Source organism: Candidatus Hydrogenedentota bacterium (assembly GCA_016791475.1).
Taxonomy (GTDB): Bacteria; Hydrogenedentota; Hydrogenedentia; order Hydrogenedentales; family JAEUWI01; genus JAEUWI01.
Map to the genome: position 1 here is coordinate 57,672 of JAEUWI010000014.1, position 57,671 is coordinate 115,342.

44 protein-coding genes and 1 riboswitch (2 of these 45 cut by a window edge) are annotated in these 57,671 nt (G+C 60.8%); of the genes, 14 read left to right on the top strand and 30 right to left on the bottom strand.

Features of this window, described 5'->3' with window-relative positions; translation table 11 throughout:
* Positions 1 to 602, bottom strand: the 5' portion of a protein-coding gene (locus JNK74_09595) for a hypothetical protein (protein ID MBL7646426.1). 301 nt of this gene lie to the left of the window's left edge; the window shows 602 of its 903 coding nt (coding positions 1-602); the start codon lies at positions 600 to 602; its stop codon lies off the left edge, out of view.
* Positions 603 to 867: 265 nt separating this feature from the next.
* On the opposite strand from JNK74_09595, the gene cysK reads away from it, so the two are divergent.
* The 3 genes from cysK to JNK74_09610 all read left to right on the top strand — a co-directional run bounded on the left by cysK (position 868) and on the right by JNK74_09610 (position 5,071).
* Entirely contained in the window at positions 868 to 1,800 is a 933-nt protein-coding gene (gene cysK, locus JNK74_09600; protein MBL7646427.1) for a cysteine synthase A, read from the top strand.
* Between the two features lie 136 nt (positions 1,801 to 1,936).
* Positions 1,937 to 3,229 carry an O-acetylhomoserine aminocarboxypropyltransferase/cysteine synthase gene (locus tag JNK74_09605; protein MBL7646428.1) on the top strand — a complete coding sequence of 431 codons (1,293 nt, stop codon included), beginning with the start codon at positions 1,937 to 1,939 and terminating at the stop codon, positions 3,227 to 3,229.
* Positions 3,230 to 3,268: 39 nt separating this feature from the next.
* Positions 3,269 to 5,071: a homoserine O-acetyltransferase gene (locus tag JNK74_09610; GenBank protein MBL7646429.1), complete on the top strand. Its 1,803-nt coding sequence runs from the start codon at positions 3,269 to 3,271 to the stop codon at positions 5,069 to 5,071.
* A 233-nt stretch (positions 5,072 to 5,304) separates the two neighbouring features.
* On the opposite strand, the gene JNK74_09615 is transcribed toward JNK74_09610, so the two are convergent.
* The 7 genes from JNK74_09615 to pilM form a co-directional block, all read right to left on the bottom strand.
* Positions 5,305 to 7,233: an ABC-F family ATP-binding cassette domain-containing protein gene (locus JNK74_09615; protein ID MBL7646430.1), complete on the bottom strand. Its 1,929-nt coding sequence runs from the start codon at positions 7,231 to 7,233 to the stop codon at positions 5,305 to 5,307.
* A gap of 96 nt (positions 7,234 to 7,329) precedes the next feature.
* Positions 7,330 to 8,034: an alpha/beta fold hydrolase gene (locus tag JNK74_09620; protein ID MBL7646431.1), complete on the bottom strand. Its 705-nt coding sequence runs from the start codon at positions 8,032 to 8,034 to the stop codon at positions 7,330 to 7,332.
* A gap of 75 nt (positions 8,035 to 8,109) precedes the next feature.
* Positions 8,110 to 10,635 carry a hypothetical protein gene (locus tag JNK74_09625; GenBank protein MBL7646432.1) on the bottom strand — a complete coding sequence of 842 codons (2,526 nt, stop codon included), beginning with the start codon at positions 10,633 to 10,635 and terminating at the stop codon, positions 8,110 to 8,112.
* A 4-nt stretch (positions 10,636 to 10,639) separates the two neighbouring features.
* A complete protein-coding gene (locus JNK74_09630) occupies positions 10,640 to 11,230 on the bottom strand; it encodes a hypothetical protein (protein MBL7646433.1) in 591 nt (196 codons plus the stop codon).
* Positions 11,214 to 11,807 carry a type 4a pilus biogenesis protein PilO gene (gene pilO / locus JNK74_09635; GenBank protein ID MBL7646434.1) on the bottom strand — a complete coding sequence of 198 codons (594 nt, stop codon included), beginning with the start codon at positions 11,805 to 11,807 and terminating at the stop codon, positions 11,214 to 11,216. The genes JNK74_09630 and pilO overlap by 17 nt, the downstream gene beginning before the upstream one ends.
* Positions 11,807 to 12,478: a hypothetical protein gene (locus JNK74_09640; protein MBL7646435.1), complete on the bottom strand. Its 672-nt coding sequence runs from the start codon at positions 12,476 to 12,478 to the stop codon at positions 11,807 to 11,809. Before JNK74_09640 ends, pilO begins: the two co-directional genes overlap by 1 nt.
* On the bottom strand, positions 12,475 to 13,788 hold the full coding sequence (gene pilM / locus JNK74_09645; GenBank protein MBL7646436.1) for a type IV pilus assembly protein PilM: 1,314 nt from the start codon (positions 13,786 to 13,788) through the stop codon (positions 12,475 to 12,477). The genes JNK74_09640 and pilM overlap by 4 nt, the downstream gene beginning before the upstream one ends.
* Before the next feature lie 661 nt (positions 13,789 to 14,449).
* Here pilM and JNK74_09650 point away from each other — a divergent pair.
* Positions 14,450 to 15,184, top strand: coding sequence for an SPASM domain-containing protein (locus JNK74_09650; GenBank protein MBL7646437.1), 735 nt, complete (start codon positions 14,450 to 14,452; stop codon positions 15,182 to 15,184).
* 6 nt (positions 15,185 to 15,190) lie between these two features.
* Here the strand turns inward: JNK74_09650 and JNK74_09655 are convergent, their stop codons facing one another.
* Both JNK74_09655 and JNK74_09660 read right to left on the bottom strand, forming a co-directional pair.
* The gene (locus tag JNK74_09655; protein MBL7646438.1) at positions 15,191 to 15,427 is read right to left on the bottom strand and encodes a Nif11-like leader peptide family natural product precursor; all 237 of its coding nucleotides are present in this window, start codon (positions 15,425 to 15,427) and stop codon (positions 15,191 to 15,193) included.
* Positions 15,428 to 15,460: 33 nt separating this feature from the next.
* Positions 15,461 to 16,990 (bottom strand): HDOD domain-containing protein, encoded by a 1,530-nt coding sequence (locus tag JNK74_09660; protein ID MBL7646439.1) that lies wholly within the window; start codon positions 16,988 to 16,990, stop codon positions 15,461 to 15,463.
* Positions 16,991 to 17,121: 131 nt separating this feature from the next.
* On the opposite strand from JNK74_09660, the gene JNK74_09665 reads away from it, so the two are divergent.
* Positions 17,122 to 21,858, top strand: coding sequence for a hypothetical protein (locus JNK74_09665; GenBank protein ID MBL7646440.1), 4,737 nt, complete (start codon positions 17,122 to 17,124; stop codon positions 21,856 to 21,858).
* A gap of 33 nt (positions 21,859 to 21,891) precedes the next feature.
* Here JNK74_09665 and JNK74_09670 read toward each other — a convergent pair whose 3' ends face one another.
* From JNK74_09670 to ribD, 7 genes are read right to left on the bottom strand one after another with little or no spacing between them, the layout of a single operon-like run.
* The gene (locus tag JNK74_09670; GenBank protein ID MBL7646441.1) at positions 21,892 to 22,713 is read right to left on the bottom strand and encodes a PHP domain-containing protein; all 822 of its coding nucleotides are present in this window, start codon (positions 22,711 to 22,713) and stop codon (positions 21,892 to 21,894) included.
* A 7-nt stretch (positions 22,714 to 22,720) separates the two neighbouring features.
* The gene (gene nusB / locus JNK74_09675; protein ID MBL7646442.1) at positions 22,721 to 23,146 is read right to left on the bottom strand and encodes a transcription antitermination factor NusB; all 426 of its coding nucleotides are present in this window, start codon (positions 23,144 to 23,146) and stop codon (positions 22,721 to 22,723) included.
* Positions 23,139 to 23,612, bottom strand: coding sequence for a 6,7-dimethyl-8-ribityllumazine synthase (gene ribE / locus JNK74_09680; GenBank protein ID MBL7646443.1), 474 nt, complete (start codon positions 23,610 to 23,612; stop codon positions 23,139 to 23,141). Before ribE ends, nusB begins: the two co-directional genes overlap by 8 nt.
* A gap of 30 nt (positions 23,613 to 23,642) precedes the next feature.
* On the bottom strand, positions 23,643 to 23,888 hold the full coding sequence (locus JNK74_09685) for a hypothetical protein (protein ID MBL7646444.1): 246 nt from the start codon (positions 23,886 to 23,888) through the stop codon (positions 23,643 to 23,645).
* A 55-nt stretch (positions 23,889 to 23,943) separates the two neighbouring features.
* Positions 23,944 to 25,137, bottom strand: coding sequence for a bifunctional 3,4-dihydroxy-2-butanone-4-phosphate synthase/GTP cyclohydrolase II (locus JNK74_09690; protein ID MBL7646445.1), 1,194 nt, complete (start codon positions 25,135 to 25,137; stop codon positions 23,944 to 23,946).
* Positions 25,137 to 25,772 carry a riboflavin synthase gene (locus tag JNK74_09695; GenBank protein MBL7646446.1) on the bottom strand — a complete coding sequence of 212 codons (636 nt, stop codon included), beginning with the start codon at positions 25,770 to 25,772 and terminating at the stop codon, positions 25,137 to 25,139. Before JNK74_09695 ends, JNK74_09690 begins: the two co-directional genes overlap by 1 nt.
* Before the next feature lie 22 nt (positions 25,773 to 25,794).
* The gene (gene ribD / locus JNK74_09700) at positions 25,795 to 26,877 is read right to left on the bottom strand and encodes a bifunctional diaminohydroxyphosphoribosylaminopyrimidine deaminase/5-amino-6-(5-phosphoribosylamino)uracil reductase RibD (protein ID MBL7646447.1); all 1,083 of its coding nucleotides are present in this window, start codon (positions 26,875 to 26,877) and stop codon (positions 25,795 to 25,797) included.
* A 134-nt stretch (positions 26,878 to 27,011) separates the two neighbouring features.
* Positions 27,012 to 27,130, bottom strand: a riboswitch (FMN riboswitch).
* A gap of 498 nt (positions 27,131 to 27,628) precedes the next feature.
* On the opposite strand from ribD, the gene JNK74_09705 reads away from it, so the two are divergent.
* Positions 27,629 to 28,348 (top strand): phytanoyl-CoA dioxygenase family protein, encoded by a 720-nt coding sequence (locus JNK74_09705; GenBank protein ID MBL7646448.1) that lies wholly within the window; start codon positions 27,629 to 27,631, stop codon positions 28,346 to 28,348.
* A gap of 17 nt (positions 28,349 to 28,365) precedes the next feature.
* A complete protein-coding gene (locus tag JNK74_09710) occupies positions 28,366 to 30,396 on the top strand; it encodes a putative Ig domain-containing protein (protein MBL7646449.1) in 2,031 nt (676 codons plus the stop codon).
* A gap of 7 nt (positions 30,397 to 30,403) precedes the next feature.
* On the opposite strand, the gene JNK74_09715 is transcribed toward JNK74_09710, so the two are convergent.
* On the bottom strand, positions 30,404 to 31,057 hold the full coding sequence (locus JNK74_09715; GenBank protein MBL7646450.1) for a hypothetical protein: 654 nt from the start codon (positions 31,055 to 31,057) through the stop codon (positions 30,404 to 30,406).
* 223 nt (positions 31,058 to 31,280) lie between these two features.
* Between JNK74_09715 and JNK74_09720 the strand changes: the two genes are divergently transcribed.
* Positions 31,281 to 32,702 carry an ATP-binding protein gene (locus tag JNK74_09720; GenBank protein MBL7646451.1) on the top strand — a complete coding sequence of 474 codons (1,422 nt, stop codon included), beginning with the start codon at positions 31,281 to 31,283 and terminating at the stop codon, positions 32,700 to 32,702.
* 46 nt (positions 32,703 to 32,748) lie between these two features.
* Complete coding sequence (locus JNK74_09725) at positions 32,749 to 33,975, top strand: tetratricopeptide repeat protein (GenBank protein ID MBL7646452.1); 1,227 nt, start codon at positions 32,749 to 32,751, stop codon at positions 33,973 to 33,975.
* Positions 33,976 to 33,985: 10 nt separating this feature from the next.
* On the opposite strand, the gene JNK74_09730 is transcribed toward JNK74_09725, so the two are convergent.
* The 4 genes from JNK74_09730 to JNK74_09745 all read right to left on the bottom strand — a co-directional run bounded on the left by JNK74_09730 (position 33,986) and on the right by JNK74_09745 (position 39,842).
* Entirely contained in the window at positions 33,986 to 35,593 is a 1,608-nt protein-coding gene (locus tag JNK74_09730; GenBank protein MBL7646453.1) for a peptide chain release factor 3, read from the bottom strand.
* A gap of 243 nt (positions 35,594 to 35,836) precedes the next feature.
* The gene (locus JNK74_09735; GenBank protein MBL7646454.1) at positions 35,837 to 38,506 is read right to left on the bottom strand and encodes a TIGR03960 family B12-binding radical SAM protein; all 2,670 of its coding nucleotides are present in this window, start codon (positions 38,504 to 38,506) and stop codon (positions 35,837 to 35,839) included.
* 168 nt (positions 38,507 to 38,674) lie between these two features.
* On the bottom strand, positions 38,675 to 38,887 hold the full coding sequence (locus JNK74_09740) for a hypothetical protein (protein ID MBL7646455.1): 213 nt from the start codon (positions 38,885 to 38,887) through the stop codon (positions 38,675 to 38,677).
* A gap of 295 nt (positions 38,888 to 39,182) precedes the next feature.
* Positions 39,183 to 39,842: a nucleoside monophosphate kinase gene (locus tag JNK74_09745; GenBank protein ID MBL7646456.1), complete on the bottom strand. Its 660-nt coding sequence runs from the start codon at positions 39,840 to 39,842 to the stop codon at positions 39,183 to 39,185.
* A gap of 274 nt (positions 39,843 to 40,116) precedes the next feature.
* Here JNK74_09745 and JNK74_09750 point away from each other — a divergent pair, with 274 nt between their 5' ends.
* The 4 genes from JNK74_09750 (at position 40,117) to JNK74_09765 (ending at position 43,971) form a co-directional block, all read left to right on the top strand.
* A complete protein-coding gene (locus JNK74_09750; GenBank protein ID MBL7646457.1) occupies positions 40,117 to 40,725 on the top strand; it encodes a CPBP family intramembrane metalloprotease in 609 nt (202 codons plus the stop codon).
* 6 nt (positions 40,726 to 40,731) lie between these two features.
* A complete protein-coding gene (locus tag JNK74_09755; protein MBL7646458.1) occupies positions 40,732 to 41,379 on the top strand; it encodes an alpha/beta fold hydrolase in 648 nt (215 codons plus the stop codon).
* Positions 41,380 to 41,435: 56 nt separating this feature from the next.
* Positions 41,436 to 42,533 (top strand): hypothetical protein, encoded by a 1,098-nt coding sequence (locus JNK74_09760; GenBank protein ID MBL7646459.1) that lies wholly within the window; start codon positions 41,436 to 41,438, stop codon positions 42,531 to 42,533.
* A 151-nt stretch (positions 42,534 to 42,684) separates the two neighbouring features.
* On the top strand, positions 42,685 to 43,971 hold the full coding sequence (locus JNK74_09765) for a hypothetical protein (GenBank protein MBL7646460.1): 1,287 nt from the start codon (positions 42,685 to 42,687) through the stop codon (positions 43,969 to 43,971).
* Positions 43,972 to 44,020: 49 nt separating this feature from the next.
* Here JNK74_09765 and JNK74_09770 read toward each other — a convergent pair whose 3' ends face one another.
* The 7 genes from JNK74_09770 to JNK74_09800 form a co-directional block, all read right to left on the bottom strand.
* Positions 44,021 to 45,337 (bottom strand): DegT/DnrJ/EryC1/StrS family aminotransferase, encoded by a 1,317-nt coding sequence (locus tag JNK74_09770; protein MBL7646461.1) that lies wholly within the window; start codon positions 45,335 to 45,337, stop codon positions 44,021 to 44,023.
* 272 nt (positions 45,338 to 45,609) lie between these two features.
* On the bottom strand, positions 45,610 to 46,386 hold the full coding sequence (locus JNK74_09775; GenBank protein MBL7646462.1) for an amidohydrolase family protein: 777 nt from the start codon (positions 46,384 to 46,386) through the stop codon (positions 45,610 to 45,612).
* Positions 46,383 to 47,165, bottom strand: a complete 783-nt coding sequence (locus JNK74_09780) for an amidohydrolase family protein (GenBank protein MBL7646463.1) — start codon at positions 47,163 to 47,165, stop codon at positions 46,383 to 46,385. Before JNK74_09780 ends, JNK74_09775 begins: the two co-directional genes overlap by 4 nt.
* On the bottom strand, positions 47,165 to 48,511 hold the full coding sequence (locus JNK74_09785; protein ID MBL7646464.1) for a carbon-nitrogen hydrolase family protein: 1,347 nt from the start codon (positions 48,509 to 48,511) through the stop codon (positions 47,165 to 47,167). The genes JNK74_09780 and JNK74_09785 overlap by 1 nt, the downstream gene beginning before the upstream one ends.
* Positions 48,512 to 48,667: 156 nt before the next feature.
* The gene (locus JNK74_09790) at positions 48,668 to 49,006 is read right to left on the bottom strand and encodes a P-II family nitrogen regulator (GenBank protein MBL7646465.1); all 339 of its coding nucleotides are present in this window, start codon (positions 49,004 to 49,006) and stop codon (positions 48,668 to 48,670) included.
* A 36-nt stretch (positions 49,007 to 49,042) separates the two neighbouring features.
* Positions 49,043 to 50,371, bottom strand: coding sequence for an ammonium transporter (locus JNK74_09795; protein MBL7646466.1), 1,329 nt, complete (start codon positions 50,369 to 50,371; stop codon positions 49,043 to 49,045).
* Between the two features lie 287 nt (positions 50,372 to 50,658).
* Positions 50,659 to 52,569, bottom strand: coding sequence for a hypothetical protein (locus tag JNK74_09800; GenBank protein MBL7646467.1), 1,911 nt, complete (start codon positions 52,567 to 52,569; stop codon positions 50,659 to 50,661).
* Between the two features lie 377 nt (positions 52,570 to 52,946).
* On the opposite strand from JNK74_09800, the gene JNK74_09805 reads away from it, so the two are divergent.
* Positions 52,947 to 55,802: a hypothetical protein gene (locus JNK74_09805; protein ID MBL7646468.1), complete on the top strand. Its 2,856-nt coding sequence runs from the start codon at positions 52,947 to 52,949 to the stop codon at positions 55,800 to 55,802.
* A 613-nt stretch (positions 55,803 to 56,415) separates the two neighbouring features.
* Here the strand turns inward: JNK74_09805 and JNK74_09810 are convergent.
* Positions 56,416 to 57,671, bottom strand: the 3' portion of a protein-coding gene (locus JNK74_09810) for a hypothetical protein (protein ID MBL7646469.1). 646 nt of this gene lie beyond the right edge of the window; the window shows 1,256 of its 1,902 coding nt (coding positions 647-1,902); the start codon falls outside the window, past its right edge; the stop codon is at positions 56,416 to 56,418.

Genomic DNA, 57,671 nt, shown 5'->3' on the forward strand with positions numbered 1-57,671 from the left:
CGCGAGCGCCTGGTTTTTGCGCGCAGGGGCAGCACATAGGAATCCTCGGGGTATTTCAGGATCTTATCGACGCCCTCGAATCGGCCCCGGACCAGCTTCATGGGGCCCCCGTCGACCGGAGCCAGCAGCGCGCCGCTCCAGGCGATTCTGGCCGTATTGCGAATGCGCACGTCCCGCTCTTCCTTCAACGAACTGAGCACCGTTACCTTGTAGGTCAGTGCGGCCGTGTCCCTCGCCAGTTGAACCTCTTTCTTTACCCGCCAGTGCGACTCCGGCTGCTCGGGGCCGAGCAGGAGAACGTAGTCGTCTTCGCGCTCGATAAGTTCGGCGGGACCGCGGCGCAGTACGACATCTTCAGGCCGGGTGGGCAGCACGTCGGTCACGAGCCCGCCCGGTTCGATCCAGCCGCGCCCGTCCAGCTCGGCGGGCGTCAAGTGCACCGGCTCCAGGAAGTTGCGCCCCCCGGGCACCCCCACGAAGCGAACGGAAAAAGTGCGACTGTCGAGCTCGATGCGGATTTTCCCGTTGTCTAGGGCAACGGGTCCGCTGGCGGCGGAGACCAGCGCGCTGATGAGCACGATGCAGTTGAATGTCAAGTTCATGGATCCGAATCGATTCCCCGGCAAGGCCCCCGATACCAGGAGCGCTCCGCCGGACATTTTAATCGTTGGGACCGCGCCGGGCAAGGAAAAAGGGGATTGAAATGGACGTTGGGGGATGCTAGCATGACCGGTGCGTGCGTTTGACACGTCGCGCGCGCCCTCGCCGGGCTGGACCACAAGGCAAATCCAGAGGACAGGCCCGCGGCGGCTGCCAGGCAGCTTTCCATTTTTCCCGGCAAGAAATCCAACAGGAGGAGCCACTCTAATGTCTATTTTCGAAGACAACAGCCGAAGTATCGGCAACACCCCGCTGGTGAAGCTGCACAAGCTCGCCAAAGGCCTCAAGACCGAGAATGTGTACGCCAAGATCGAGGGCCGCAACCCCGCCTACTCCGTGAAGTGCCGTATCGGCGCCGCCATGATCTGGGACGCCGAGGAACGGGGAATCCTCCAGCCCGGCGGCACGATTGTGGAGCCCACCTCCGGCAATACGGGAATCGCCCTGGCCTTCGTGGCCGCGGCGCGCGGGTACAAGCTCATCCTGACCATGCCGGAAACCATGAGTCTGGAACGGCGCAGCATGCTGAAGGCCTTCGGCGCCGATCTCGTGCTCACGCCCGGCGACAAAGGCATGCCCGGCGCCATCGCGGAAGCGGAGAAGATCGCGGCGGAAAACCCCGATTATTTCCTGCCTCAACAGTTCAAGAATCCGGCCAATCCGGCCATCCACCGCAAGACCACCGGCCCGGAAATCTGGAACGACACCAATGGCCAGATCGATGTGTTCGTGGCGGGCGTGGGCACGGGCGGCACCATCACCGGCGTGTCCCAGTACATCAAGAAAGACCAGGGCAAGGCCATCGAGACTGTGGCCGTGGAGCCGGAGAACAGCCCCGTGCTGAGCGGTGGCTCCCCCGGCAAACACAAGGTGCAGGGCATCGGCGCGGGCTTCAAGCCGGATATCCTGGACATGAGCCTGGTGGACAAGGTCGAGAAGATTTCGGACGACGAGGCCTTCGCCACCGCGCGGCGTCTGGCCCGTGAAGAGGGCATCATCTGCGGCATCAGTTGCGGCGCCGCCGCCGCCGTCGCCCTGCGCCTCGCCAGCCAGGACGCCTATGCGGGCAAGTCTATCGTTGTGGTGCTGCCCGACTCGGGTGAGCGCTATCTCTCCACGCCCCTCTTTCAGGAGAGCTGATTCAGACCGGAAGGATTCCGCCGGACGCGATCACCTTTGCGTCCGGCTTTTTCATGTCCGGCCGGGCGCGGGAGATATGTTATACTCGCGGCCCAATGTATTGGCCACAACACCGTCTTCGGAGGAACCGGAAACCATGTCTGACTCACTCTCCCTCGATACCCTGGCGCTGCATGCGGGGCAGGAGGTGGACCCCACCACCGGGTCGCGCGCCGTGCCCATCTATCAGACGACGTCCTATGTGTTTCACGATCACGAACATGCGGCCAATCTTTTCGCACTGAATGAATTCGGCAACATCTATTCCCGGATCATGAACCCCACCGTGGACGTTTTCGAGAAGCGCGTCGCCGCGCTGGAAGGCGGCGTCCTGGGTCTGGGCTTTGCCTCGGGTTCGGCCGCGATCACGGCGGCCTGCCTGAATATCTGCCGCAACGGGCAAAATTTCGTCTCGTCGAAGACGCTCTACGGGGGCACCTACAACCTCTTCGCCCATACCTTCCACGACTTCGGGATCGAGGCGCGCTTCGTCGATGCGAGCAACCCGGCCAACGTGGCGGCGGCCATCGACGCCAACACGCGTTTTGTATTTGTGGAGAGCATCGGCAACCCCGCCAACGACGTGCTGGACTTCGAAGCCGTGGCGAAGGTGGCCCACGATCACGGGATTCCTCTGATCGTCGACAACACGGTCACCTCTCCCCTGCTCTTCCGCCCGATCGAACACGGCGCGGATATCGTGGTCCATTCCGCAACCAAGATGATCGGCGGGCACGGCACCTCGATCGGCGGTGTAATTGTCGACAGTTGCAGGTTTGACTGGAACAACGGCAAATTCCCCGAACTGACCGAGCCGAACCCCAGCTACCACGGCATGAAGTTTTACGAGCACTTCAGCGGTATCGGCAACATCAGCTATATCCTCAAAGCGCGGGTGACCCTCCTGCGCGACATGGGCGCCTGCCTCTCCCCCTTCAATGCGTTTCTCCTGCTTCAGGGACTGGAGACCATTCACCTCCGCGCCCCGCGCCACTGCGAGAACGCCCTCAAGGTGGCCCGCTTCCTGGAAGGACACGAGGCCGTCTCCTGGGTGAATTACCCCGGATTGGAAAGCCACAAGGACCACGCCCGTGCGATGCGCTATCTGCCGAAGGGCCAGGGCGCGATTCTGGGCTTCGGCATCAAGGGAGGACGGGAGGCCGCCATTACGTTTATCAATAGCTGCAAACTGGCCTCCCATCTGGCCAATGTGCTGGATGCGAAAACCCTCGTGATCCATCCCGCCACGACGACCCACCAGCAATTGAGCGAGGCCGAGCAGGCCGCCGCCGGGGTCACGCCGGACTACATTCGCGTGTCGGTGGGAATTGAAGGGGTGGACGATATCATTGCGGACTTTGCCCAGGCGCTGGCCGCGTCGCGGCATTGAGAAAGGGAACCGCGTTCATACGCGGTCAGAAGGTACTCCATGGTTGAAGAGGATTCGGTCGGCATTGTAGAGGTGCGCCACTTTACCTTTGCGGAGCCGCCCCACCCGTTGAAACTGGCCAGCGGAGCCACCCTCGGCCCCATCACGCTGGCCTATGAGACCTACGGCACGCTGGACGAGAACCAGAGCAACGCGGTGCTGTTGACCCATGCCTTGTCGGGCGACGCCCACGCGGCCGGTCGCCATTCGGAATCCGACGCCAAGCCGGGCTGGTGGGACTCCATGGTGGGGCCGGGAAAAGCCTTCGATACGAACAAGTACTTTGTCGTCTGCTCCAACGTGCTCGGCGGCTGCATGGGATCCACGGGCCCCTCCTCGATCAACCCGGCGACGGGCAAGCCGTACGGCCTGGATTTCCCCGTAATCACCATCGGCGACATGGTCGTCGCGCAATACCATCTCGTGCAACATCTGGGAATCTCAAAGCTCCTGGCCGTGGCCGGCGGTTCCATGGGCGGAATGCAGGCCCTGGAGTGGGCCACGCGTTATCCCGATGCCGTGGAGTCGGTGATGATCATCGCGTCGACCCATCTCAGCGGCGCCCAGCAGATCGCCTTCGACGCCGTGGGCCGCCACGCGATTCAAGCGGACCGCTCCTTTAACGGCGGAGACTACTACGGCACCGAGGGACCGGCCCAGGGCCTGGCCATCGCGCGGATGCTCGCCCACATCACCTATCTCTCCGAAGAATCGATGCGGATGAAATTCGGCCGGAGCCTCCGCAGCGCCGAGGCGCTCCAATATGACTTCGACAGTGAATTCGCCGTGGAGACCTACCTGGACTATCAGGGCGAGCAATTTGTAAACCGCTTCGACGCCAACACCTATCTTTACGTCACCAAGGCGCTGGACTATTTCGACATTGCGGCAACTTATGGCTCCCTCGATGAAGCGATGAAACGTGTCCTCGGCAAGGTACTCGTCATTTCTTTCTCGTCGGACTGGCTCTACCCGCCCTACTTCTCCCAGGAGATTGTCTATACACTGGCCCGGCAGAAGAAGAATGTGAGCTACTGCAACATTCAGTCCGACTACGGGCACGACGCCTTTCTGCTGGAAGTCGGCGTGATCTCGAAAATTGTCCGGGGCTTCCTCGATCACACAAAGAACCCGGAACTGGTGCGCACGCAACACCTGAGCGCGGACTCCGAGACCGAGTCCGCGCCCCCGACGGCGGCGATGGAAAACATCTACGAAGGCCACCGCGTCGACTACGAAATGATCGTGAACCTGGTGGAAAGCGGCAGCCGCGTGCTGGATATCGGCTGTGGCGATGGCGAACTGCTCTGCAAGCTCATTGCGAAAAAAAACGTGCAGGCCGTGGGCCTCGAAGTGGCCCAGGGCAGCGTCGTGAGTTGTATTCGCCGGGGCATCTCCGTGATTCAGGCGGACATCGACAAGGGCCTGAGCGCCCTGCCCGATCAGAGCTTCGATTACATCATCTTGAGCATGACCTTGCAGGTCATTCGCAAGCCGGACCTGGCCCTCAAGGAAATGTTGCGGGTCGGCAAGAAGTGTATCGTGAGCTTTCCCAACTTTGGACACTGGCGCGTGCGTTGGATGACCTTCTTCGAGGGACGCGCTCCGGTGACCCGCAACCTGCCCTATGCGTGGTACCAGACGCCAAACCGGCACGTGCTGGCAATCGATGATTTCCGCCAGCTCTGCAGCGACCTGAACGCCCAGATCGAACGGGAGATCCCCCTTTATAGCGAGGGCGTCGCCCGCTTCTGGCCCAACCTCTTCGCCGAGGAAGCGCTGTACGTGATTACGTCGCCGTAAGGGATGGGCAGCCGCCGGGGGGATTTATGGGTCGTATGGGTCTTATGGGTCGTATGGGTCTTATGGGTCGTATGGGTCGTATGGGTCTTATGGGTCTTATGGGTCGTATAGGAACCCTGACCCGTTGAGCTTTACTACGATACTATCAACTATCAACTATCAACTATCAACTATCAACTATCAACTATCAACTGTCAACTGTCAACTGTCAACTGTCAACTGTCAACTGTCACTTACGCATTCTTCCGATGCTCCAGATCTTCCCATCGGGCGAATAGCTCCTCCACCCGGGTCTGGGCGGCCTGTAGCTCTGCGAGTGCCTGTTCTACAATTTCCCGTCCCTTCTCATACAGTGTAGGGTCCTGCACGACCAATTCGAGTTCGCGAACCCGGTCCTCCGCTTCCGCGATGGTCATCTCCATGGCGTCCAGTTCGCGCTTCTCATTGTAGGTGAGCTTGGCGCCTGCTTTCTTGGACTCGACCGGCGCCGGCGGGGCAACCTTGCGCGCTTCCGCTTTTTGTTCCTCGGCACGATGGCTGCAATACAGGAGGTAGTCGTCGTAGTTCCCTGGAAGCAGCACGAGCTTCCCTTCGGGCTCAAAGACCAGAATGTGGGTGCACACCCGATTGAGAAAATAACGATCATGGCTCACGATCATCGCGCAGCCGTCAAAATTCTCAATCGTTTCTTCCAGCACGCGAAGGGTGTACAGATCCAGATCGTTGGTGGGCTCGTCGAGCATGAGAAAATTGCCGCCGCGCAGCAGTTTCTTGACCATGTCAAGGCGGTTGAACTCGCCGCCCGAAAGCTGGCCTATGGGCATTTCCATGGCATTGCTGTCGAAAAGGAAATTGCCCAGATAGGACGGGATGTGCAGGCGCCGTTTCCCCACATCCATGTGGCGCGCGCCATCCGCCACGTGATCAATGATGCTCCGTGTGCGATCCACATCCTCATGGTTCTGATCCACGTAGAGAAATCGGGTATTCTCTCCGATGATCACCTTGCCTTTGCGCGGGCGCCCCTCGCCCATGAGCACCTTGAGGAGTGTGGTCTTGCCGGCGCCGTTGGGGCCGATGATACCCACTCGCATTTCGGGTTGCATGATCATGGTGAAATTCTTGATTAGATCGCGATCACCCAACGCGAAGGTGATGTCGCGCGCCTCCAGAATCGTCTTTCCGAGGCGGGTAGGCTCGGGAATCTCGAAGACGAATTCGCGATGCTTGAGCGGGGGCCCCTGTTCCTGCACATCGAGAAAACGATCAATGCGCGCCTTCTGTTTGGTGCTCCGGGCTTTGGCGCCCCGCCTATACCAAGCCAGTTCCCGCCGGATCAGGGCCAGACGGTTGTTCTCGGCCTGGGCCTCGCTCACCTCCACCTGGAGTTTGTAATCCAGGAATCGGGCGTAGCTTCCGGGAAAAGAATAGATCTTGTTGAATTCAATCTCCACGATCCGGTTCACGATTCGGTCCAGGAAGAATCGGTCGTGGGTCACGAGCACGCAACTGCCCTGGTACTGCTCCAGAAAGCGCTCGATCCATTCCACGCTGCGCGTGTCGATATGGTTTGTGGGTTCGTCTAGAATCAGCACATCGGGATGCTGCAAGAGTTTGTGAGCGAGGTCGACTCGCCGGAGCTCGCCGCCCGAAAGTGACCCGAGATTTCGCTCCGCGGCCACCAGCCCCAGCGCCATGGAGATCCGGCGAATCTCCTGTTCCAGATTCCAGCCGTTTTCGAGATCAATCGTGTGCTGGAGATCGTGAATCGTATGGGACAAATCGCCATAGCGCGGATCCGCATCGGAGAGGCCGCCCATCTCTTCCAGCAGCCTGTGGTATTCGTCCACACGGGCCTGGGCGGGCGCCACAGCCAACTTCAGGGCCTCTTCCACGCTGAGGGATTCGTCGAGTGGGCACTGCTGCTGCAGGAGGGCAACCGATATACCCTGCCGCTGGATTACTTCGCCACGCTCCGGCACCATCAGCCCGGCCATGATCTTCAGGAGCGTGGACTTTCCGCATCCGTTCCGGCCGATTAGACCGATGCGATCGCCTTCGTGCACAGTCATGGAGATGTTGTCCAGCACGGGCTGGGAGCCATAGCTGTGACAAATCTCGTGGGCGGTGAGAACGGCTTTCGGGGGCACTACGTGGGACATGGAACGGCACTTTCACGGATGGGTGGGAGCTTAACGGGATAAAATACCCTACCACGCGCCCTTTATGCAATGGCGCGACGCGTCCCGCGCGTGAACTCAAGTTTGGGCAGCCATCTCCATCCAGGTCGGCAAACGGGTCAGAAGGGCCTCGGGCACCTCGTGGCCGCCCGAAAAATAAAGCGTCTCGGGGACGTACCCGAGCTTGGCCAGGATACACTCGGCCGCGTTCCCCTTGGCGATGGGAACGATCACGTCGTCCGTTCCGTGAACCAGCATCGTCGGGACAGGCCCCCGCGCCGCCAGGACGGCCTCCACATCGGCCGGGAAATCACCGCCGCAGGCAACCACCCCCGCCACGGGACAGGCGCCGAATGCCGCATATCGCCAGGCCATTGAAACCCCCTGGCTGAAACCAAGGACAACCGGAACGAAAGGAAAACCCAACGCTTCTTCAATTTCACGAAAAATGGAATCAAGTGCGGTCACCGCCGTCGCCACGCCGCGGTCGCGATCAAAGGACGTGAGCCAGCCGAATCCCACCTTGCGCGTGGTCTGGTCGAGATAGAACTGATGGGGGGCCTGAGGCGCGACCACCAGAATATTGTGATGCTTCAAACTCGCGAATTTGCGCACAAACGACGCGCTGCTCTGCCCCCATCCATGGAGCACCACGAGACTCCGGGTATCCTGGTTTAATCCGGTCTCCGGGTACTGAATCGCATAATAGGCCGCCGTCCGCACCGAAACGACGTGAAGCCCTTCCGCACCCGTACCGGCGCCGCCCACCTGACCTTTGATCATGACGCTCTCCGATCGCTTCAATAGAAAGAGCCGCCTGCACAACGTACAGGCGGCTCGAAATTTATCCCAGGATTCTTACTCGCCCTTGGCGGGGCGGTGATTCTTGCGCCACTTCCAGGCGGGATCGCGCATTTCGCCGGGGTAGACGGCGTCATTGATGAGCGCCGTTTCCGCGCTTACCTTGACGTCCGCATCCTGCACTTCGCCCACGCGCTCTTTCTGGTAGTCCGTCAATTCCGGCTCGCCTTCCACCACGCTGCATGTAAGGAAGATAAGCAGTTCATTCACCGTCTCGCTCCGCTGATTGGAGCGGAACAGCAGATTCACCACGGGCACGTCGCCAAGCACCGGGACTTTGCGAATCGTGACGGTGTCGTTGTTCTTGCGCAGGCCGCCCACGTAGATCGTCTGACCGCTCGCGAGATGGGGCGTGGTGTTGATCTGGCGAAGGTCTTCCACGGGCACGCCATTCACCACCTGCGATGACGTACTTTCCTTGGCGTCGATCATCGCAATGATGTGGTCGTCGTGGGTGACCTTCGGGGTCACTTCGAGGGTTGTACCGATGGGCTTGAACTCGGTGCTGGTCTGCTGTCCGCCTTCGCCCGTCTGGGTCAATTCGGTGTAGGGTATCTCCGAGGCAATGGTGATGGTGGCAGGTTGATTCTCCACCGTGATCAGTCTCGGATTCGAAAGGAGGGTCGAGTTGTTGTTTCGTACTTCGGCCTGAATTACGCCGCGCCAGTCGATGGCATCGGTCAGGATGCCAAAGTTCAGAAGCCCGGCCGCGTCGCCGATGCTCAGATCGGTGTCGAGGCTCAGTTCCTGAAGATCCCCGGTAAAGATTCCCGTATCGCCGGCCGCATCCCGACGGCTCTGGTTTTTCACCGCGCCCATCAACCAGTCCACACCGGTGTCGGCGGCGTCGGTCAGAGTCACGTCCACAATCATGGCGTCGATGGCGACCTGCTTGACCGGCATATCAAGCTGCTTGATCAAATCGGTCATCTGTTCCACGACAATCGGGATGTCGGTCACGATCAGCATGCGGGCGCGTTCATCCACGGAGACCTTGCCAACTTCCGGCGTCATCATGCCTTCGAGAGCCGCCATCATCTCTGCGGGCTCCGCATAGTTGAGCTTGATCGGCATGGTGACCGTGGGCAGGGTCGCCTGCTCCACGTCCAGGCGCTTGGCCATCACGACCAGGGGTTCGATCTGATCGATGGGGCCCGCGATGATCACCGTGTTGGCGGTTTCGTTGGAAGAAATGCTGATAAGACTTTCATACTCGGAACCCGTGATGACATTCTTGAGGGTCGCCACGATTTCCTCGGCCTTGGACTCGACGATATCGACCACCCTTGTCTCGCGTTTGGAGGCAATGGCATCGAGATATGGCTTGATGTGATAGATACCTTCCTCTTCAACAATGCCCAGGCCGTTGATACGCAGCGCCGTTTCCATCGCCTGCATGAGCGGAACGTTCTTGAGATTGAGGGTCACCGTTCCCACGAGGTCGGTGCCGGCAATTACGTTGATCCCGGCCATATCCGCAAGGATCTGCACGGCGTTGATGAGGTCCATGTCGCGGAAATCGATGGTAACCGGCTGGAGAAGGGGGCTCCCCGTCCAGGCTTTCTTTTCCACGGGAGCGGGCGCGTCGCCAGCCGGGGCCGCCGCGGCGGCCGTAATCATCTGCTTGGAAAGTTCCTTGTTCGCATCCGCGCTGTTCACGACTTTCGGCTCGCGCTTCACGGGGGGCTCCACCGGCGCGGGCTCTTCCGCGGGCGGTGTCGATCCTTCGGGTTCGGCTTTGGGAGCTTCCGTCGCGGGCGCCTCCGCCGCCGGGGCCTCCGCCGCCGGAGCTTCCGCCTTCGGCTCGTCTTCCTGCGCTCCAAACACGGCCTCGGTCAGGCCGACCAGCTCAACATTTGCTTCGCTGACCGCCCGGAGCGACGCGGGATTCACGGCGGAGGAACGCGGCGCGCTGTTTGCCGCGCTCCACCAGGATTCCGTCTCGGAGACCGTGCCCGACGAAGCCACTTCGCTGAGCGAGCCTTTGATGGACTCAATGGACTTTCCCTGATAGGAAGCCTGGAGAGGATAGGACTTTTCAATGAAACGGAGGGCAAATGCTTCACCGGGCATGGACGGCGCGCTCAGCGTGACAGTGCAGGCGCCTTGCGCCGTCTCGGTGCGGCTCTCCACACCTTCCGCGACCTCCAGGGAGATCTGTGCCTCGCTCTCGCGGCCCCAACTGGATTCGGAGAAGCGGATGCGCTGGATCAGGGGATGATTCGCCTCGATAATCTGCGCCATCGCCTTGGGAATGTAGGTATCGGTGAGCACGAGCTCGATGACCCCGGGGAGCGAGCCGTCGGCCACGAGCACACCGTTGAGCTTCTCGACGTGGACCAGCACCTCGTTCGGGTTGCTGGCCAGCCGCGACACCTGGTGTATGGCCGCGCTGCGTTGTGTTTGTTCTTGTGCGCGATTCTCCGCGGCGCCGGCTTCCGCGCCCGCGGGCAGGGCCAGCATGATCGAAAGGAGCGTTGACAGGACTGTCGTTACCCCGGCATTCCATCGCTTCGTGGTCATAGTATTATAGCTCCTTCAGCTCTACGGGAATCAGCGTGTCGCGCCATTGGAACCAAACCCGTTTCGGTTCAATCTGGGTCACGACGACACCATCCGGATACTGATATCCTTCCGTGATAACCTCGTCGTCAACGATGGCGACGGGGTTGAACTCGTTGTAAATTATGCCGCTGACCGATTTACTGCGGATGATGCCGGGACTGACCATCTGGTTGTCCTTCTCATCCATCGTGGTGGGTGCAATGACCCGGCCGACCAGGGGGGTCATGGGATTGCGATTGATCTTTTCGTTATCGTAGACGAAGGTTACCACGTTGATGTTCTGCAGGAGGGCGTCCAGATCCACGTCGACCTTCTTGAGGCGGGTCGGACCCTCGGCGGAGGCCACTTTGTCATCCGCCTTGGCTCCGCCCTTGGGGGCCGCGCCTTTTCCGCCTTCCGGGGCGGCTTTGGCGCTTGCCTGCGCATTACCGCCCGCCGCTTTGGGCGGCGGAGCGGGTCCACCGGCAATCAGAAACTGATACACCAGCACGGCGACCAGGACGACCCCGAGGGCCCCTGCTATGATGACTTGTTTCTTATTTTCCTGGTTCATTGGACGCTACGCTCGCAGTATCTGTACGTTGAATAAACCGAAAAGTACTGAGTTGGAAGGTGGCCTCGGAGATGCCGGCGATCTCTTCGCCGATATCAAGATTGGAGACCTTCAGGTACCGCTGATCGCGCTCCAGCAGGTTGATAAACTGGACGATCTCGTGGAAATCGCCCCGGGCGATGATCTCGTAGGGAATGGTTTCCTTGTTCGCGTCGGTCATGGAGGGAAGCTGGGTCAACTCCACCGTCAGACCGAGGTCGTCGCCCTTCTTTTCGAATTGTTCGAGCAGCCGGGGAATCTCGCGCTCTTCCGGAAGGCGATCTTCAAACATTTCGACCAGCTTCGTCGCCTTGTCGGCTTCCTGCTTGAATTCGTCGAACTTGGCCCGAATCGTACGGGCCTCTTTCAGCTCGCTGACGGTCTCGGCCAGGGTCTCCTGGGCGGTCACGAGCTTGGCCTGCTGGGACTTGTACACGCCAAAATAGAAGCCGGCGCAAAGCAAGCCTGTTATCCCGAGCACCGCGCCGACGAAGGCCCAGTCTTTTGCGGTAACGGTCCCTTTGAAGAAGTCCAGCATCAGAGCTCGTCTCCCGTATTGATGTTGTATTCGAGTGCGAACCCGCGCACGGCGTAGCCATTGTATTCGGCGTCCGTGATGTTGGGCGACTCCAGGGTGAAGATCTTGCTGAATGCTTCATCCTGCGTGGTGTTGTAGGTCAAGGGATTGATCCGGCTGGAACCCTGCTCGTTGTTGATCACATAGCCGGAAATCTCAAACACCGGGCGCTTCACGTTCTCCTTGACGATCTTGGGCTTGCCATCCTTGTCGACGACTTCCTTGCCCGTCTTGGGGTCGAGCTCGACCCGTTCGACACGGACGGTCTTGGAGGTTTCGCGGATCCGCTTGTACCAGAAATTGTCGGGCGTCAATTCCGCGAGGCGGTGAAGCTGTTCGGACCAGATTATGCGGTTGCTGAGAATTTCCTGGATTACGCCGATCTTGGCTTCGAGCTGCTCTTTCTTTTCGCTGAGGGCGTTGTATTCCTCCACCCACTTGCGCAGCCCGTCGAGCTCTTCATTCGCCTTCGCCAGATCTTCCTGGGCCTGCCCTATTCTTCCCGTGACGGAGATGAACATGTAGGCCATGCCCGCGAGCGCGGCCAGCAGGACCGCCACACTGAGTATGTGGGGCAGCGGCGTCCGCTTGATCGGCCGCAATTCCGGTGGTAGCAGGTTGATAATAATCATAGGTCGGCCATCCCACGCGCCGCGAGACCCACGGCCACCATGAACTGAGCGGGCTGTTCGGTCATCTTGCCCATCGACATCTCGTCTCCCGCCATCAATGCGCTGGAAAGCGGATTTGCGATATCAACCGATTCCACACCCAGCTCTTCCAGGAGAATGTTGCAAACTATGTTGGAATGCGCGATACCGCCGCTCACGATCAGACGATCCACGGGGCGCTCGTACAACTGATGCTCATAGTAGTCAAAGGAACGGCGTATTTCCGAGACCATCCGGTTGAGCGAACCCGCTACGATGTCGTGCATGTCCGGCTCCACTTCTTCGGCCATGCCCATGGGCGCCGCGGAAGTAATTCCGCCAAACTCATCGTCCAGCGGATCAAGCAGGGAGCCTCCACCCAGGGGCGCGGCTGCTTTTTTCGGAGGGGCAACCTCTTCGGCAATGCCGAAGGGATCGTCGCCAAAATCACTGAGCGAGTCCGGGGTCTGTATCGATTCCGCGGTGTCGCTCAGGGTGCTTTCCAGATTTTCGATGACCGGCGGCGCGGCGACGGGCATGGCGGGCGGCACCGGTGCGGGCCCCTTGGAAAGAAACTCCTGCAGGCGGCGTTCCGCCTCTTCATAGTCGCACCGAATTTCTTTGGCGATGGAATGCACCAGTTCACGGGCACCCCAGTTTACATCGCGAATAAAGTTGGAAACCCCATCTTTCACGAAGTGAATACTGGCGGAGGTGAGGCCGATATTGACGAGCGCCACGGTCTCCCCCACGCGCAAGAAGTCGCAGGCTTCGGCCGCATCGGCCAGCGCCAGCGAATCCACGCCCAGGATGGAATATTCCAGTTCGCTGGCGTTCATGATCTGAACGCGCGAATCGATGATTTCGTGCTTGGCCGCCACAAGAAGCACCTTGAGCTGGCGCTGCCCGGCTTCTTCGACCTCGTCCAGAAGGGTCCAGTCCAGCGACACTTCATTGAGGTCATAGGGGATATTCTGGCCCGCTTCGCGCGAAACGATCGCCGCAAGCTGATCCCGGTTTGCTTCGGCATAACGGGGATAGCGAATAACTACGGTTTGACCCGGCAAGGCGCCCACGATCTGGCTCGATTTCATATTCATCGTGGAAAGGGCCTCATTGACGGCAACCGCGTGGGCCACGATGGGATCGGCGTTCACCTGATTCCGGTCGATTAACGCGTAGCCCACTTCGTCAATGCACAGGCGCCCGCCGCGTCGCGACATCTGCACTGCCTTCACGGAATGGGTGCCAATATCGAGGCCTATCGATTTTTTTGCTTTAAAGAACAGCAATACACCCTAGCTCCTCTTCGGACCCACATACCACTTCGCACCCACTACTGGGGTATTTAATTGACTGCGCGCAACCCCTTTATCGGGCCTGCGTATTTAGTTTACGCAGTCCTCGCTAGTTTGTCAAGTATTTACTGCGAGAAAAAAGAAAACCGCCCGAAGGCGGCCTGAAATGGCCCCTGGGGCGGTAAAATCCCCGCCCGGGTAGCCCGGCAATCGAGCGCGTCAAACCTTTCCCTCAATAGGGGGGCATTCTCACGATAGCCCTTCGCCTTCCACTGAACAAGTGAGGCCTGGCGTTGGCTACTCAAATATCGAACACCCGGTTCAATGCGAAAGGTGCGGCGCTTCATGCCGGTGCGCACACGGGGCGGGGAAAAAATGGTGTGTGCCCTGCGGTGTTGGCCAACGGGGGAAATCGTGTTCCGACGTCCCCGAGAGGCCCGCACCAACCAAACCGCTGGCATTATAGCATGCCGGGGCGTTGAACAACAGTGTCTGTGGGAAAAAATCCTCGCACGCTGGAATTAAAAGAGGCGCGGATGATGTTTTCTCTGTCAGTTAAACGTGTTTTGGTCATTTGGGCCCTCCCGTTGAAACCTGACCGCAGGTCTATTACAATAGCGTCCCAATTGCCCCCATACTTGGAGATCCCGGCCGCGTGAGCCCTCTTGCAGAGCATTCTTCTGAAACCGACCCCCTGGAGTTCTTTCTTCTGGGCCGCAGGATCAGGCAGGGGCTTTCCAAGTGCACCCAGGCGGCCGAGGCACGAACCGGTGGCGATGTGTTTTACCTCTGGCTTCAGACCGAACCGGTGGAAGGCGCGCCCACCCTCACGAGCGACGAATGGCTCAACATTGTGGATGAGGCGGCCTCGCTGGGTGTGAACTGGCTGGTGGTCACACTCGGGTCGCTGTGTGGCGAGCGAACCGAAATCGTCGAGCTCTGCCGTTGGGCCCACAGTACCCACGGCATGGTGGTCTGCCTCCATACCCGCGCCGGACAAATCAGCACCCACGAGCGGCAACTGCTTCGGGAACTCCCCCCCGCGTCCACGTTCCTGCTCGTGGATCCGGAACGTGTGGACGACTTCTCGGATCTCCTTGACGAGGGGGTGCGTGTTTGCAGCGCCAACCCCGCGCCCAGCGCGACCGACGGCGAAACCTGCGAATATCCCCATCGCATGATTTTTGTCGATTCCCGAGGTCGGCTTTATACCTGCGGCATGGTCTCCGGCGAAAGAGACTTCTTCCTGGGCTCCGTGCTGGACGGAAGCCTGGACGCCATCATGCACAACCCCCAGTTGCCCCACTCCGTTGCGTCAACCGATCCCGAGGCCCATACCCGCTGCAGCGGTTGCCCACCGCTGGTTGCCAAGCATCTCTGCCACAAGTAAGACCGGCTACTTCAGGCCCGTCTCCCGCAATACCTCTTCCAGTGACTCGTCCGACAATTCGCCGTCGGCCATAGACACCACGGCGTCCCGGTATTCGTCCACGCTGAAATCGAAACCCCGCTCGCGGCCCAATTCCACAAGCCGCTCCAGCACGTCCCTGCCGCGCAACTGGTTGATCTGTTCCTGCAACACGGGCGATTCTCCAACCGCCGCGATAAAGGAAAGTGCCTCGGATATGGACATCGGACTACTCCTGCGTTGCGCGAACCGCCGCGCTCATCCTTTTGAGATTCGGGCCAGCACCGCGGGGGATATTCCCAGCTCCTGAAGAGACGCGCCAAAGGCCGCCATTTGTTTGTCCGTGTCGGCGCCGTCCATATTCGCCAATCCGGAAGCGAGCCTGAGGAGGCTCGCCAGTTGCTGGGATTCCTTCGCATCGGTCGGCGAGAGGTAGAACTGCAGGGCGCGAACGATGGACGGCGGATAGTGCCATTCGGTTGCGATCGCGGCCGCCGCCTCGCAATGGGTCATCGTAAAGAAGCGTTGCTCCGCCTGGACGAGTTGTTCCCCGTACAACTGGGGCTTGATGCGCTTGTACTGGAGGGGGGACACCATGGCCAGGGCAATGCGACCGAGATCGGCCAGCAGGCCAAGGCTGTAGGCCGCATGGGGCCCCACCACCTTGCACTCCCGGGCAAGCTCCTGGGCAATCTGGCCCGTGCGGCGACAGATATCCATCCAGGGGGCTATCACGGCGAGTCCCCGGGGATCGGCGGGCTCCAGGCACTTCGCCAGAATCCGCTCGATTGCGGGCTTGCCCAGCACGGCCACGGCCATGGGCACGCTGTCTACCTGCCCGCGCATGCTGTAAAGTTCACTATTGGCAAAGCGCAACAGGGTCGCGCCCAGGGCCGGCTCATTGAGGGCCAGGGCCGCCACCAGATCCAGGCTCACCTCTTCCGGCGCGATCTTCTCCGCTATCGTCTTGATCTGCTCGGCTGAAAGCAGCATGCCGTTCCACTTCTTCAGCTTGTCCTCCACCTTCTCTTTCGGGGCCGCGGCTCCGGGAAGATTGTCAAAGGCGGAAGGCGTAAGGTCGAACTGTTTGCGCTCGGGGTAATACTTTTGCACCGCCGAGTGGATATCCTCGAGCTTGCACAGCATGGCCTTCACTTTTAGCCCCGTGGCGCGCTCGAGTACGCCGATGGTCGCCGTGTCCAGCGGACAGGCCATCGCCACCGTGAGCAGCTTGCCGAGCTGGTCGATGGGCAACACGAGGTTCTCAATTGCCAGTTTTTTCGGCACCAGCTTGATCAGTTCCGGGCTGATATTGCAGCGGGAAAGGTCGATTGCCGCGATGCCCGGCTGGCGCGAAAGGAAAGCGTGGAGCTGGTCTTTGTCAAGGTGGCCGAGCGCCAGTAGAATTTCGAAGGTCTTTCCGCCGTCCGTCTGCTGTTTGGATAGGGCATCGTTGAGCTGGCTCTCGGTGATCAGTCCCGCCTCGATCAAGAGCTGGCCGATGGGCTCCTGTGCCCGGGGCGGATCGGGGGTCTCGCTGGGCGGCGGCGGCGTGGACGGACGGGACGGCGCGGTCGGGGCGCTCCGCTCGGGCGCCGAGGCCGATGCCGGCGCGGAAGGCGCGGGGGCCGGTTGCACGCCGGGGAGTGGACGGGTGTTTTCCTCGGCGGCCTTGACGTGGGCGGCACAGCGGACGCACTTGAAGGTGCGCCCCATTGCGTCTGCGGGGACCTTCATTTTCTGCCCGCATTGGCAGGCGAGGACCATGAGTTCCGGGGTATCGGCCACTGAACGACTCTCCTTCAGGCTGCCCGTTTTGTACCGCTGGATACAAAAACATAACTGTTGACAACCGAATCCAGATAATATGTTACACTACTTCGCATAAGAAGAGAAATACCCCGTATCCGGAGCGAGCCATGCAACTCAACGCCCTCGAAAAGAAGTTTCTCGAGTCCAGTCAACATTTTCGCGAGCGCAAACATGCTGAATCGCTCGACCTCGTGGAGTCTCTGGGCGACGAATTGCCGGGCAGCCCCGCCGTCTACTACCTTCGGGCGCGCAATCTTGCGGCCATGAGCCGGGTAGATGAAGCGCTGGAGATGTGCAATACGGCCCTCCAGCAGCTCCGGCTAAGCCGCGAGCAATACCAGTCCCTGGCCGGGTTTCTGGACGATCCTCAGGTCGAACGGCTGGAGCAGGCTTCCAGCGCCCAGGAGGGCCAGATTGCGGCGCTGAAGACCAGCCTCGACAATCGACTGGCCGACGCCCTGGACAAGTCGCAGTTGCGGGGCACGGTGGCGGAACTCCAGAAAGAACTGGAGCGCCTCAAAGCGCAGGCGGGCAGCGTCTCCGAATCGGAGTCGGCCCTTCAGGCGGAATTGGATGCCCTCCGCGAGGCGGAACTCAAGAAGTCCAACGATCTCCACAAATCCCAGAATGAGCTGGAGAACCTGCGTCTCCTGTTGGAAGAGCGGGAAATGGCCATTCGCCAGGTGGTGGAGGATTCCGAAGCCAAAGAAGCGCGCATGGCCCAGCTCGAATCGCAGTTGAGTGCCCTGAGCGCCGACGCCCAGTCGGCCGCCGCTTCGGAGCAGGAACTGTACGCCGAGGTGGAACGCCTGCGCGCGGAGGAGGCCGCCAAAGCGGCGGCACTCAACGAGGCCCGGGGCGCGTTGAACTCCCTGCAGGATAAACTCACGGATCGCGAGCGCGCCGTCGCCGAAGCCGAACGCATCAGCGCGGAGCGTGAACAGGCGATCCAGCAGCTTCAGGGGGAGATGGAGCGCATCCAGAAGAACGCCGCAAGCGCTTCCGACTCTGAGAAAGCGCTGCACCAGGAGCTGGAGCAACTGCGGGCCACGGAAAAGAGTAAGTCCGAGGCGCTGGAACAGGCGCGCAACGAGTTGGTGAATCTCCAGGAAAACCTGGCCGATCGGGAATCGGCCATCGCGGAGGCCGAAGCGCGGAGCAAACAAAGCGAAGCCGCCATCGCCGCGCTCAACAAAGAGCTTTCCAATATTCAAAGCCAGGCGGCCGAGGCGTCGACCTCCGAGCAGGCCCTGCAGGCGGAACTGGAGCAATTGCGCCTCAATGAGCGGAGCAAGTCCGAGGCGTTGGAGCAGGCCCGCAATGAACTCGTTAACCTTCAGGCGAATTTGAAGGATCGGGAAGGCGCGGTGGCGGAGGCGGAGGCGCGAAGCCGCCAGAGCGAGGAGGCGATGGCGTCGCTGCAGAAGGAACTGGCGACGATCCAGGATCGGGCGGCGGAAGCTTCCGAATCGGAGCGCGCGCTGCAGGTGGAATTGGAGCAACTGCGCGACAGCGGTCGCGCGGCGGCGCAGGCGCTGGAAACGGCCCGAGGCGAACTGGCCCACTTGCGGACAACGCTGGACGAGCGCGAGGGCGCCGTGGCGGAGGCGGAGGCGCGAAGCCGGGAGAGCGAGGCCGCGATTGCCTCCTTGAACAGGGAATTGGCGGCGATCCAGGAACAGGCGTTGCAGGCGTCGAGTTCGGAGCAGGCCTTGCAGGCGGAATTGGAGCAATTGCGCACCAACGAGCGGAGCAAGACCGAAGCGCTGGAATTGGCGCGCCGCGAGTTGACGCAATTGCAGGGCACGTTGGACGAACGCGAAGTGGCCATCGCCCAGGCGGAGGCGAGCAGCCGGGAGAAAGAAGAGGCGATCAAGGCGCTTCATGGCGAATTGTCCAACATTCAAGGACAGGCGGAAGCGGCGGCGGCTTCGGAACAGGCTCTGGCCCGCGAGTTGGAAAACTTACGCGCCAAGGAAGCCGAAAAGACCGATTATCTCGAAAAAACCCGTGGCGACCTCGATGCCCTGAAGGCGGATTTGGCCCGGCGCGAAGCCGAAATGCAGGATGCGGTCAACCGCAGCAGTTTGAGCGAAGAGGCGCTGGAGGCCCTTCGCAACGAGTTGGTTGGCCTGCACAGCAAGGTGCAAGATCAGGCGGAGTCGGAACGGACGCTGGCCCAGGAACTGGAACAATTGCGGGCCGACGGGTCGAGCAAGTCCCAATCACTGGAAGGCGCCCGGAGCGAACTGGACACCCTCAGAAGTCAGTTGAATGACCGCGAGGCGGCGGTGGAGGCGGCGAAGAAGGCGAGCGCGGAGCACGAGGCGCAGGTGGCGGAGATGCAGCGGGAGTTGGCGAAGCTGCATGAAGCGGCCCAGGCGGCGTCTCAGTCGGAAACGGAGCTGGCGGGCGAACTGGAAACCCTGCGGGCGAGCGAGGCGGAAAAGACCAAGACCCTGGATGACGCGCGTGCGGAGTTGGAAGCACTGCGGGGCCAGTTGGGTGATCGCGAGCATGCGATGGCGGAGGCGGCGCGGCTCAGTGGCGAGCAGGAGGCGCGCCTTCAGGAAATGCAACAGGAACTGGCCGCGCTGCAGGCCCGTGCGAGCCAGGCCTCGTCTTCGGAGGCAAGCCTGACGGCGGAACTGGAGAAACTTCGGGACAGCGAATCGAGCAAGAACAAAGCGCTGGACGACGCCCGCGGCGAGTTGGATTCCCTTCGCGATGCCCTGGAGAAGCGCGAGCGGGCGGCGGAAGAAGCGAAAGCGGCAAATGCGGAGCAGGAGGCGCTGGTGCTGGCGATGCAGCGGGAGCTGGAAGGGCTGCGGAACGCGGCGGCGCAGGCGTCCACCTCAGAGGAGAGCCTGACGAGCGAACTCGAAGCGTTGCGCGCGAGTGAATCGAGCAAGAACAAGGCGCTGGACGATGCGCGGCAGGAGTTGGTTTCGCTGCGCGAAGACCTCCTGGCTCGAGAAAAAGCGGCGGAAGAGGCCAAGGCCAGCAATGCGGAGCAGGAAGCCCTCGTCGCGGCGATGCAGCGGGAACTGGCGGCCTTGCAGGCGCGGGCCACCCAGGCCTCGTCCTCCGAAGAAGCGCTGGCGGGCGAACTCGAACAACTCCGCCAGAACGAGTCGCAGAAATCCCAGGCCCTCGAAGACGCGCGCAAGGAAGTGGAAGACCTCCGCAAGGCCCTGGCCCAGCGCGAACAGGATATACAGAAGGCCGCCGATAGCGACGTGGCCAGCCAGGAGCAAATGCAACAGCTCCAGGATGAGTTGAAAGCGCTTCAATCCAAGGCGCAGGAAGCGGCTTCATCCGAAACGGAACTGGCCACCGAACTGGACCAACTCCGGCGCAACGAGGAAGAGAAGAACAGCGCGCTGGCCCAGGCGCGCACCGAGCTTGAAAACCTGCAGAAGACGTTGGCGGAGCAGACCGCGGCGGCGGATAAGGCCAACGAAGAACGGGCGCGCAATCAGGCGGCGGCGGACCGGCTCAAAGAAGAGCTGGCCATGCTGGAGAAGCAGAAATCCGACGCCAACGCCTCGCAGGAGGCCCTCGCCCGCGAGCTGGAACTGCTCAAGCAGGAAGAGAAAAATCAACTATCCAATCTGGACAAGGCGCGCGCCGATGTGGACGCGCTGAGGAAGGCGCTGGACGAACAGGACGACACCCTGGCGCGCACGGAATTCATGCTGACGCGGGCAAAAGAACGTACGCGCAGCACCAACGTCCCGGTGCTTCTGGGTGTCATTGCGGCGGGCCTGCTGGCGGTTGGGGGCGTATTCGTCTACTTCAAATACATCAGCCCACCGGTTACGGTGGTGGAATCCTCTTCCAAGCCGATCACGTTGCGTTTCCCCGCGGAGCACTCTCTTGGCGCCCTCTACGTGAAGCCCCGGGCCAGTTTCGATCAGGCGGAATGGCTCCCCGTGGAGCAGGGAGCCCAGGGCGAAGTAAGCGCCACGGCGGATCAGGTGTTTCGCTTGGACATGACCGAAGAAGCCGCCCAGGACCTTTCCGCCCTGCGAACCCTCCAGTCCACCTACTTCTGGAGTCTGACCCTGCCCCGGCTCATCGTAAACGACGAAAATCTCAGTCACCTCAAATATATGAGCGAACTCCGCCAGCTCTCCATCAATTCCAATCTCGGCGAAGAGAATAAGGCCGCCATCAACGCGGTGCTGCCCAATCTGGTGATTGAGGACAAGCCGCCGGAGGCCATCAGCTATGCCTCGCTGAACACGCCCCCCCAGGCCCGTATACTAAACTTCCCGGCCCAGAGCATGGGCACCCTCTTCACACGCAACTGGACCGAGGACGGCCAGGGCGAATGGGGCGAGGGCGGCGATGCCCGGGGTGACATCACTATCGCGAAAGGCATCGAGGCCCGGCTGCGTCTGGGCTATGATGTGAGCGACCTTTCACCCCTCGACGCGCTGCAGCCCGATGCACTCCAGGGCATCATCATTAACGGTCCGAACGTGACCGATGACGATATGGTCCATGTCGGTCGCCTCACGGGCCTGCTCTACCTCGAAGTACAGGAATCCGATTTGACCGACGCCGGCATCCGCGAACTGGCCGCCATCAGCCACCTCCGCACACTCGAATTGCGCAATGTGGCGAACCTGACCGACGAAGGGCTCAAATACTTCTCACAGCAACAGCATCTCTATGATGTGGCCGTGACTTATACGAAACTGACGAATGCGAGTGTCAATTTCTTTAAAGGACTCCCCTCGCTTACCAAGCTCTACATCAATTCCACGTCGGGCGTAACGGAGGAGGGTATTATCAGCTTGAAGGCGGGTCTGCCGAAGTGTGAGGTCATGCCGTAGGCCGCGCAACGTACCGCGGCATGCTGGTTCACCTTAACGCGACAGCGCGTCCAAAATCGCCTCGTAGACCGGGACGGGGGTACGAACCGAGCCCAGCAGGGCCTTGCCTTTGATCGTGCCGTGGCAGTCGCTGCCCCCGGTAATGAGCAGACCCCGCTCCCGCGCGAGGGCTATGAATTCTTCGACACGGCCGGGGCTGTGGCTCACATGGTACGCCTCGATCCCGTCGAAGGAAAACGCGAGCAGCTCGGGCAGCAGCTTCCGCGTCGTCTTTCCGAGGCCCGGGTGGGCCACAAAGGCCAAGCCACCCGCGCCGTGAATCAAGTCCACGGCATCGGCCAGGGGCATGGTTTCCTTCGGCACATAAGCCGGGCCGCCGGCATTCATGAAGCGGTCGAAGGCCTCCTGCGGTTTTCGCACGTGCCCCGCATCCGTCATGGCCCTTGCAATATGCATGCGCCCGAAGGCCCCTTCGGGCGCGTGGGCCGCATCCGCCTCAATGTTCAGATCGAAACCCAGCGCGCGCAGGCGCTCCAGGATGATGTTGCCCCGGTTGCGACGGGATGCGCAGAGTCCCTCCAGCGCGGTTGTCAGCGGGTCGTTGTTCTCATCGACTCCCAACCCAAGCACGTGAATCTCTCGAAACTTGTAATGGGTGCTGATTTCCGTACCTGAAAGGAAGCCTATCCCCGCCGCCGCCGCCGCGGCCCGCCCCTCCGCCACGCCGGCGGTGGTATCGTGATCCGTCAGTGCAATGGCCGCCGCGCCCGCTTCTACGGCGCGCTCCACGATATGCGAGGGCGTGTCGGATCCATCGGAATGGAGGCTGTGCAGATGCAGATCGACGTAGGACACGGCGCGCTTACGCGGTACGCGTCTGGGACTTGCGCTTCAAACGGTCCAGCACGCCATTGATGAATTTCGGGGCATCCTCGGTGCCAAAAATCTTGGTCACTTCCAGGGCCTCGTTGATAGCCACGGAATCGGGCACGTCTTCGCAGTGACGCATTTCGTAGAGCGCGATACGCAGCACGGCGCGTTCGACATAGCCGATGCGATCAGGCGTCCAGTTGTCCAGGGATGCGGCGATCTCGTTGTCCAGGTCCTCCAGATGGCGGGACACCCCGCGGATGAGGATCTCGGCATACTGCTTTGCGCCGGGCTTCACCGGATTGATCACCCAGAAATCTTCGAGCTTCTCGTCACAGGTGTGCCCATTGAAGTCGAGGCTGAAAAGAAACTGGAGGGCGCGCTCGCGACCGCGCCGTCTCGCCTGGGGATTAACCACGATCCAGTTGCTCCATCAGGCTCATCATTTCCAGCGCGGCCATGGCGGCGTCAGCGCCCTTGTTGCCCGCCTTGGTGCCGGCCCGCTCGATAGCTTGCTCGATACTGTCGGTGGTCAGCACGCCAAACAAAATCGGTATGTTGCACTGGAGCGAAAGCTGGCCGATCCCCTTGGCCGCCTCGCCGGCCACATAGTCGAAGTGGGGCGTGCCGCCGCGAATGACACAGCCCAGGGCGATGATCGCGTCGTAGGCGCCGGTGGCCGCGACCCGCTTTACCACGAGGGGAATCTCGAAGGCGCCCGGAGCCCACACCAGCGTAATCGCGCTGTCGTCAATCCCGTGGCGTACCAGCGTGTCCACCGCGCCATCGACGAGATTCTTCGTGATAAAGGCGTTAAAGCGCCCGGCAACCAGGGCCACCTTCTTGCCGGACGCCTGGAAATTTCCTTCTATAACCTGGGGCATTGACTACTCCTCGGGGCGCGGGTGCGCCGTTTACTCGGCGGCGCCTTCGCTGCGCTTCAGTTGCTCTTCGATCAGCCGGATCGCTTCGGCGGCATCGTCTTCATGCACGTACACATCGCAGTCATCGCTGACCGGCAGAATGCTGTGGGGCAGGTCCGTCTCCAACTTCGCCGTGATCCCGTTTTCCGCCAGAAACGCGATGATGATGCTCGCTTCTTCGTCAGAGGCGCAGGCCTGAACCGATACGAGTCCGTGGTGTTCTTCCGTGTTGCTCATGGTCGTTTCCCTTTCCTGAGTCGTTCTACCATCCGGCCCTTGCAGGCCTCTACCTCTACTTTAACAGATGGCCCATCTTTTCGCGCTTTGTATTCAAATATTTTTCGTTCACCTTGTTCGCCGGAATCTCCAGCGGCACGCGGCCGGCAATCTCCAGGCCATAGCCTTCGAGGCCGGCGCGCTTCACGGGGTTATTCGTGAGAAGGCGCATGCGGCGCACCCCGAGGTCGGTCAGGATCTGAGCACCGATGCCGTACTCACGGGGATCGGGGTCGAATCCCAGGTGAATATTCGCTTCGACCGTGTCCATCCCCTGATCCTGAAGCTGGTAGGCCCTGATCTTGTTCACGAGGCCGATGCCCCGGCCCTCCTGGCGCATGTACACGATCACGCCGCAACCGGCCTCGGCGATAATGGCCATGGCCTTGTTCAACTGGTCACCGCAGTCGCAGCGCAGAGAATGGAATATGTCGCCCGTAAGGCATTCGGAGTGAACCCGGACCAGGGGGGCGTCGGCGTTGGCCACATCGCCCATAACCAGCGCGAGGTGCTCGTGATCGTCAATCTCCGTCTCATAGACAATCAGGTGAAACGTGCCGAATTCGGTTGGGAGAATGGTGTCGGCCGCGCGGTGGACCAGCTTCTCCTGGGCTTGACGATAGCGGATCAGCTCCTGAATTGTGCAGATCTTAAGGCCGTGCTCCCGGGCGAAGAGCTTCAATTGGGGAAGGCGCGCCATCGTGCCGTCTTCATTCATTATCTCGCAGATGACGGAGGCGGGCTGGAGGCCGGCAAGCCGCATCAAATCAATGGAACCCTCCGTCTGACCAGCGCGGACGAGAACGCCGCCCTCCCGGGCGCAAAGGGGAAACATATGGCCGGGACGCACCAGATCAGCCGCCGTGGCGTTGGGGTCGCTGGCCGCAGCCACGCTGCGGGCGCGATCCGAAGCGCTGATACCGGTGGAAATGCCCGACGCGGCCTCGAAGGAAACATGAAAGGCGGTATTGTGGGGCGCCCGGTTCTTCACCGTCATGGGAGGCAACTCAAGGCGTTCCAGCGCCTCCGCCGTCATGGGCATGCAAATAAGACCGCGCCCGTGACGCGCCATGAAATTGATGTGGTCGGGCGTTACCTTCTCCGCCGCAAAAACCAGGTCGCCCTCGTTTTCACGATCTTCGTCGTCCACCAGAATGATCTGGCGTCCCGCGCGAAGCTCGTCAAGTATTTCGGGTATGGAACTGAGCATTAAGCCTCCTGGGCAAAACCGTGACGCTTGAGGAAATCAACCGAAATCGGTTCCTTCTTGCCCTGCTGCATGAAATGAAAAATGTGCTTGCCGATCATGTCGGCCTCCAGGTTCACCGGGTCCCCGGGTGCGCGGGTGGACAGTACCGTCTTCGCCAGGGTGGCGGGAATAATCGCCACGCTGAATACATCCGCTACAGGATTAACGACCGTGAGGCTGATCCCGTCAACCGCCACCGAACCTTTCGGAATCAGGTACTGGGCCACGTGCCGGGGCGCGCGGAAATGCCAGACCTGAAATTCCCCCTGATCGTCCACCCCCGTTACCTCCCCCACGCCGTCCACATGCCCCTGGACAAAATGGCCGCCGAAGCGACGGCTCGGGGTCATCGCCCGCTCCAGATTGACCCTATCGCCGGCTTTGAGACGGCCCAGGGTAGTTTTCTCGAAGGTTTCCGGCGATACCTGCACGCGAAATGACTTCTTATCGAAGGCCACCGCCGTGAGACAGGCGCCATTGACCGCGATGCTGTCGCCCTCGGCAAGATCCTGCACCACCAGGGACGACTGAATGACCAGCTCGGGACCCCGCAGGGAGGCCACCTTGCCAATTTCCTCTATGATTCCAGTAAACACGCGTCTACTCCGTTTCTCGTGCTCAGGGCCGCACGTAGGCTTCTATCAACAGGTCCTGACCGACCGGTGTGGCGGTCATGTGGTCCAGTTGAATGGCCTCGTCAATGGTGGCGAAGCCCTCGCCCTCGACCGGCGATACGGCGTCGCGCCCTCCCAGAATCTTGGGAGCAACGAAGAACATGACCTTGTCCACAATGCCCGCCTTGAAGGCCGAGGCATGGGTCGTCCCGCCGCCCTCAATCAAAAGCGACGTAATGCCGCGCTTCCCCAGTTCATCCATAAGAACGGCCATGTCGATACCGCCGTTGCCTTTCGGCAGTCGGATGACGTCGTCCGCCTCGGGATAATCGTGGTCCGCGCTGACCGCCACCCAGGTGGGGGCCTCACTGTTCAACTGGAATATGCGCCTTTTACTGTCGAGGTACTCCCCCGCGTCGAGAATGATCCGGGTCGGATCCTTGGCGAAGCCGTTGACCAGCCGACAGGTCAGGCTGGGATCGTCCAGCATGACGGTGCGGCTGCCCACAAGAATGCCGTCCACCTGGCTGCGGATTTCATGCACACGGGTGCGGGCCGCCTCGCAGGTGATCCACCGGGAATGCCCGGTGCGGGAAGCGATCTTCCCATCCAGAGTCATGCCGCATTTCACGATGACAAACGGACGTCCCGTGGTAATGTATTTGATGAAGACTTCATTCAGGCGGCGCGCTTCAGCCTCACAACAGCCCACGTCAACTGAAACACCGGCCTCGCGAAGTCGGGCAATGCTGCGGCCCCGGGTCAGCGGGTTCGGGTCTTCCATCGCCACCACGACCCGCGCCAGATCTTCCCGAAGCAAAAAATCCAGGCACGGCGGGGTTTTTCCGTGGTGTGCACAGGGTTCCAGGGTCACATAGACCGTAAGCCCCTTCCGGCGCTCGGCGGGTATGTCCCGGAACGCATTGACCTCCGCATGGGGCCCCCCGGCATATTCGTGGAAACCTTCGCCGACGATTTCCTGCCCCGCCACCACCACACAACCCACCATGGGATTCGGCGACGTACGACCGAGCCCCTTCGCCGCCAGGGCGAGGGCGCGCTGCATGTATTCCGAATCAGAAGGCATAAAAAATCCTGCGAGCCAAGGGCCGACAGGGTATGGACAGACGGAATGCTGCCGTGCACGGGGCCACGCCACCCATGCAGGCAAACGCCTGCACCGGCAGCCTGACCGCACCGCTCTTGGCGGGCACGGCATACTCCGACCTTCTTCCATCCGGACTTTAACCGTCGGCCCCGGAATTTCACCGGAATCTGCGCCGAAGCGCTCGCGGGCTGTCACCGCCGGTCAGGAATTACACCATGCCCTGAAGGTCTTGACCTATGTTGAACACCGGTATTGTACCAAGCAGTCGGCGAGGGGGTCAATTATTGGGGGATTTTGAAGGGAGTCTGGAGGCTGAAGGCTGGAGGCTGGAGTCTGAAGGCTGAAGGCTGAAGGCTGAAGGCTGATGGCTGAAGGCTGAAGGCTGATGGCTGATGGCTGGAGGCTGGAGGCTGGAGGCTGGAGGCTGGAGGCTGAAGGCTGAAGGCTGAAGGCTGAAGGCTGAAGGCTGAAGGCTGAAGGCTGAAGGCTGAAGGCTGGAGGCTGGAGGCTGGAGGCTGGAGCCTGGAGCCTGGAGCCTGGAGCCTGGAGCCTGGAGCCTGGAAGCTGGAGGCTGGAGGCTGGAGGCTGGAGGCTGGAGGCTGGAGGCCATAAGACCCATAAGACCCATAAGACCCATAAGACCCATAAGACCCATAAGACCCATACGCACGCCTTGCGATGTGCCCGCGTGCTCCGATAGGATGCGGAATTATTCAGGAGCCCCTTCAGAATGCAGGAAGATTTCAATCGCGCGGGCTACATCGTTGCGCCACACGTGCTCAACCCGAACGCTCTCAAACGACTCACAACACTCTTGGAAGCACTGGAACTTGAGCGGGCCGATCACAACCGCCAGGGAAAAACATTCGCCATGCGCGATATTTTTGCCGAGGAGCCCGAGCTGCTAAGATTCGCCTCCGCTCCTCCATTGCTGGACCTTGCCCGCTTGCTGGCGGGCCATAGTGCCCGCCCGACGAAGGCCACCTATTTCGATAAGCGCCCGGAGGCGAACTGGTCCCTGCCGCTGCATCAGGATATGACCATTACCGTCCATGCAAAGGTGGACATTCCCGGTTACACCCACTGGTCCATCAAGGCGGGCGTCCCCCATGTCCAGCCACCGGTGCGGGTTTTGGAGGGGATCGTGGCACTGCGGATCCACCTCGACGATTGCCCTGCGGAAAATGGCGCGCTGGAGGTGGTGCCCGGAAGTCATTTACAGGGTCGCATTTCGGCGGAAGAGCTGCGGATGATGCACATGGAAGGTCGGCCCGTGATCTGCCCCGCGCGAGCGGGTGATGTGCTCGCAATGCGTCCCTTGCTGGTTCACGGGTCGAGCAAGGCACGAGTACCGAAGCGGCGGCGCGTACTCCATGTGGAGTATGCCACTACGGAACTGGACGCCCCCCTGCAATGGCCGCTGTGGTCTCGCCTGCACGCGCCGTCGTAGAGAAGAAGGAACTTCCAATGAATCGCCTCTTCTACGTCGCCGCGATGTTGTTAATGATGACGCTCCCGGCCATGGCCCAGGAACCCGCCCGGCGTGTCTGTACGTGGGCGGTGCTTGGCCCTTTCCCGGTCGAGATGGGCGAAGGTGGAATCGACGCCTCCACGTTGGCCCCGATGCTCGGCACGACAGTTGGCGGGGCGACGTGGCGCTATTTTGATGACCGCCTCTACTGCCGGAACTACGACGACTACAATGACCTCTACACGTTCTTTCTTGAGGGCCGCGAGGGCGGTCCAGGCGGGGGAAGCGATCAGAAATTCGCCTGGTGCGGGGCGTATGTCTGGTCGCCCGCGACGCAGGAGGTCTCCCTTCGATTCAGCGCAAACGATCAGGCGACGGTCTGGCTTAATGGCAAGGTTGTGTTGGAGCAATCGGAGTCACGGCAGGCATTGCGCGATGAACTGGTGGTACCGGTGTCGCTGGCGGCGGGCTGGAATCCGGTCCTCGTGAAGGTCACGAATGGGCGACGCAACTGGGGATTCTATTTCAATCTGACAGACCACGAAGGCCAGCCCCTTGAGGGCCTGGAGTTCGCGCCCGACAATCCCGTGGCCACTCCTTCACTGGAAATTCTCAATCCCGCGTTGCCAGCGGGCTACAACAATCAGCCCTATGTCTGGCTCGACGTGCGCAATCCCAGCGGGAAGTTTCCCGGCGAAAATCCGAGCGCGTCCCCCTTGCGCCTGCTCGCCTGCGGGGGTATGCCGCCTTACACCTGGGCGATCGCCGGATTGCCCGAGGGATTGTCCCTGGATCCCGCCGACGGCGAACTGCGGGGCCGCACCGGCTCCGTCGGATCACATCCATTGACGATCACCGTAACGGACGGCGCCGAACCACCGAATCGTGCCTCTCGCGATTTGACGCTGGAGATTAAACCGCGCCCGACGGAGTTGTGGTGGGAGACGGGCACCCGCCTGGGCAGTCTGCGTCACCATGGCGGTTCGGACGAAACACACTGGGCGGTGGAAAACGCCGATCAGCAGATCGAATTCTTGAAGCGCCAGGGCTACTATTGGCAGGCCTATACCATGTTTTCCTGGTGGACCATCAAGCCCGATGGCGCGATGGCGATTTCCGGATCACCGGCCATGCTGGCCTACCGGGACGGATTGCGCAACGCTGGAATCCGGTTCGCCCAGTACATGAATTTCTTCGATTTTCGCGAGCTATCGCCCGACGCGAAGACTCACGCGGAGCGCATGCATGAAGCGCTTGAGCTGTGCATGCGACAGAACGAACCAGTGCTGTGGTGGTTTGATCTTTCGATTGACGGATTGAAACAACCTGCGGAGTTTGACGCACTCTACAGCCTGATCCGAACGCTCGATCCCAATTGCCTGATCACGGTGAACAATGACATCCGAGGGCGGGATTACGAATGCGGCGATCTGGACATTCTGCAGGTGCACGGCTCCTTCCAGACCGACTCCTACTGGGGCCACTGGCCGCCCTCGCCCCTGCTGGGCAACAATCCCAAATTCATGCCGGTCGACGCGTGGCGGTTGCCCTGGAAGGGCTATATGGACCCGTTGGAATGGTGCAAGGTCATCGTTTCCATGCTGGCGGACCCGGCGAATCTGGAGGCGCCCCGCACCATCGATCTGGACACGACCCCGGTGCTGGAAACGGACTACGACACGATGGCGCTCCATCGGGCAATCGCGGACTGGCTGGAGCCGCGGCGGGAGTCGATTCTGGGCACCATGCCCCTCGCTGGCGCCCCGGTGGATTGGGGCTACATCGTCCGGCAGCCAAAAACCGGCGATGTGTATTTGCATATCCTGAGCAATCCGCTGGGAAAGCGGGGGCTCTTCGAACGATCATTACTGGATGTAAAGCTTGACGCGGCCGTCGAATCGGTGGAGCTGGTTCCCGGTGGCGAAAGCGTGCCCTTTACCCAGGCGGGGGGAACGTTGACGGTGGATGTGCGGAGACTCAAGGTGGATCCGGTGGACACGATTCTGCGAATCGTGTTCCGGAATTGACGCAAATTCACGCCCGAACGTCGAGCTTTTCCACACCGCCACCGCCGCCGGCCTCGACATACTGGGCCAGTTCACGCTTGGAGAGCGCGCCGCCCTCGTCCCTTCCCGACTCCAGCTCCGCCTGCCGCGCTTCCTGTATTTGCTTGCGGGCGTCTCGCTCAAGCTGCGTCGCGGCGGCCGCCACGGCCCGGTCCTGGCCCGAAGGATCGGCGGGCGCCAGGGCGGCGCGACGGATCACTTGCGCCTTAGTCAGGGTGGCTTCGGGTGTGTTGGCTGGCCCCACATCAATGTTTACGTGCCCCCCCGTCGCATACTGGCGGCCGTCCGGCCCCGTGGTGAACTCGAACTGGGGGCCGCCGTTGGCGTAGCGGCCCGCCGCCGCCACGTGAGCCTGCTCGTGACTACGCACTTCCCGATCACGCTGCTTGAGTTCCTCAACTTCGCGAAGTTGCTCCTCCGTGAGTTCCCGTGTTGCAGCCGGGCTACGGGACTTCTCCGGTTCATCGGGAGTGGTGGTGGCGTTGGCCGCGGAATTGGTCTCCCCCAAGCCCGACTTGGTTCCCAACGCGCTGTCTGGCGTTCTCCCGGATGTAGAAGCCTTTGTATACGCCGCACCCGTAAGAAACGCGGGCGCCGCGCCTATGGAGCCGATACCGGCCATGTTCATGATTCCATTGTAGAAACTGCGGCACCAGGACCGCTGCCGGTCCGGCCTGTTCTCCAAGAGTATAACACAGGCGGGCCCACCGCAAAATCCATCCGGCGGGTCGTGCTTGAGGCCAAAGTCTTGGAAGTGCTACGGTTATGCCCTGACTGCGGGGTGGCGCTTTTCGTGCGCGCGGCGCCCCGCACGGGCGCCGGAAGTGGCAGACAGGAGGACTCACGTGGATCCACTCGAAGTTCAATTGCAGGCTCTGCTGGAGTCCGTCAAGGTGTCACCGGAAAACGTGCCCCTGCGGCGGCTGGTCTCAGACACCTTCCTCAAACTGGGACGCCATGAAGAGGCCGAACAGCACGCCCGAATTGCCCTGCAGCATGATGCGGAGGACATCGGCTCCAAGTTCATCCTGGCGCAAATCTACCACTTTCTTGGAAAAATGAGCCTGGGCCTCGTGCTGGTGGAGGATGTACTCGCCGCGGACAGAAATCACAGCGAAGCGTGGCTTCTCCACGCCAGGCTGCTCCAACGGACGGGAAACCCGGCGGAGGCCGGCGCGTCGTATCGGGAAGCCCGTCGACTAAACCCGACGCTCCGCGACGAAACGCTGGATGCTCTGCTCGAATCTTCGCCAAAGGAAGCACCGCCACTGGGACGGGTGGGCGCGGCAACCACGTCCTCGGGGCAACAGTGGGTGGAGGAAGCGTTTTCGAAGCCCTTTGACCTCACACCCGCCACCCCGTCGGCCAGTGCGCCCATGCGGGATCCCGAGTTGCCCGGCCTCGTCATCGAAAAGCCCCTCTACGGATTCGAGGCGGTCGGCGGCATGAACCGGGTCAAAGAAGACATCCGAATGAAAATCATTCTGCCGGCCACGAATCAGGAGCTCTATGCCATGTACGGCAAGAAGGCCGGCGGTGGCATTCTCATGTACGGCCCTCCCGGATGCGGCAAGACCCATCTGGCCCGAGCCACGGCCGGCGAAATCAATGCCCAATTCATCAGCATTGGCCTTCACGATATCCTCGACATGTGGATGGGCAATAGCGAGAAGCAGTTGCACAATGTCTTTCAATATGCCCGGGCCCACACCCCCTGTGTGCTCTTCTTCGACGAAGTGGATGCCCTCGCGGCAAGTCGCAGTGACATGCGAAACAGCGCCGGCCGCCACACCATCAACCAGTTTCTCGCAGAATTTGACGGCATCGAGGCGTCCAACGAAGGGGTCCTCGTACTGGCGGCCACCAACGCCCCCTGGCATCTGGATCCCGCATTCCGACGCCCCGGCCGCTTTGACGAGATCATCTTCGTGCCGCCGCCCGACGCCGATGCGCGGGAGAAAATCCTGGAGATCTTCCTCGACAAGAAACCGGTGGAGAAGCTGGATCTGGCCAAGCTCGCCGCAAAGACCAAAGATTTTTCGGGCGCGGACCTGCGCGGACTTGTGGAGCGGGCGGTCGAAGAAAAGCTGCGCGAGGCTATGAAGAGCGGCAAACCGGAGCCCATCCGCACCAACGACCTCCTCGCCGCGCTCAAACGACAGAACCCGAGCACGCGGGAATGGCTCGCCACTGCCCGCAACTATGCCGCATTCGCCAATGAAGGCGGGGTCTACGACGACATCAAGGCTTACCTCAACATCAAGTAATTGGCATTGCGCCGCGCGCGCAACGCCCGCTGGAAAGGGCACGTGAATGGAAGCAGTGATGCGGCGGGTCGAACTCCTCCTCGATCAAAGGCGTTTTGCCGAGGCGCGGGCCATGATCATGCAGGGTCTGGCCCAGGATCCGGACCAGCCCTATTTCAATGCCTTTCTCGCTTATTGTCTGCGCATGGAAGATCGCGACAAGGAAGCCCTTGAACCGGCACGCCGCGCGGCCAGCAGTGCCCCCGAATGGCCTTTCGTCCACTATGTGCTGGCGTTGGTCCATGAAGGTCTCGGACAGCCGAAGTTGGCCCTGGAGTGCATCGGCCGGGCGATCCAGCTTGACCCCATGAACCCAAGCCATCATGGACTCCAGGCGACCATCCTCTTTCAGACCCGGAAGTGGCACGAGGCCATTGCCGCGTGTGAGCTGGGCCTGGCCATCGACCCGGAGCACGCCCAGTGCCGGGGTATTCTGACCGCCGCAAAAAACCAGCTCGGCCAGCACGAGGACGTGGAGCACCTGGTCAGCGAATCGCTGCGACTCAACCCCGAGAACGCCTTCGCCTTTGCGAACAAGGGGTGGAGCTGTCTGCGACAGGGCGAACCGAAGGAAGCCATTCGCCACTTCAAGGAGGCCCTCCGGCTGGAGCCGGAACTGGAATGGGCGCGCCAGGGCGCCCTCGAATCCCTCAAGGCGCGCAACTTCGCCTACCGATGGCTCCTCGCCTTCTTCTTCAAGATGGGCAGCCTCCCCCAGGCCGCCCAGACCGGCATCATCATCGGACTCTTCGTGCTGTACCGCCTGGTGCGGGCCGTGGGCGAAAGCAACCCCGGCCTCCAGCCCTATGTGACGCCCCTGGTCATTGCCTATCTGCTCTTCTGCTACGCCACCTGGGTCGGGGCGAGCCTGGCCAATTGCTTTCTACTCTTCCATCCCTTCGGACGCCTCGCCATGACGCAGGGAGAAAAGCGGAACGCCATCGTGCTTGCCGGGGTACTTATAACCGGACTCGCCTGCGTGAACATTGGCCTCTTTCGAGACCATTTTGAGTCCCTGGCGCTGGGCGGATTGCTGGTCATGATTACCTTGCCCCTGGTGGGCACGCAGAATGCCGGCACGCCCAAAGGACGCAACATCGGCCTGTTCATGACCGGCGCCATCCTCATCTTTGGCCTGCTGGGCATCTTCGTGGCGCCGCACCTCACGGCCGTCGCCCTGATTCTGTGGATCGCATATATCTGGGGCATCGGCCACTACGTTACGCGAAACTGAAATCGCCGCATCAGGAATCGAAGGGCAGATTGTCCAGCGGTATCTCCGGATTCTTGTCCGTGAAATAGCGCAGCCCCCAGGCGTTTTCAAAGAGCAGCACGGCGCGGTCATGACCATCCAGCGCCCGCTTCACGCCCGGCGGAATCGCCACCTTGTCCAGATCGATGCCGGGCTTTACCCAGCGGGTCTGCGTCCAGGGCGCGCTCTGCAGGCGTGTTTCAGCACCGTACTCGCTCTGCAACCGGTACTGCACAATTTCAAACTGAAGCGGGCCCGCCGCCGCAAGCAGAGGCGCCATCCGCAGGGAGTCGTGAATACGATACTCCTGCATCACACCTTCGAGCAGAAGCTGGCTTAACCCCGTGCGGAAACGCTTGGCCTGGGCGGGCTGGGTGTTCTCGATATAGGCGAAGCACTCGGGCGCGAAGTAGGGAATCTCGTCGTAGACCAGAGCGTTCTCTTCCGTCAGCGTATCGCCGATCGCAAAGAGGTCATTGCCAACGATCCCCACCACGTCCCCCGCATAGGCCTCGTCCACCGTCTCCCGCTCCGCACCGAAAATCTTGCTCGCATTGCCCAGGCGCACTTTCCGGCCGGTGCGGGCGTGGGTCACGGTCATGTTCCGCTCAAACTTGCCGGACACAATACGGATAAAGGCGATACGGTCCCGATGGTTCGGGTCCATGTTCGCCTGAATTTTGAAAACGAAACCGGAGAAAGCACCATGGGTCGGCGGCACCTCGCGGCCCGACACCGTCGTCCGTGGGGCGGGCGGCGATGAGTGCTTGAGGAAGCCGTCGAGAAGCAACTGCACGCCAAAGTTGTTCAGCGCGCTGCCGAAGTAAACCGGGGTCGTGCGGCCCGCAAGCACGTCGTCATCGTTAAATTCCGTGCCGGCCAGTTCCAGCGTTTCCACTTCCTCGCAGACGGTCGCATAAGTCCTGGCGTCGAGTTGCTCGCGAATGAAGGGGTCGTCCAAACCACCGGTATGTACCGGAGCGCGGTGTGCGCCGCCCGTGGTGCGCTCGAAAATGTGCGCGGTCTGGGTCTGGCGGTCCCATACCCCCCTGAAAACCGGTCCCGTTCCCAGCGGCCAGTTGACCGGATAGGTCGCAATCCCGAGCGTCTTCTCGATCTGGTCGAGCAACTCGAAAGGCTCGCGCGTCGGGCGATCAAGCTTGTTGATGAAGGTGAAGATGGGCACCCCCCGGTGTTTGCATACCTCGAAGAGTTTCAAGGTCTGCGCCTCGATGCCTTTACCCGCATCGATCACCATGATGGCGGCATCCACCGCCGTAAGCACGCGATAGGTGTCTTCCGAAAAGTCCTGGTGGCCCGGTGTGTCCAGCAGGTTGACCTTATAGCCTTCATAATCAAACTGAAGCACGGTCGAGCTGATGGAAATACCGCGCTTGCGCTCCAGCTCAAGCCAGTCGGAGGTCGAAGCGCGCTGGTTCTTTCGCGCCGTTACCGAACCCGCCAAATGGACCGCGCCACCATAGAGCAGAAACTTTTCCGTGATGGTCGTCTTGCCCGCGTCCGGGTGGGACACAATCGCAAAGGTCCGCCGCCGAAGTACTTCGTGGGACAGTGGGCTGGCGGTAGTTGCGGTTTCCATTGGGAATCTCCGGGGCGCGGGGCGCTCAGGTGGTGGGGGTTTCGGGAATAAATATTACGGTGAGTGCTTACTGTCGGAAGAGATCGCAAGCCACTAACAAAATGTTTCGGCTTTAACTGACCGACTGTGGGTGCCACCCGCACGCGGGCCGCCTTTGGCGGTCGGTAGCTTGCGGGTGATGGGACTATGGTCGAACAACATCATCCCCACCCTCGGGTTGCCAGCTCTCTCGCGTTACACACATCATAAAGCGGACGTATAGTCCGCCGCGACACAAGCACCCGTAAACTTAGTCGCCAGCGCTCCCGCGTGTACGGGTGGCACCCGGGGTTGCTCTTCTTTAAGCAACGTGGCCTCCTTGACCGCCTGGGTCATTTCAGGCGGCAAGCCCAGCAGGGCGAGAATTTCTTTTGGTTTCGCCAGCTTCCCGGCGCCATCCCGTGTGGTGAAGAGCAGCGTGGCGTTCGTGCCATCGTGACGCTTCACTTCGAGCGACTCTATCAGCGGACGCAGGTTCATTTCCGCGGTGGACTTGCCGCGCGGCTTCCAGCCCCGACCTTTTTTCGGCTTCTTCTGCTTCACTTTGCGCTCCACGAGGATTTCGTCGCGCGCCATCAGGTCCGCGACACGCGCCGCCAAGTCATCGGGAGCGCCGGTGGTCATGATGCTGTAGGAAAAACCTTCCACCAGACTCATAAGCGATTCGCCGCGCAGGGGCATCTCTTCCACATCAAATACATGAAGACCGGGCGCCACTCGCTCCTGCAGCCGGGCAAAAAGCCCGTCCACCTCGGTGTAATCCTTCAGCATGACGTCCATGTAGTCGCCCCGGCTCGCTTCGCCAACTGGACATGCCGTGGAAAACGTAACCTTGGGCTGGGCATGAAAACCCTGACTGTACGCGATGGGGGCCTTGGCCCGGCGCAGGGCGCGGAACCAGGCGTCCTTCAACTCCAGATGGGACAGGAAGCGCGCTTCGCCGCTGCGACCGATCTTGAAGCGTACGCGCTGCACGGGATCGGGCTGCTCCGGCATGGCTGGCGTGTAGCCCTCCCACGTCTCCTCCTCCATCTTGTGGCCCGCCTTCTGTTTCTTCAGCATAGTCTGGCACAACTCGCGCTCGCGATAGATCACGCCGCAGAGGTGGCACTTGCCGGCGCGACAGTCCTGGGCATATTTCAGGTCCATCGCCCGCTGCCAATCCTTCTGGAACCACGCCTTCGGAATGAGAATGTCGATATGGTCCCAGGGAAGACGCTCGTTCACATCGCGCTCGCGAAACTGGCCCGCCACATCGTAGTTCACGTCCTCGATGGCCTTCTGCCACGCGCCAAAATTCACATGCTCTTCCCACGTCTCCAGGCGCGCGCCATTTTTCCAGGCCGCCTCGATGAGATCGGCGCCGCGCCGATCCGCACGGGTCAACAGCCCCTCAATAAAGGATGTGGTGGCCTCGTGGCGACCAAACTTGATGTCGCTCTGGCCGCGAAACTTGGCAAACAGTATGTTCTGGCGCCGATGGGTCTCTTCGATGCCGATCTGCTCGGCCCATTGAAAAGGCGTAAAGGGCTTGGGCACGAAAGTGGATACGCCGGTGCGTACGGCCGCGCGCGGATTAACCTTCTTGCCTTCCTTCACTGTGCGAATGGCGAGATCGGCTATCGCCGCCACGTCTTCATCGCGCTCCGTGGGCAGGCCAATCATGAAATAGGTCTTCACGTGGTCCCAGCCCCGGCTGTAGGCTTCGCGCGACATGGTGAGCAATTCTTCGTCGGGAATAAACTTGTTGATTACCGCGCGCATACGGGGTGTCGCCGCTTCCGGGGCAAACGTGAGACCGCTGCGGCGCACCCCCGCCACCATGTCGGACAACTCGACCGCATAGGAATCGAGGCGCAAGGACGGCAACGAAACGGAGACGTTGTCCTTGTGCCCGCGGTCCGCCGCCATCTTCACCAGCGTGCGCGGCATGGAAAAGTCGCAGGTGGACAGGGAAATGAGCGACACGGCATCGAAACCTGTGTTGTCCAAGGTGCGCTCCATGAGCTGATCGATGTTTTCAATGGACCGCTCGCGAACGGGACGGGTCACCATGCCCGCCTGGCAGAAACGACAGCCCTGGGTGCAGCCCCGAAGTACTTCAAGGCCCGCGCCGTCGTGCACCAGTGCCGCATTGGGCACGATGTAGTTCGTGGGAAAACTTGCCCCGTCCAAATCACGCACAAGTCGCTTCACAACCTTCGGCGCGTCTTCCTTCGGCAGGATCTGGCCGTCGGGCATGACCTCGAAAGGATAGAGCTCTGGAACGTAAACGCCTTCGATTGTTGCCATCGCGGCGAGCTTTTCCGCGCGCGTGGCCCCTTTCAAGGCGCGCATCGTCCCGGCGATCTCCATCATCACGTCTTCGCCATCGCCGATGACGAAGAAATCGATAAAGGGCGCAATGGGCTCGGGGTTAAATACCGCCGGGCCGCCCGCAAAGATCAGGGGCATGGAATCGTCGCGATGCTCGCTGCGGATTGGCAAGCCGGCCAGATCGATGGCATTCACAATATTGGTGAAGGTCAGTTCGGACTGCAGCGTGAAGCCGATCATGTCCGCTTTCGTAAGCGGCTCCTTGGATTCGAGCATAAAAAGCGGAATCCCGCGTTCGCGCAGAATCGCTTCCATGTCGATGCCCGGCGTGTAGCCGCGCTCCGCCCAGACCCAGTCCAGGTTGTTCATTTGCGCGTAGAGGATGTGCAGCCCCAGATTGCCCAGGCCCAACTCATAGAGATCGGGGAAAAAGAAGCAAATCCGCAGTTCAACCCCGGACGGATCCTTGTGGGTGCTGTTAAGCTCATTGCCCAGGTACCGGGAAGGCTTTTCAACCCGGGATAGGATTTCATTGTTGAGCACGTCGCGGAAATTCATGGAATAGGAACCAATCTCATTGGGAAGGAAGCGGGAAATATGCTCCAGAAGCGAAAACAACGGAGCATGGACACACGATTCCGTTGCGATCCCCAATTATACCGCCCACGCCCCGAAATTGCCACTTTTCGCCCTGAATTATCCCACAAGCTGCTGAGATCTATGCCCTTAGAAACTAGAGCCTTCGCTCTGCCACAACAGCGTCTCCTGGGCGTCATACAGCAATGCCCGGCTACGGCCCGCCTCTTCGGCAGCTTCCTGCACCTGGATGATCAACTCTTCCTGATACCACTCCCGGAGCGGCTTCACCGGCTGATGCCACATCTGGCTCTGGTTTTCGTCCATGACGTGAATATGGAGGGAATAACCTTTTGATCTCATCGCATCTGTCCCCTTGTTATTTGGCACCCGACGCCACGCCGAAAATGGGAGCGCGGGCCAGGCGGGCGTGTGTGGCCTTCGGGTCCTGGTTTACTCTCTCGCGCCAGGCGGATTTGAAGCACCACAAACCTGCTCTATAACTGACGCCTCACGAAAAGCATCATAGCAGGACTCACCGGGGAATTCGAGATCTTTTTTCGGAAAAACCCAAATAAATCAGGGAAATTCCGACAAAAATCTGCCACTTGAAGTCCCGGGCCGCAGGCAAACGGGGGACGCTGGTGAAACGAATCGATTAATCCGAAGGGTTCGTGGTGGACTTGCGAATGCTGAGCTGCTTGCGGATGTCCGATTGTATTTCTTCCGGAGTCAGACTGCCATCCGTCTTGATCACAAGTTCCTTGCGCCGGAATAGATCAAGCAGGGGCGCGGTCTTCTCGTGATAGTCGGCAATCCGCTTGCGAACCGCCGCTTCGTTGTCGTCCTCCCGGGTGAGAAGCTTGCCTTTGCACACGTCACACTGGTCGGCAACGCGCGGGCGGTGCTGGATCAGGTTGTAGTCCAGCCCGCATTCGCTGCACAGGCGGCGCGACAATACGCGCTCCATGACGATGTCGTCGGAGACGTCGATGTGAATCACGGCGTCGATATCGTAGCTTTCGAGAAAGAACTCCGCCTGCTTGCGGCTGCGCGGAAAACCATCCAGAATGAAGCCATAGTTCCAGTCATGCTCCTGAAGGCGCTGGCGAACCACGTCCTCCACGACCTCGTCGGAAACGAGGTTGCCCTCTTTAATCAGGCGACGCACTTTGGCGGCAAGTTTGGTGTGATTCTGGATGTTCCAGCGGAAAATGTCGCCCACGCTGATGTGTACGAGATCGTAATCCCGCGCCAGCATGATTGCCTGGGTCCCCTTGCCGCACCCCTGTACCCCCATGATGACATACTTGTGCATGATGAATTCTTCTATCGTTCCGCCGCACGGGATGCAGCCGTTCCAATTTGCGGAAAGCGCCCGAGCCGGATTGCCCAAGAACTAGCTATCGATGGCGAAACTCCGCGATTCCGAAGGTCAAACTATGCAATGAAGGCCCGCCGCGATGCAACTTTTTTGAGGAACGCCGCCCGAGTTAATTCGCCACGGCGCCCGAGAATGGACATTTCGTTCCCGCGCCGCCGGACGCTTACAATACCCGCCACGCTCCACCCTTGTGCCACGCAGGAATACCATGACGGACCCCGTAATTCAGTTTCAGCCCACTCTTCAGACGGGTCGGCGCACCTTGCTCAAAGTTGCAACCCTGGTCGAAGGGGGAATGCTGCTGGTCGCCCTGGGGCTGGGCTGGTTTCTGGAGGAGCCATGGTGGACGGGGGCCCGGGCGGACGGGGTGAGTCTGGCGAGCGGCGCGATTGCGGGCGCCATCATGCTGGCCGCCGCAGGGGCCTTCATGGAACTGAACCTCCCTTTCACCATCCAGATGCGCCGGGACATAGACCGGCTCTCCGGGTTGTTTCGCGATGCCACGCTCCTGGATTTCCTCTATATTTCGGTCCTCGCCGGTGCGGGCGAGGAGGCGCTGTTTCGAGGCCTCGTCCAAACAGGAATGGCTGCGCATCTGGGCCTTCCGCTGGCGATCGCGGCTTCGGCGCTCGTCTTTGGCCTCGTGCATAATATCTCCCGCCCCTACGTCGTCTTTACCGCAGTGCTCGGTGCTTTTTTCAGTGGACTTTTCGTCTGGTCAGACAATATTGTGGTGCCTGCGACGGCCCATGGGGCCTATGACTTCATCGCCCTCTGCTATATGCGTCACGGCGCGTCGAAGAACCGTAAGGACTAGAATGTTATGGACGTCCCGGAACCCGAAACCGTCGTGCTCCTCCACGGCCTCGGCAGGAGCCGCGCCTCGCTCTGGCCCCTGAGCCGGCGCCTGCGCCAGGCGGGATTTCAGACGAGGAACTTCCCCTATTCCCCCGCCTTTCACCGCTTTGATACTCTGGTGGGCGACTTGCATGATTTCATAGTCTCAAAGGTAAGTACCCCCCGCTATCACCTCGTGGGCCATTCCCTGGGCAACATCCTCATTCGCGCGCGCTTTCGCGTGGGCTATCCCTCGGGCCTGACCCGCATCGTGATGCTGGCCCCGCCCAACCAGCTCCCCGTCCTGGCGCGCCGCCTTCAGGGCTGTCCTCCATTTCAGCTCTGGTCGGGGGAGAGTGGGCGGCTCCTGGCCTCGCCCGAGTTCTACGCGGACCTGCCGGTACCCCACGTGCCCTTCGGCGTGATCGCGGGCGACCAGGGCCAGCGGATCACCTTTGACGAGCCCAACGACGGTATCATCACCGTGGAAAGCACCCGCCTGGAAGGTATGGCGGACCACCTCGTACTCCCCGTGGCCCACACGTTCATCATGAACAGCCGCAAGGCGGCCGAAGCCACCGTAAACTTCCTGCGCGAGGGAAACTTTACCCCGATTTCGCCGAAAGGTGAATAAAAGAGCGGGTGAGCGGTAGAATGGAACTGCGGTTCAACCCTTCGAAAGGAATTTGCATGTCTGTCTTTACCCGAATAGCACGGGGTTGCCACCTGGGCGTTCGCAGTCTTATTGTCGTGCTTCGCGACAAGACACTGCTGGTCTTCCCGATGATTCCGTTTACGACGGTCATTGCTATCGCGACGATTTTCTGGTGGCTTATCGGATCCGACCTCCTCATCTGGAGCATCATCACTACGCACATGATGAAGGCTCGAAGCTTACTCATCGCCTTCTCCCTGTACCTCCTTTTTGGCGCCGTTTCGGTGTTCTTCAGCGTTGCCCTCGCCTCGTGCACACGGATTACGCTCGAAGAGCGGGATTCGAAATTCCTCGACGGATTCCGTCAGGCCATACGAAACACCCACTGGATCGTCATCTGGACGCTGATTTCCTGGACCTTCGGACCCATCCTGAATCTTCTCGACCACCAGCGCTACACCACACTCTGGGTCCGAAAGATGCTCAAGAGCAGTTGGTCCACCGTATCCTACTTTGTAGTTCCCATTCTCGTCGTGGATCAGGTAAACGTCTTCAGTGCCTTGCGGCGCTCCGTCGAGGCGATGTCCAGGGCCTGGGGCAAGGGCGCCGTATCGCGGCTGGGACTGTACTGGTTCTTCTTCCTGCTGAATATTCCCACCATCGCTCTTTTCGCGGCAGGCCACTACCCCGAAGGCGACTGGCCCAACAGCCTGACGCTTGTCGTTCTTCTTTACATCTACACCACCATCGTGGTCTATCAGACGGCCAATTCCGTGCTGAGTGTCGTTCTGTACAAATACGCGTCGGACGGCACCGTGGTACCTGGATTCAAAGAAGAACATCTGAAGAACGGCTTTGCGCAGCCCGTGCTCTATGTGCTCGCCACGGAGGATCCCGGCGAGGGCTACCGACCGGTGGAACCGGTGGCGACTGAAGAACCCGCGGCAGCAGCCCCGGTCTCGGAAACGCCCGAGGCTCCCGAAGATAGTACGCCGGAGCCGTTGGAAGCACCTGAAGCAACGAGCGATATCGCGTCGACCCCCGAGGATGCGCCCGCACCTGAACAGCCCCTTGACGCGGAATCCGCGACGGTGGAATCGCCCGAGAATACCGAGAAGAAGGCGGACGATTGAGTCTCGGGACAGCGCGCGGCGGTAGGGAGGCTATGGCATGTGGGACGACCGAAGCTTAACTCGGATCAACCGCGGCGCGGCGGGTATATGGCGGATTGCTTTGGCGGTGTTTCTGGTGACATCCGCGTCCGCGCACGCTCAGGACGACGCCATGGCCGCTGAGCAGGACGGGGGCGGGGTGACATCCCTTCAGGAAGGTACGCTCGCTTCACGCGTGGCGAATCTCCGGGTGGAGGCGCGGCATGATCGCGTTCGCGCGCTCCACGATCTCGTCACGAATTTCACGGAAGACGACGTTCCCGCCCTCCTCGGAGTCCTGGAAGACCCCGCAGTGTCCGTCCGCATTCAGTGGCGCCTGCTCCGCGCGCTGGGCATGCGGGGTATTCAAGCGGCGGGGCCGGTCGCCGCGGCCATCGTCAAGGATTCCGAGCGTATCGAAGGCGTGCGCCAGGCGGCCGCCTATACCATCGCCGATCTTGGGGCGAAAGCACACGCGCCCGCCCTGCTGGATGCGGCGCGGAGCGCCCCGGAACCGCTCACCCGGATCATCGCGGCGGGCGCCTTCTACCGCCTGATGGGCAAGGGCGCGCTCCATGACCTCAACCGACTTCGGGCATCCGAGACCGATCCCTATGCCCGCGAACACCTCGACTGGTTCGCCCAATTGATTCGCAATGGCGACACCTTCATCACCCGGCCCCGCCCCGGAGAGGTCGTCGCGTGCGCCCGGTCCGGCACCCGCTACCTCGTCTATGCGCCCACAGACTACGACCAGGACGCGCCCCACGATCTGCTGATCTCCGTGCACGGCACGTTTGGAAGCGCGGACCGCTATATGGAAATCGTCCGTGAGCGAGCCGATGCGGAAAACGTGATGGTCGTGGCCCCCTGGTTCGACGCGGCCACCTTTCCAAGTTTCGACAATCTGAATCTGGACAACGTCGGCATCGGGCTTCCACGCAGCGATCTCAGGCTGCTGGAAATTGTGGACGCCCTGGGCGCGTACGCTTCCGTAAATACACAGAAGCTCTATCTCTACGGCCATTCGAAAGGCGGCCAGTTCGTCCAGCGCTTCGTCTTTGCCCACCCCGACCGGGTGGCCCGCGCCGCGCCCTGCGCCTCAGGCATCTATCTCGCACCGGAAGAGGAAACGAAGGGCGGATACGGCGAGATGTTCCCTTATGGCGCCGAACCCAACCCCTTCGCCCCGGATCTGGCCGACCGGACTTTTGAAGGCCTGGTTGCCGCGCCGATTGTCTTCTTCGTGGGCACCCAGGATCCCCGACTCCTGGACGCCCACCGCTTCGTGCGTGAGTCGCAACTCCGGGCCCGAAAAGAGGGCTACATCCCCCGGATCGAGGTGCGCCTGCTGCCCGAAGTGGGCCACGACGGCTCGCAAACTTTTCCACCTGCGGCGGACTTCCTCTTTGGCGACTAAAAAAAGCCCCCGACGCGGTTGAACCGATCAGGGGCACTGAAGCTGAATCTCAGGCGCGGTAGTGGGTCGCCACTTTTCTGATCGCCGCCCCATACTGCCGAATCTGCTCTTCGGTATTGCTCTCGTGGATCACAACACGGATGCCACTGGTCAGAATCGCCTCCGCTTCGGGCGTCTCCACCTTCGTGTAGTCCATATCGGTCATTCCCGCCTCTTTGATCGTCCAGTGGCCATTGAAGAATGCGTGATTCTTGAACACATCACTGCGATGCACGGGCACAGGAATGTACCCCGCGCTGCAGGATACGCCCTCCGCCGCGAGCGCCTTGTTGAACTCGTCCCGCGTGCACTTGAGTGCCGCCGGATCGATGCGGAACATGTAGAACCAATACACGCAGCGATCTTCGGGATGGACCGCATGCGGCGTAACCCCAGGAAGATCCTGGATGTTTTCCGTGAGCAGATTGCCCAGCCGCGCGCGGGTGGAGACGATGCTCTCCAGTCGCGTGAGCTGGCCCGCAAGAACCGCCGCCTGGGGCTCGCTCATGCGGTAGTTGGTCGAAAAACTCTCCCAGCCGCTCGTGGCGCGATTGAAACCCTTGTCGCCGTACTGCTGGAGCTTCGGCCCGAAAACGGGGTGACTGCTCGCCACCACGCCGCCGTCTCCGGTGGTGATGTGCTTGGAATTCTGCAACGACCAGCACGCGATGTCGCCCACAGTACCGATGGGCTTGCCGCGATACTTCGCGCCCCAGGCCTGGCAGCAATCCTCAATCAACACGAGCTTGTGCTCGTCGGCAATAGCGCGAAGCTCTTCCAGCCTGCTTGGATTGCCGGCGAGGTGCACCGCGATGATGGCCTTCGTTTTCGGCGTGATGCGACGGCGCACATCAGCCGGATCGAGAGTAAGCTCCGACGGAAGCAGGTCCGCAAACACGGGCACGCCCTGCTGATAAATAACACCGATGACCGTGCCGATATCGGTGATGGGTGAGGTGATCACCTCGTCGCCCGGCACCAGTCCCGCCGCGCCCACGGCAATATGCAGTGCGGCCGTTCCCGATGAGCAGGTCATCACATGCTCCAGCGGGCAGATCGCTTTAAAGCGCTCGGTGAAGATGGCTGTCTGGGGGCCCTTCCAGTAGAAGAGCGTATCCTGCTTGATCATCTCTTCCAGGCGCTCGCGCTCCGGCGCGCCAAAGCGCGGCAAGGTCGGCGACGTCGCGGTAACCGCCTTCGCGCCACCGTCAATCGCCAGCTTTTCTTCGACGCCATGAGCCGCGCCGCCCGCCGCCAGTCCGGCCAGGGTCATTCCCGCCGTGGCGGCAAGAAACTCCCGACGGGGCATTTCGTTCTTCGATTCCATGGAAAAACTCCTTTTTCGATTGCACTCAATGGAGGAGATTGCTGTTTGCAGGATGCGATATATTGAGTCGCCGCCACCAATTATTTTTTCACCACGAAGGACACGAAGCTCACGAAGGAAAACACGAAGGGCTATATTTGAGGCGCGCCTGGTGTCGTCGGACCACGCTTCGACACCACTGTGAAAAAATATCTTCTCTTTCCTCCTTCGTGCTCTTCGCGTCCTTCGTGGCGAAAATTCATTACTTCCGGTCAATACTTAACTGTGCCTGTTCAATGTACGCCCAGTAGAGCACTCGCGTTTCCACCCTGCAGTTGCTCCAACGATTCATCGCTCAACGCGGACTCCTTCAACTTGAACAGTGACGATTCAAAATAGAAAAAGGGCGCATAGGACCCAAACACCAGATATTCCAGCGGGATCTGCCTGGATATCGCATCGATACCCGCGATACCCTCCAGCCAGGCGATATCAAACCAGACCTGCTTCGTCGCCACGAGCGCGTCGATCACCTCACCACGCGCGGCCCGAAAGGCGTTCAACAACACGAGCTTCAGTCCCGGCACGGAAGCAACCACATCCGCCAGCGGCGCAACGTCCACATGTGCCACCTGCATCAGGGGATGCATCATACGTTCGTCTTCCATGGTCACCACCAACTGCACGACCAGTTTCGCGGCTGAAGCCTGCTCCAGCAGCGCTTTGAACCGCCCGTCGTCGAGTGTGTAGCCGTGGTAATTGGGATGAAGCCGGATACCCTTCATCCGGTGCACTTCCGCGCAACGGCGCAGGTCCTCTTCCCACTGAGGTAGCGCCGGATTCACTGAGCCGAATGGCACGAGCACGCCATTGTCATGCAGGCGGCACGCCTCCACAAGACGCTCATTCACCCCCGCGATGTCTTTATGCAGGATACCCTCGAAAGAGCCGGTCCACGCCTGTTCCACACCGTAGTGGCTGAGCTTCGCAAGCAGGGCATCTACGGTGTCCTCCGGTGTACGACGAAAGGGCCATTGGCCGATGTAGGTATTGGTGTCTATGAAGCTCAACGTAACATGCCCTTTGCTTCAAGAATCGGTTTCAAGATCCGCTTCAAGTTCCCCGCCAACACCAGGGCCTTCTCGCTCTCACCGATCCGCGCGCCCATCACCTTCGCCAGTTGCGAACCAAAGCTCCGACCCGGGATATCGCTGCCGTAAATGACGCGGTCTGCCCCCAGTTCCTTCACCGCCATCTCCGTATAGCCCGCCGTGGGATCGCCGCCCGCCAGATCGGCATAGATGTTCTTGTGAGGCCGAATCGCCCGCACGCCCAGCTCCCAGTCCCCGCCGGTGTGTCCGCAAATGAAAGGCGCTTCGGGATGGCGTGCCGCAAGCCGCGTCAAGTCAATTGCCGTCGACTCACCTGGTAGATTGCCCGTGATTTTCTGCCAGGTGTGTTGAAATACGGGCGCTTTCAACTCAGCCGCGCGTTTCACAATCGCATCGGTCTCCGGAGTATCGCAGTTCTGCGCCACCCACAACTTGATCGCCACCATGGGACCATTTGCGACACAGCGTTCCAGCTCCGCCAGGCTTAGCTCGACGTGCGCGGGACTCAAATAGACCCAGCCATAGACCCGGTCGGGCCAGGCAAGACTTGCCTCGAGCACTTCGTCGTTGGCGTGTTTCAACTGCTCCGCCGTCGGCTCGGTGTGGAACTCCGTGCCCATATAGATGCACAACTTGCTCACGCCCATGCGCTCCGCCACCTCCAGCATCTTCCCCACGCGCTCCGTCGGCGTGCCGCCGTACGCATTAATGTGGCAATGCCCGTCCCAGATCTCCATCAGTTTCCCTTCGGCAACAAGGGACGGTTGTGGGGAATCTCCGCCCCAAAATCGCCCAGGCTGGTCCAGTATAGATGCTTGTTGAGGTCGACCTCCGCAACGGTGATGGTCCCCCACTCCTCCGCCCGCGCAATGACGTCGCCCTCCCGATCAAAGACGCCCGTCACCATCCAGTCGTAGCTCTTGTCGGTGTAGCTGCTGCTCACCACGTACACGTGATTCTCGCAGGCCCGCGCCGCCGCGAGGAGGGGGTTGCAGCCCGCCACCGGAAAAGCGATAACCTCCGCGCCATTGTTGCTGAGCTGGCGCGCTACCTCCGGGAAGAAGCCGTCATAGCAAATCATCATCCCCACCTTGCCGAAGCTCGTCTCGAAGACGGGATACTCGTGGCCCGGTGTGATGCCCATATCGATCTCGGTACGCGGCAGGGTCACCTTGCGGTACTTGCCCACCAGGCCGCCCTGGGGATCGATGAGCACCGAAGTATTGTAAATCAGGTGATCCTCACGCTCCACCAGGCCAGCGACGAGGTACATGCCATGCTCTTTGGCCAGGCCGCCGAAGTACTCGGTAGAGGGGCCGGGAATAGGCTCACCCACATCGAAGTAGCTCAGGCCATTGCCCGCGCAGGTGAGCGCTTCGGGCAGCACCATGAGCGTTGCCTTCTGCTTCGCGGCCTCGGCGATAAAGGGCGCGAATTGCTTGCAGTTGTCCATCGCGGTCTTGCCGCCGCTCGGATTGTAGTGCACCGTGGCCAGGCGCACGATGCGCGGCTCCGGTGGCGCGCTCTTGTCAAAAGAAACCGCCCCCCACTCGCACTTCGCGTTCGGCGCCCAGCGGAAGTGAAGCTCCACGATGGCCTTGGTCGCTTCCGGCGGCGCAAGGAGAATATCGCTCACTTCCGTCCACCCCTCGGCGCTGGTATCGCGCTCCTTCGGATACTCCGGCTCCGCCACGGGCGGATTGGCTCCGTCGAAAGACTTGGCCCCCTTGAAGTCGTGGCGCACGATCTGATCCTGCGCCCCGCGCCATTGCACCCGGGCGAGGGCGGATCGCCGGGGCGATTCAACGTTGGTCAATTTGCGCAGGGCGTGAAAGCGATAGTGTTGTCCGCCCTCAACCGCAAAGGTTTTCACCCAGCGCCCGTCGAGCCCTTCCCGTTCGTCCGCCTCGATAATGAAGGCGCCCTGGCCATCGGGGCCACCGGCGGGATCATAGTCAAAGGCGGGCCGGGTCCCCTCCCGAACCTCCATGGGCACCCATCCCTCCGGCGCAGCCGCGAGGGCCGCTGCCGCGCCGCAAAAGACGAATATGGAAAGTAGCGCATTCCTGAAACGAGATTGCATCGATGCCATAGCTCCTGTGCCCGACATGTTGGAGCATCCACTATACAATGTGACACGGAAGACTTCCAAACCGAAGTCGCCGTGCGAAAGCGACAAAAAAGCCTGCCCGAAACCGTCAAGGCTTCGAGCAGGCGCAACCTCGCCTGAATCGTGGGACTAGAGCGCCGGAGACCCCGTCTCGCCAGTTCGAATGCGGACTGCCTCCTCCACGGGAAGCACGAAAATCTTGCCGTCACCAATCTTGCCGGAATTGGCCGTGTCCATAATCGCCTTGATGGCCCGTTCCAGATGATCGTCATCCACAACGATCTCAATCTTCACTTTCGGCTGGAACTCCACGACGTACTCCGCGCCGCGATACACTTCCTTGTGGCCCTTTTGCCGTCCAAAGCCCTTTACTTCGCTCACGGTAAGCCCCTGACACCCGACAGCGCTAAGGGCATCTTTTACGTCGGTCAGCTTCGACGGTTTGATTATCGCTTCTATTTTTTTCATGGCACTTTCTCCGTTGACTTAACGCAATCCGAGATACTACAGGTCGTAGCCCACTTCGCCGTGCTCGGAAATATCCAATCCAACCTCTTCGCCTTCCGCGTCTATCCGAAGGCCGATCACTTTGTCCACGAACTTAAGTATAAGGTAGGAAACGATCAGCGCATAGATAATTGTAAAAAACGACGCAAAGGTCTGCACGCCCACCTGTCGGACGATGTTCAGATCGCTCACCCACCCGCCGAAAGTTCCCGACCCGAGCACTCCGACCAGCAGCGTGCCCACGAGACCGCCACCGCCGTGAACACCCACGACGTCAAGCGCGTCATCATAGCCAAACTTGTGCTTGAGCCGCGTGGCGGCCCAATAACAGAAAATCCCGGAAGTCAGGCCGATCACAACTGCGCCGAAGGGCCCGACCGAACCCGAGGCCGGCGTGATCGCGGCCAGCCCCGCTATGGCGCCCGTCGCAAAACCAAGTGCGCTCGTCTTCCCGTTCTTCAACCGCTCAATCACGGCCCAGACCAGCCCCGCCACGCACGGAGAAATCTGCGTGACCAATACCGCCATCGCCGCCTGACCGCTGGCTTGCAGGGCGCTTCCTCCGTTAAAGCCAAACCAGCCCACCCACAACATCGCCGTACCGCCCATGGTCATCGTAAGGCTGTGGGGCATCATGGGCACCTTGCCATACCCTTTCCGCGGCCCAACCAGAATTGCCGCAACCAGAGCCGCCGCCGCCGCAGTCAAGTGAACAACAATGCCCCCGGCAAAGTCGATCGTGCCCAGGTCCGCGAGAAAAGCGCCCGGACCGCCCCAAACCATGTGACAAATGGGAAGATAGACCAGCGCGACCCAGATCACCGTAAAAAGCAGCACGGCGGAAAATTTCATCCGTTCCGCGAATGCACCGATGATCAAACCCGGCGTGATGATTGCAAAAGTCATCTGAAACACGACAAAGAGCGCTTCGGGAATGGTGCCGCGCAGAGAATCTGGCCTGACCCCGGAGAGAAAAAGCCGGTCCAGGCCCCCGATGAAGGCATTCAACCCACGGCTGCCCTCGGCCATTCCGGCGCTGCTGAAGGCCAGGCTGTACCCGAATGCCACCCAGATCACGCTCACCACCGCGGTAATCAGGAAGCACTGCAAGAATAGCGACAGCACGTTCTTCGTGCGGACCAGGCCGCCGTAAAACATGGCCAGTCCGGGGATCATCATGAAAAGCACCAACGCCGAGGCCACAAGGATCCAGGCCGTGTCTCCCCCTTGAAGCGTGTCCTGGGCACGCGCCACCGAGGGGACCAAAAGGGTAAGCCCGGGCAGGGCCAGCCAGGCGGATCGGCGAATATTGCCGTACGATTGCATGCGTCTCTCCTTTGGGGCGCGAAAAAACACACCCCACCCATTGCCAGAAAGTATTTCTCAAAGGCAGACGCTAAGCATGCGCTTCCCAAAAGCGCAACCCGGACACAGCATTAAGGCAACTCCACTGCAGATAGCCCCACCTACTCAAATTGCCAATCCAACCGTCGGCCTTCTCGACTCCGCGCGCATTATACAGACCCACGACAACAAAGCAAACTGAGAATTTCGCGCCCACGACGAAAAAATACAGCCACTGATAGGCCCGACCGTGTTCAGGCCTTCCCGAATCACTCCAGGCGCCAGTTGAACCGCATCAACTTCGCGCCATCGCCAAAGTAAATTCCATGCTCTTCGATGGCAAAGCCGCAGCGGATATCGCCGGGATACTCCGCGATCACGTCCACCGCATAGCTCGTCGGATCTACGCGGAATACCTTCTTGCCCGAGAGGCCATAGAGCATTCCATCCTTCCACGGGCGCAGCGAGATATCATGCACATTGCCCACGCCGAGCTTGGCCGTGTGGATGATGGCATCCGCGTCGAGGTCATGAACAAAGAGCGTCTCTTCGCCGCTGATGCCGTAAAGCTTGCGGCCGAGGATACACATCGCGCGAATCGCCCCATCCCCCGGCACCACCACACGCTCGAATTTCAGTGCCTTCGTTGAAGGATCAAAAGCAAAGAACTTCGCCTCCTTTTCCGACGGCGTCGTCCCGCCACCACCGACAATGCTGGTCCCGCCGAATACGAGGTCGGTTGTGGAGTCATACGCCAGCGCAACAATGGATTGGTTCTTTACAAGCTGGGGATAGTTTTCCAGCAACGTGTCCGATTCCGGATCCCACACGCCGAGAGAGCCGCCGAGCACGCCATACTCCGGAAAGCTGCCGATGTAGATCTTCTCCTCGGGGCCGCGGATCATGGCACGGGGGCGCAGGTGGCCGGGCCCGATGTTGCCGAAGCCCTGGGGATTATTCGACTTCTCGCGACCATAGATCCAAGGCTTCGTTGGGTCCCACTTGGAGAGGAAGGAGCCGGGGTAAGCGCAGACGTAAAGTGTTCCGTGATGGTCAAGCATGCTGTAGATCTCGCCGCCGACCTCGGTTGGGTTGCCGGGATTTTCCAGCGCGCCCGTAGCCGGGTCATAGTGGAAGAGCTCGTTGGGCATCCAGGTGCCGCCGTAGATGCGACCTAAGGGGCCATTCTCCACCATGAACACGCCCGAGCCCGCGCCCTTGTAGTCGAAGGTCCGCTTCTCCACCGTGCCATCCGGTGCGACGAGTTCGTAGGTCCGGTCGATGGTGACATTCGCCACGCGACGACCGTCTTTCAGCGTCAGCTGATTCACCGCCGGTGCCGGGCTCTCTGCCACGCGGACTCCTTCCGCCTCCACCACCAGCACCGCCGAGCCCTGCTGCGGCACACCCGCCGCATCCGGCGTCATGGTAATCGCGTTGATGTAAATCTTGCCATCCACCCCCTTGTACATCCCCGCGAAGGTCTGCTTCTCGTGGGCGCGGTATTCATCGGGAAGGATGGATTCATGCGCGCCCGTAGCGGGATCGAAGCGCACGATGTTCGCCCGCCCATAACCAATTGCGACGTAGATCTTGCCATCGGGCCCCGTCAATATCTCGCGGCTGTATTGCTGCGTGTCGTCCATGACACCATGGTCCGTCAGCGCACCCGTCGCGGGATCATAGGACACGACCTTGGCCCCTGGGAAAGTGCACCCATAGATCTTTTTGTCGGGGCCCGTGGTGAACATCCACAAATAGGACTCCGACTCCGCCGGTCGCCCCACCACCTGAATCGCCTTCTCCGGCGCTTTCGGATCGAAAACCAGAATCTGGCCGCTATCGCCGGGATCCGGGCCTTCGTGCGTGCCCAGATATATTCGTTCATCCGGCCCCACCATAAAGCCCCAGGCGCCCGTACCCACGGGCGACTGAAACTGCTCCGACGCACCCGAATCAGGATCAATGGCGACCAGAAAGAGCTTCCCCCCCTCCTGACGGAAGTTGATGTAGATTCGCTCGGAACCCGGCGTCGGTCCCGGCCCCACGATGGTGCCCATCAGCCCCGCCTTCATGACGGGGATTCCGATTTCTTCAAATATGGGCTCGGCCTGGGCGAAGGCATCCGTAGCCGCGATGAAGGCGACCAGCGCTAGAGCGAAAGAGTGAATACGGTTCATGGGTACTGCGATTCCTTCCGGGAAGAGGGTTGTATCTGCATCGCCGCACGATAGCAAAATACGTGATCGCCGAGCCACCCGCCAGAGCCCCAACTTCAATTGGTCGTTCACTGGCTGGAGATTGCGAAAACCCAGGCAAAAAATCTTCCCAAAGATCTTCACAGATCCGCACAGATAAGAGATCGCGCACTGAAGAAGCGGCTGCCACGGGGGCGCATAGCCTCTCCCTATCTGTGAAGATCTGTGCGGATCTGTGGGAAACTATTTTCCCGCGTGAGTTGATTACATGCGGACCATGATTTTAGCAAGAGCAACTGGTACCATGGCCTCTTACACGTCCCGATCGCTGGACGTGCCCTCAGCCCAAGGAAGTCACGATGCATTCTTACCGAATCCTCTTGTTCCTCATCATCCTTGCCTCCTCTGCGATAGGCACCGCATCGGCCCAGTATCTCGAGCCCCCCGAAAGCCCCGGTCCGGAAGCGTGGCCCTTCCTCACCGATCTCGCCGCGCCGATCCAATGGCGCTTTCACTGGTCACGCGAGACACCCGGCAACGGAGAAGTATCGTTGCGTGGCGGCGTTCGCGTGGAGGCGAGTTTTCCCGATCCCGATGGCGTGCTGGAAACGGCCTATCAGGATCTCGACACCTTCTTCACGGCGGCATCCATCCCTCGGGACGGTGCCTACCGCATCGTGACGGAGCAGATGCCCACCGAAACTTTCGAAGCCTTCCAAATCACCATAACCGAGACGGAGTGCCGCATTCAGGCGAACGACACCGAAGGCATCCGTCGCGGCATTTTCTTTCTGGAGGATGAACTGCTCCGCGCCGAGGGCCCCTTCCTGAAGCCCGGTGTTACCCAGCGCCAACCGTTCGTCCGCAACCGCATTTCACGCTGCTTCTTCGGCCCCATCAAGCGCGAGCCCAAATTCAAGGACGAGCTGATGGACGCGGTGGACTACTATCCAGAGCACTACCTGAACAAAATCGCCCACGACGGGGTGAACGGTCTCTGGCTCACAATTGAATTCAAAGACATCGTCCAGACCTCCCTCACCCCCGTCGTGTCTCCCGGTCGCGAGCAGCGCCTCGCAAAGTTGCGCGCCACCGTCGCCAAATGTCGCCGCTACGGCATCGAGGTGTTCCTCTTCTGCATCGAGCCCCGCGTGATGGATGCCGATCATCCCCTGCTCGTGGCCCACCCCGAAATCGGTTCCAAAACACCTGGTACTGGACGCCTCTTCTGCCCATTCCCCGAAGCGGGACAAAAATACCTTTACGAAGCGATGAACGACCTCTTCACCCAGGTCCCCGGCCTCGGCGGACTGATCAACATCAGCTTCGGTGAGCGCTCCACCACCTGCCTGAGCGGCGCAGACGAACAGTGGAAGCTCCTGTGCCCCACCTGCTCGTCCAAAACACCCGGCGAAATACTGCGCGCTTCCCTCGCGGCCATGGAACAGGGAATGCACGCGGCGAATCCGAATGCGAAATTCATCTCCTGGCTCTATGTGCCGGAGAATGGCACCGGCCCGCAGCGCGATCTTGCACCCCTCCGCGAAATGGCTCAGCACACGCCGCCCGGCGTCATTTGCCAGATCAACTTCGAATCGGGCGGCGAGCGCGAGCAGCTTGGCAAGCCCCGCCACGTGGGCGACTACTGGCTTTCCTACATCGGCCCGAGCGCGGTCTATCGCGATGTCGCGGCGGGCGTCGCCGAGAGCGAGGGGAAACTGGGTGCGAAGCTCCAGGCCTGCAACTCTTTTGAAGTCTCCACGGTGCCTCATGTGCCCGTGCCCGGCAACCTATATCAAAAGTACGCCGAGATGCGCCGCCTCGGCGTCACCTCGGTCATGCAGTGCTGGTACATCGGAAGCCTCCCTTCCGTTATGAACCGCGCGGCGGCCAGCGAACTCGCCTTCGCCCCGGAAGGACAATCCCAGGACGATTTCCTCCTCCGCCTCGCGCAGCGGGATTGGGGTGCGCAGCATGCACCGGAAGTCGTGCGCGCCTGGAAACTTTTCGCCGAGGCCTACAGCCATTACCCCCTCACCAACGCCTTCCAATACTACGGCCCCATGCACGATGGCATCGGCTGGCCCCTCCACTTGAAGCCCGTGCACAAGAACCTGTCGCCCGTATGGAAGTTGGAATACCCGCCCAGCGGCGACCGCATCGGCGAGTGCTTTTCCGGCTCGCACACGCTTCCAGAAATGCTCGAACTGTGCGAACGACTCTCCGATGGCTGGCAGCAGGGCCTGAAGGTACTGCGCGCGTTGAAGCCCGAGTTTGAGGGCGATCCCAACCGGCTCCTCGATCTCGCAAACGCCGAGGCCCTTGGCATTCACTTTCGCACGGGCTACAACATCCTCCGCTTCTACGATCTTCGCGAGCGCTTGCTCTACGGCGATGCGGAAGAGGGCGATGCCCTGCTGGAGGAACTCCGCGCCATCACCAACGAAGAAATTGAGAACACCGCGGCCGTGGTGGCACTATGCGCGCAGAATCCCTACCTCGGGTTTCAGGCCGAAGCGGAAGGCTATAAGTATTTCCCCGAACGCCTCCAATGGCGCGACGCGCAGTTGCGGGCAATGCTGGCAACGGAGTTTGTTGAGGCGGAACGGGCCATCGCGGCGGGCGATCGCGTGTTCCCGGAATTGACCGGCCTCGTCGAAAGCCCGCTGCACTATGCGGCAGTGAAGGCTGCGTCCGACTTTGGCGCGCAGTGGAAAACCGAGGCGACGTGGACCGCTATCGCGGGAATTGCCCAGGGCCCGCATGAGCCCGCGTGGTCATGGAAAGCCACCCACGACGACAGCGCGATATACGTGAACGTCGTATCCGACGCATCCCCCGACTGGCGGCCCGTAGCGGCGGTCCTGCAGCTCGAACCAACGCACATCTATCCGCGCCGCACCTTCCGCGCCGACCCCAACGGCAAGCGCGATCTCCGCACCGTCTGGCTGGGTCCCGATGCCGATTGGGAGGCCGCCTGCGATGTCATCGAAGGCCAGCAGCACTTCCGCTTCCGCATTCCCATGGGAGCTTTTGAAGGCGAAGCCGATTCGGCGCGTCCCATGCGCGTCAACGTTGAACTCACCTTCCTGTCGGCGGATAAGAAAACTCAGATGGTCCGCACCTGGGCACCCGCCGCCGAGCCGCGGCTCCTCCACCGCCTGGGCTATGGCGGTGCGAACCCGGCGGAAATGGGATGGCTGGTAAGAAAATAGTGAACTATGAATAGTGAATTGGAACCTTTCAAAACGAAGGTGCTCTTGACGGCACTTCGTCTTTTTTCTCCTTTCGCTATTCTTAATGGTTCATCCGGTTTGGTCGTACATTCTCGTTCGGACTGGAAATACTCTGGGAACTCTTTGCTTCTTTATGAGCCAGGGAGTTGCATCAAGAGCAAGTCACCACGCGTGATTGGATTTCATTTTCAGTCATTGCCCCGGAGGGGCGGCGGAACTTAGTTCGCCGCGGCGAATGGAGCCTAAGCGGAACCCTGGGATCTGGATTATCTATAGCCTAAAACCACCGGAGGGGGTGACGGAGATTTTGGCAAAGCGACGTATTCTCGCTACCTGGCGCGGCTCTTTGAGAGTGTACCAACAGTAGTACTCCTGCGTGGTTTCCGTCGCCCCCTTCGGGGGCTGGAGTGCGGATTCAATCGAGATCCCAGGGTTCCGCTCGTGCCTCGCTCCACCCTGGGCTAAGTTCCGCCGCCCCTCCGGGGCCAAAGCATTCGAAAATCAAGCACTTTCAGATCCTTGCGGAGCTGGCCACAAAAGAGAAAGTACGCTCAAGCCGGATGAACCTTCTTAATTCACTATTCTAAATTCTCTATTCCCCCAATGCCCGCAGCGTATCAAAATCAAAGTGCTGCAAAAACCCAAAGCTGAACAGACTTGGCGAATCGGTGTATTTCCCCCGCGCTTCCATGAACTCGACCAGCGATCCCGGCATCTCCGTGGACTCTACGGCATCCACCAATCCCGGATTCAACGCATCGACGACGAGCGCGATCAGCCCGCTTTCCGGACCAGCGGTGTGCAGCGTGATCGACGTTACCGCTTTCGCCGCGCGGAACCATTCGCAGACCGCAGCCACTTGGGCTGCTTGAATCGCCAGGGCGCGCTCGTCGGTTGCGTTCACAATCATGGGGTATTGGTAGGGCCCCGCGCCGCCCGCGAGATTGCCGTTCTGGGCGAAGGGCGCCACCGCAACGGCCTGCTTGCCCGAATCGAGAAGGGGCTTGCACAGGGCCGATGCCCCCTTGAAGCCTTCGTCATTCAGCACCACATGCACCTCTGTTCTATCCGCACCCGCCGGTGTGAAACCCGCCGCGGGTATGGTCCAGTCGGCGCTCTTGAGGCGATAGGCGGTGGCGAGGGCCCCGGCCTCGGACTCCAAGTCGTTTTCTACCGTCATGAGACTGACCGGGATATAACCGATTAGTTCGCGCAAGACCTTGGCCTGTTCTCGCTTCCACGACTCACGCGCCGCGCCGACCGCCGGAACCGCCGGAAGCGTGATGGCTTTCGCTGCGGCGATGCCCAAAGACACAACGCTCGCGTTGTCCGCAGGTATACCGACCTTCAACTGCTCGTCGCTGAGCAATTCGCCTTCCACCGAGAGTTCCTCGGGCGTCCACTCGGCCTCGGGCACCAGGTGTTGGTCGATGAACTTGTAAAACTGCAGCCGATTGTCGAGATCGTAATTGTGCGTGCCCGGATCTTCGTTGATGTGAAATTCAAAATCAGCGCCCGCGCCGTAGAGCGCGAAGACAGGCTTCACCGGATCGTATATCGCGGGCAGGGTCCGGGCCGCCTGAAAGCAGCACTCGTCCTGTGCGTTGTAGATAAGCAACGTCGGCCGGGGCGCGAACAGCGCCGTCAGGTGCGGGTAATCCGCCACGGTCAGCATGTTGCTTGGCACCTGCTCGATATCGCCGATGTCCGCGCCATTATCGATCCGCACGCCCATGGCGCCGTGGCCCGCCACGGGCACGATCACCGAGATGCGCTCGTCCAGTGCACTCATCAGCGCCGTCTGCCAGCCGCCCCCGGAGAGCCCCGTCATCCCAATGCGGTTCTTGT

Coding starts and splice junctions, on each gene's coding strand:
- cysK (MBL7646427.1), top strand. CDS start 868: ATGTCTATTTTCGAAGACAACAGCCGAAGTATCGGCAACACCCCGCTG.
- JNK74_09605 (MBL7646428.1), top strand. CDS start 1,937: ATGTCTGACTCACTCTCCCTCGATACCCTGGCGCTGCATGCGGGGCAG.
- JNK74_09610 (MBL7646429.1), top strand. CDS start 3,269: ATGGTTGAAGAGGATTCGGTCGGCATTGTAGAGGTGCGCCACTTTACC.
- JNK74_09615 (MBL7646430.1), bottom strand. CDS start 7,233: ATGTCCCACGTAGTGCCCCCGAAAGCCGTTCTCACCGCCCACGAGATT.
- JNK74_09620 (MBL7646431.1), bottom strand. CDS start 8,034: ATGATCAAAGGTCAGGTGGGCGGCGCCGGTACGGGTGCGGAAGGGCTT.
- JNK74_09625 (MBL7646432.1), bottom strand. CDS start 10,635: ATGACCACGAAGCGATGGAATGCCGGGGTAACGACAGTCCTGTCAACG.
- JNK74_09630 (MBL7646433.1), bottom strand. CDS start 11,230: ATGAACCAGGAAAATAAGAAACAAGTCATCATAGCAGGGGCCCTCGGG.
- pilO (MBL7646434.1), bottom strand. CDS start 11,807: ATGCTGGACTTCTTCAAAGGGACCGTTACCGCAAAAGACTGGGCCTTC.
- JNK74_09640 (MBL7646435.1), bottom strand. CDS start 12,478: ATGATTATTATCAACCTGCTACCACCGGAATTGCGGCCGATCAAGCGG.
- JNK74_09655 (MBL7646438.1), bottom strand. CDS start 15,427: ATGTCCATATCCGAGGCACTTTCCTTTATCGCGGCGGTTGGAGAATCG.
- JNK74_09665 (MBL7646440.1), top strand. CDS start 17,122: ATGCAACTCAACGCCCTCGAAAAGAAGTTTCTCGAGTCCAGTCAACAT.
- ribE (MBL7646443.1), bottom strand. CDS start 23,612: ATGCCCCAGGTTATAGAAGGAAATTTCCAGGCGTCCGGCAAGAAGGTG.
- JNK74_09685 (MBL7646444.1), bottom strand. CDS start 23,888: ATGAGCAACACGGAAGAACACCACGGACTCGTATCGGTTCAGGCCTGC.
- JNK74_09690 (MBL7646445.1), bottom strand. CDS start 25,137: ATGCTCAGTTCCATACCCGAAATACTTGACGAGCTTCGCGCGGGACGC.
- ribD (MBL7646447.1), bottom strand. CDS start 26,877: ATGCCTTCTGATTCGGAATACATGCAGCGCGCCCTCGCCCTGGCGGCG.
- JNK74_09705 (MBL7646448.1), top strand. CDS start 27,629: ATGCAGGAAGATTTCAATCGCGCGGGCTACATCGTTGCGCCACACGTG.
- JNK74_09710 (MBL7646449.1), top strand. CDS start 28,366: ATGAATCGCCTCTTCTACGTCGCCGCGATGTTGTTAATGATGACGCTC.
- JNK74_09715 (MBL7646450.1), bottom strand. CDS start 31,057: ATGGCCGGTATCGGCTCCATAGGCGCGGCGCCCGCGTTTCTTACGGGT.
- JNK74_09725 (MBL7646452.1), top strand. CDS start 32,749: ATGGAAGCAGTGATGCGGCGGGTCGAACTCCTCCTCGATCAAAGGCGT.
- JNK74_09730 (MBL7646453.1), bottom strand. CDS start 35,593: ATGGAAACCGCAACTACCGCCAGCCCACTGTCCCACGAAGTACTTCGG.
- JNK74_09735 (MBL7646454.1), bottom strand. CDS start 38,506: ATGAATTTCCGCGACGTGCTCAACAATGAAATCCTATCCCGGGTTGAA.
- JNK74_09740 (MBL7646455.1), bottom strand. CDS start 38,887: ATGAGATCAAAAGGTTATTCCCTCCATATTCACGTCATGGACGAAAAC.
- JNK74_09745 (MBL7646456.1), bottom strand. CDS start 39,842: ATGCACAAGTATGTCATCATGGGGGTACAGGGGTGCGGCAAGGGGACC.
- JNK74_09750 (MBL7646457.1), top strand. CDS start 40,117: ATGACGGACCCCGTAATTCAGTTTCAGCCCACTCTTCAGACGGGTCGG.
- JNK74_09755 (MBL7646458.1), top strand. CDS start 40,732: ATGGACGTCCCGGAACCCGAAACCGTCGTGCTCCTCCACGGCCTCGGC.
- JNK74_09760 (MBL7646459.1), top strand. CDS start 41,436: ATGTCTGTCTTTACCCGAATAGCACGGGGTTGCCACCTGGGCGTTCGC.
- JNK74_09765 (MBL7646460.1), top strand. CDS start 42,685: ATGGCCGCTGAGCAGGACGGGGGCGGGGTGACATCCCTTCAGGAAGGT.
- JNK74_09770 (MBL7646461.1), bottom strand. CDS start 45,337: ATGGAATCGAAGAACGAAATGCCCCGTCGGGAGTTTCTTGCCGCCACG.
- JNK74_09780 (MBL7646463.1), bottom strand. CDS start 47,165: ATGGAGATCTGGGACGGGCATTGCCACATTAATGCGTACGGCGGCACG.
- JNK74_09785 (MBL7646464.1), bottom strand. CDS start 48,511: ATGCAATCTCGTTTCAGGAATGCGCTACTTTCCATATTCGTCTTTTGC.
- JNK74_09790 (MBL7646465.1), bottom strand. CDS start 49,006: ATGAAAAAAATAGAAGCGATAATCAAACCGTCGAAGCTGACCGACGTA.
- JNK74_09795 (MBL7646466.1), bottom strand. CDS start 50,371: ATGCAATCGTACGGCAATATTCGCCGATCCGCCTGGCTGGCCCTGCCC.
- JNK74_09800 (MBL7646467.1), bottom strand. CDS start 52,569: ATGAACCGTATTCACTCTTTCGCTCTAGCGCTGGTCGCCTTCATCGCG.
- JNK74_09805 (MBL7646468.1), top strand. CDS start 52,947: ATGCATTCTTACCGAATCCTCTTGTTCCTCATCATCCTTGCCTCCTCT.